This is a genomic window from Bradyrhizobium sp. BRP23 (assembly GCF_020194135.1).
GTDB classification, from domain to species: domain Bacteria; phylum Pseudomonadota; class Alphaproteobacteria; order Rhizobiales; family Xanthobacteraceae; genus Bradyrhizobium; species Bradyrhizobium yuanmingense.
On the sequence record NZ_JADYVW010000004.1, the window covers coordinates 619,302 to 675,361 of the forward strand.

Below are 56,060 nucleotides of genomic sequence, written 5' to 3' on the forward strand. Positions count from 1 at the left end.
GGTTTGGCACTCCAACCTCAATTGCCCCGCTTGACCAGCGGGCATTCACTGTCAGCCAGCGAAGCGTAGACTTCGCCGCTTGGAATTTTCTCGAGCACGTTATAGTACTCCCAGGGTGCCTTGACCTCGGACGGATCCTTCACCTGCACAAGATAGAAGTCGTGCACGAGCTTGCCGTCGTCGCGCAACCTCGCGCCGCGTGCGTAGAAATCGTCGACGGGCGTCGAGCGCATCTTCTCCAGCACTGGATCCGTCGCATCCGTGCCTGCGGCAGCGACTGCTTTCAGATAGTGGCTGACGCCGGAATAGACCGCGGCTTGCGGTGCCGTGGGCATGGCGCTGCGAAGCTTGAAGAAGCGCTGGCCGAACGCCCTGCTCTCGTCATCCAACGCCCAGTACCATGCCGTCAGCGTGGTCAGGCCCTTGGCGGTTTTCGGGCCCATCGCATGAACATCAGTGTCGAACATCAGTTCGGCCACCGGCTTCTGGCTTCCCGTGTTCATGCCGAACTCGTTCCATTGCTTCATCAGGTTGACGAGCTGGTCGCCGGCATTGGCGAAGGCGATCGCCTTGGCGCCGGACGCCTTCGCCTGCAGGATGAAAGAGCTGTAGTCCGCGTTGCCAATCGGGTGATACACCGCGCCGAGCGACTTGCCGCCCGCCGCCGCCAGCACGCGCTGCGATTCCGACACCATGTTCTTGCCGAACGCGTAATCGGCCGCGATGAAGAACCAGGTGTCGTAGCCCTGGCTGACCAGGGTGCGGATCGGTCCCGACACCAGATTGTAGGAATCGTGCAGCCACGCCAGGCCGTTTCGCGAACATTGTTTGCCCGTCAGTTCGGTGGTCGCCACCGCCGAGTAGACCGCAATCTTGTTCTTGTCACGCGCCAGCGACTGGATCGCCAGCCCCACGGCCGAATTGGAGACGTCGGCGACCATGTCGACGCCGTCGACGTCGAACCATTTGCGGACAATGCCGACGCCGATATCGGGCTTGTTCTGGTGATCGGCGGCCAAAATCTCGACATTGATCGACGGCACCAGTTTCTGAAAGTCTTCCGCCGCCATCCTGGCTGCCGCCACGGAGCCCGATCCCGACAGGTCGGACAATGGCCCGGTCTGGTCATTGATGATGCCGATCCGGACCACGCGACCGGAGAGTTCGGCGGCGTGGGTGGGCAGAAAAGATGCGATGAAAGTCCCAACGACGAGAAGCGTAGCGATGCGGCCGTGCCAGTTCATGCGAACACCTTTCCAATAAGGGCGCTTGTGCCTTTCCTCCCTGTCTCGAACAGCTTAAGCCGCCGTTGCTCTCGCCTTGAGTTTAGAAACCGCCTTCTGCACCGCGGCTGCGCGCTTTTGCAGCCAAGGTTCGGCCTCGCGGCGCATGCGGGAAATCAGCTCACGCGGCGCATTCTGCACGGTGATGTCGAACGGCGGCTGCGGCTGATATTCCAGCATCAGCTGGAGGTTTTTTGCAACGTCTTCGCCGCAGAGTTCGGCGGCAACCTGAAAACCGAAATCGATACCGGCGGTGACCCCACCGCCGGAAATGCGGTTGCGGTCGACCACGACGCGTTCGTCGACGGCGATGGCGCCAAACGCAGCAAGCTGGTCGCTCATCAGCCAATGGCAGGCTGACCTGTATCCATCGATGAGGCCCGCGGCGCCGAGGATCAGACAGCCGGCGCAAACTGAGGTGATGTAGCGCGCCGATCCACCCTTGTCGCGAACGAAGGCAATCACCTCGTCATCGTCCATGGTGGCGACTTGTCCCGGACCGCCGCCGATGCAGAACACGTCCAGATCCGGGCAGTCGGCAAAGGTCGTGGTTGGCAGCAGCGGCAGACCGACGTCGCTGACGACGGGCTCGATGCGCTTCCACAGCAGGTGCATGCGGACGTTCGGCAGACGGGCAAAAACTTCGAATGGTCCGGTGACGTCCAGTTGCGTCATCCCAGGATAGTACAGAATTCCGATTTCGATCCGCTTGCCGGACATGGAGCCCTCCTAACGTTGGATAACTCATGTTGACAGCGGAGGGCCTTTGCCGAAATGTCATAACACACGCAATTCCTGCCAAGCCTTCCCTGCTCAAGGGGCTGCCAATGGCCCGTTCCGCCCCCCGCCGCGTGGTCTTCGTCCTTTTCGACGACTGTCTGCTGCTCGACTTTGCCGGACCGCTACAGGCCTTCGAACTGGCCTGCGAAACGTCGAAAGCGGGGCGCGCGCCCTATGTCTGGCAGATCTGCTCGTTGAAAGGCGGGTCGGTCAAAACCTCGTCCGGTCTGGAGGTGATGACGACCGCCCTCGCTGACTGCGACCACAAGAACATCGACACCCTCATGGTGGGTGGCGGTCCCGGCGTCCATCGCGCCGCTGCAGAAGCCGCGCTGGTCGATTGGTTTCGCCTGGCAGCGCCGAAGGCAAGGCGCGTCTGCTCGGTCTGCACGGGCACATTCATCCTCGCCGCAGCCGGGCTGCTGCGCGGGCGGCGCGCGGTCACCCATTGGGGTTCCTGTGACCTGCTGCGCGCAAAACATCCCGACGTTTCGGTTCAGGTCGACCCGGTCTTCGTGCATGACGGCGGCATCTGGACATCGGCAGGCGTGACGGCCGGCATCGATCTGGCGCTCACGCTGCTGGAAGATGATCTCGGCCATCGCGAGGCCATGCGCATCGCGCGGCGCCTCGTCGTTTTCCTCAAGCGGCCCGGCGGGCAGGCGCAATTCAGCGTGCCGCTGTCAATGCAGGCCTCGGAAGATCGGGCTCTCGAAAAAATTTCGAGCTGGATGCAAGAAAATCTCGGCCGCGATTTGCGTGTCGAAAGTCTCGCCGAACGAGCGGGCATGAGCCCGCGCACCTTCGCGCGCGTGTTTCGCCAGAAGACCGGCCGCACGCCCGCCAAGGCGGTCGAAGAGCTTCGCGTCGAGGCTGCCCGGCACGCGCTGGAAGAGTCCGCCTCCCCTATCAAGGAAATCGCCGCGCGCGCAGGCTTTCAGAGCGAGGAGCATCTACGCCGCGCGTTCCGCCGCCGCCTGAACGTGCTGCCGCATGACTACCGGGTTCGATTCCATCAAGGGTAGAGACAACAAGCGACGGGCGGGGTGGCTCGACCTTTTGACGCCATGGGCGCCCAACGGGACAATAAGCTACCCCTCCAAAATCGCGACCGCTCGCGTCCATCCCGCCGAGGCTCGCTCGATCTTCACGGGGAAGCATGACACCTTGAAGCCGGTTGGCGGCAGCTGTTCGAGATTGTGCAGCTTCTCGAGATGGCAATAGCCGATATGGCGTCCGGCCTTGTGGCCTTCCCAGATCAGGCTGGCGTCTTTCGTCTCGGCATATTTCTTCGCGGTGTGAACGAACGGCGCGTCCCAGCTCCAGCCGTCGATGCCGGTCAGGCGCACACCGCGCTCGAGCAGGTACATGGTTGCCTCATAGCCCATGCCGCAGCCCGAGGTAACGTAGTCCTGCCGGCCATATTTGGCGCCGGCGCTGGTGTTGACCACGACGATCTCGAGCGGCCTCAGCTCGTGGCCGATGCGCTTGAGCTCGGCCTCGACGTCCTTGGCCGTCGCGACATAGCCGTCCGGCAAGTGCCGGAAGTCGAGCTTCACGCCGGGCTGGAAGCACCATTCCAACGGCACCTCGTCGATGGTCCAGGACCGCTCGCCGCGATTCATGGTCGGGTGAAAATGCCAGGGCGCATCGAGATGCGTGCCGTTGTGGGTGGAGAGGCTGACCTGCTCCACCGCCCAGCCCTGGCCATCAGGCAGATCCTCGGCCTTCAGTCCATCGAAGAACTGCAGCATGCGCGGCAGGCCCTGCTGATGATTGATGTACTGGATCGTCGGATGATTGCCAGGCGGGTCGGCCGGCACGTCGTTCTGGAGGGGGACGGAGATGTCGATCAGCTTGCTCGTCATGGCGCTTCCTCGTTGATTGTTCTCGTTGGCGGCAGTCAGGCGTCGCTTCAAGCGCGCCTTCAGACGCCCCCTTCAGGTTTCTTGCCGCTCGACGCGATTCTTCAAAATGCCGATCTTCTCGACCTCGAGCTCGATCGTATCGCCATGCTCGAGAAACCAGCCGAGCTCGAGGCCGCAGCCATTGCCGACCGTGCCGGAGCCGATGAATTCACCGGGCATCAGCGTCTCGTCCTGGGAGACGTGCGCGATGATCTCCTCGAAAGAAAACAGCATGCCCTCACTCACGCCTTTCGAGCGGGTCTCGCCGTTGACGCGCGCTTCCATCTTCAGCTTGTAGGGATCACCGATCTCGTCCGGTGTCACGATCCAGGGCCCCATCACGTTGCCGCCGTCAAAACTCTTGCCCTTGGCAGGGCCGAGCCGTCCCTCCATCTCGATGCGCTGGGCGTCGCGCGCGGAGAAATCATTGAAGATGGTGTAGCCGAAGATGTGATCCCCAGCCTTCGCAGGCGTGATGTTGGCGCCCTTGTTCTTGGTGATGATCCCGAATTCGAGCTCGTAGTCCATCACCTTGCTGTAGCGCGGCCATTTCACCGTGGTGTTGGTGCCACGGACGCTGAAGCGGTTGGTGATGTAGAAGATCGGCTGCTTGCGATAGACCTCGGGCAATTCGCCGAGCGGCTCGGCGTCGATGCGCGCCAGTTCCGCCATGTCGCCCCTGGCGCGCGCGGCGAGCTTCTGCTGCCCGCGCGGCGCCTGCAGGATATGCAGGGGAAACGACATGCCGTCGCGCATTTGCCTCGGCTCCGGCACCGGCGCGAGGATGTCGACGGCGCTGACTGCCGCCGACAGGGTCGCGTCCTGGGCGTGCTTGTCCAGCAGAGCCCGGGCCCGATCGAGCGCGCGGGGCCCGGCGTCGATCAGCGCCAGCATCGAGCCGAAGGCCGGATCGGCCCCGCCGTCCCGTGCGGCCGCCGCGGCGAGGTCGAACACTTGGCTGTCATGGCTGTGTACGGCGCCGATCTTCTCCTGACCGGCCGTTCTGAATGTTGCGAGCTTCACCTTGGGCACCCCTTGCTATCGTTTCGAATATATGATCAGATAAAATATCGATAAACAAGAAGGAAAAATATAAAATGGGGAGAACGCAGTGAGGCGAACGCGGATCAGAGCGATGTTGGCAGGTCTCGTGCTCGGGATGTCTGCCGGCTTGACGGCGCCCGCGCTGGCCCAGGCCAAGATCCAGATTGGCTGCACCGCGACCTCCGACTGCGCTTCGGCCATGGTGGCAGTGGACGAAGGCATCTTCAGAAAGCACGGGCTGAACGTCGAGATGACGCCGATCGCGATCAATTCCAACATCCCGGCGGCGATCCTGTCGAACTCGATTCAGGTCGGCGGCCCCACCTCCACGGTCTTCCTGCAGGCCGTCGACGGCGGCCTCGACCTCGTCGCGATCGCCGGCGCCTCGGTCATGAACCCGACCTCCAACACGGCGATTGCGGCCTTCGTCCGCAACGGCATCACCATCAAGGATCCCAAGGACTTCATCGGCAAGAAGGTCGGCGCGCCCGGCCTGAACGCCTTCCTGCACGTGCTCTTCGTGAAATGGCTGGTCGAGAAAGGTGTCGATCCCCGAAGCGTCAATTTCGTCGAAGTCACCTTCCCGACCATGGCCGACATCATCAAATCAGGTGGCGTCGATGCGGTGCTCACGGCCGAACCGTTCGTCACGCGCATGAGCAATGCGGGGCTCGGCTCGGTTGGCGCGCGGTACGGCGCCGAGCTCGGCCGCACCGATCCGATCATCTTCTATGCCGCATCGCGCGACTGGGCGGAGAAGAATGTGGCCACCGTGAAGAAGTTTCGCGAGGCCGTCGCGGAGGCCGCCGCGATCGTCAACAGCGACCGCGAGAAGGCCTCGGCCTCGATCGCCAAGTTCACCAAGCAGCCGCTCGATCTCGTCAAGGCGACGCCGCCGAACCAGTCCGAGCCGAACCTCAAGCCGCAAAACCTCAGCTGGTGGATCGAGGTGATGTCGTCGCAGAAGATGCTGCAATCGAAGCTCGACACCGCGAAACTGGTGCTGAACTAAGGGATATCGACGATGCCAGCTCCCGAGCGCACTCTCGAACGCCTGCCGACGGAAGCCGGCACCTTGAGCGAGCGTGCCGCAAACCTCATCGAGCAGGACATCCTGGCGGGAGATCTCGCACCGGGATCGCGGCTGGGCATCCTCGACCTCGTGCAACGTTACGATATCGGCGCCACGCCCCTGCGCGAAGGCCTGTCGCGGTTGATGTCGCGCGGCCTCATCGTCGGCATCGGCCAGCGCGGCTTCCGCGTCGCCGAGGTCAGCCGCGAGGATCTCGCCGACATCACCTGCATGCGGACGGCGGTCGAGATCGAGGCGGTCAAGCTCGCCATCCTCCACGGCGATGCTGCCTGGGAGGCCGGCATCATCAGCGCGCTGCATCAGATGCGCCGACACATCGAGCGCACCGGCGACGAATTCCGCGAGGGCGCGGCGGAGTTCGACCGGCTGCACAAGGGCTTCCACACAGCGCTGCTCGCCGCCTGCGGCTCGCGGCGCATGCTGGCCGCCCACTCCGACCTCTACGACCAGGCCTACCGCTACCGCCGCGTGATGATGGGCGCCATCGACAGCGGCGAGAGATTCATCCGCAGTCACCAGATGCTCGCCGACCTCGTGCTCGCCCGCGACGTGGCCGCCGCGCAAAAAATGCTGGCGGCGCATCTGCACTCGACCATCGATTTCGTCTATCCGCAGGTGAGCGGGGAACAATCATGAGCGTCGTTGCAAGGCTCATTGAGGCGCGCGCCGCGCGGCGGCAGAAACCGCTGATCGCGTTCAATGCCGCGACGCTGCGGCTCGGCGGCAAGACCATCATCGAGAATCTCGATCTTCAGGTGCGGCCGGGCGAATTCCTCTGCATCGTCGGCGCCTCCGGCTGCGGCAAGACCACGGCGCTGCGGCTCGCCGCAGGTCTCTATCGCCCCACGAGCGGCGCGGTGACGTTTGAGGGCGAAGAGATCACCGAGCCGCGGCGTGAGGTCGCGATCGTGTTCCAGGATTACGGCAAGGCGCTGTTGCCGTGGCGGACCGCGGCCGGAAACATCTCGCTGGCGCTGGAAGCATCGCGCGTGCCGGCGCGCGAACGCGGCGCACGCATCGAGGCGCTGCTGCGGAAGGTCGGACTGCCCGGTCATGCCGACAAATATCCGACCGAGATGTCCGGGGGCATGCAGCAGCGCCTGCAGATCGCGCGCTGCCTTGCGCAGGAGCCGACCACCCTGCTGATGGACGAGCCGTTCGGCGCGCTGGATGCGATGACGCGGCAGGGCTTGCAGGACGAGGTCCTGTCGCTGACGCAGGCGAGCGAGACCACCGTGATCTTCGTGACCCACGATCTCGACGAGGCGATCTATCTCGGCGACCGCGTCATCGGCCTCTTGCCGCATCCGGGCCGGATCGGGATCGAGCTCGACGTCGACCTGCCGCGTCCGCGCGACCAGCTCGCCACCCGCGAGCATCCGGAATTCCTGCGGCTGCGCCGGCAATTGTTCGACTTCATCAAGGCGACCGAGCATTGAGCCTCGATCGCACCAAGCCCTTGCTGCTGCCGCTGGCGCTGGTGCTGGCGTTTGAGCTCTGGGCGCGCCTCACCCATCTGCAAAGCGACAGCCTGGCGCCGCCGAGCGCAATCCTCGCGGCGCTGGCCACGGCGCTCGCCGATCTCTCGATCCCGATCGCGACCCGCGACACGCTGTTCGCTGCCTTCGCGGGTCTTTCCATCGGCAGCGCCATCGGGCTTGCGCTCGGCATCGCCTTCGGCATTTCGCGTCCGCTTGACCGGCTGATGGAGGTGACGGTCGAGGCGATCCGCCCGATTCCCTCGATCGCGCTGCTGCCGATTGCGTTGATCGCGCTCGGCTTCGGCTACCGGATGGAGATCGTGATCGTGGCGTTCGCCTGCGTCTGGCCGATGCTGATCATGACCCGCAGCGCGGTGCGTAGCATCGAGCCGCGATTGATGGAAGTGTCGCGGGCCTTGCGGCTGAGCGCGCCGCAACGGATCGCGAAGATCGTGATCCCGGCCGCACTGCCGCGGATCTTTGTCGCCTTCCGCCTGTCGGCCGGGATCGCCCTGATCGTCGCGGTCACCGTCGAGATCGCCATCAACCCGATCGGCTTGGGTGCCGGCATCATGCTGGCACAGCAGGCCCTGCGCGCCGACCTGATGCTCGCCTATCTCGTCTGGATCGGCGCGATCGGCTACGCGCTGAACATGCTGTTGATCGCCGCCCAGCGCCGTCTGTTCGGCCGCGCCGCGCTCGCCGGAGACAATCCATGAAGCGCACCGCGATCCTCTGGCGTGTCGCAAGCGCCCTCGTCGCAGCCGGCTTCATCGCGGCGTGGCAACTCGTCGCCAATCTGAAGCTAGTGTCGCCGGTGTTCCTGCCCGGTCCGGACCGCGCCTGGGCCGCTTTGGTGCGCGGCTTTTCCAGCGGCGATCTCGCGGGCAAGCTCATCGGCACGCTGGAGCACATGGCCTATGGCTGGTTCGCCGCCTCGATCGCCGGCATTGCGCTTGGCGCGCTGATCGGTTCGTCCCGGATGATGCGCGCCTATGTCGCGCCGTCGCTGGAATTCTTAAGGCCCCTGCCGGTCTCGGCGATCATCCCGGTCGCAATCGCGATGCTCGGGCTGACGCAAGGCATGGCGCTGTTCGTGATCGCCTTCGGCGCGATCTGGCCGATCATGCTCGCAACCGTTCACGGCTTTGCCGCAGTCGAGCCGCGGCTCTATGAGGTCGCCCGCTCGCTGCAGATGTCGCGCACCGCAATCATCGCCAAGATCGCCCTGCCCTCGGCATTGCCGGATATCCTCGCGGGCATGCGGCTCAGCCTGACGGTTGCGCTGATCCTCTCGGTGGTCTGCGAGATCCTGGCCGGCCTCGACGGCCTTGGTCATTGGGTGCTGCTCTCGGCGCGCGCGTTCCGATCCGCAGACCTCTTCGCCGGCGTCATCCTGCTCGGTGCGACCGGATATTTGACGTCGGTTGCGATGTCACTGGTCGAGCAGCGGCTACTCGCCTGGCAGACCGCGGCGAGGTAGCGGCGATCCCATCGCCAAAACAAAAACGGCCCGCTTCGCGCGGGCCGTTTCCGTCTCGGATCCGGTCAATCCGAATTTGGTTGCGGGGATAGGATTTGAACCTATGACCTTCAGGTTATGAGCCTGACGAGCTACCGGGCTGCTCCACCCCGCGTTAAACCTTTGCGTGCCTTCGGTTAAATCCTGGGGACGGTCGGTTGAGGCCGGCGCTGGTCGCGCTGGCTTTCCACTTCCGTCCCAAAGGCTTCCTTGGAAGGCGACCCGAGGGGCAATGCCCGTCGGGTGCGGGGGGTATGTATCAAGGCGGGCTGCCTTTGGAAAGGGCTGCGGGAACGTTTTTTTCGACTTTATGACAGGGGAATCGACGAGTTTCCGCGCCGTTCCGCGCGCTCTTGCCAGAAGTTCCACAAACGGCCAGCCTGCGGCAACAAGATTAAGGCCGAAAACGCCGGGGTGCCGTTCCGGGAGGCGAAGCGAACCTCGAGATTCCGGGTTCGCGCTTCGCGCGCCCCAGAATGACGGTAAACGGGGGGACAAACATTGACCGACACATTCGACTTCGTCGTCGTGGGCGCGGGCTCGGGCGGCTGCACAATTGCGGGGCGGCTGTCGGAGGATGCGGGCACATCCGTCGCGCTGCTCGATGCAGGGGGACGCAACGACACCTGGCGGATCACGACGCCATTCGGGCTCGCGTTGCCCTATGCCGCGGCCAACTGGGCCTTCGATACCGTGCCGCAGAAGGGATTGAACGGCCGCATCGGCTATCAGCCGCGCGGCAAGGGCCTCGGCGGGTCCTCGGCGATCAACGCCATGGTCTATATCCGCGGCCACAAATGCGATTACGACCACTGGGCCGCGCTCGGCAATGCCGGCTGGTCATATGCGGACGTGCTGCCCTACTTCAAGCGCTCGGAGGACAACGCCGATTTCGACGGCGAATATCACGGCAAGGGCGGACCGCTGCATGTCAACCGGCTGCGCTCGGACAATCCGATTCACGACATCTTCCATCAGGCCGCACGCGAGGCGCAGTTTCGCATCCGCGAGGACTTCAATGCCGAGGACCATGAAGGGCTCGGCAGCTACCAGGTGACCCAGCGGGGCGGCGAGCGCTGGAGCGCGGCGCGGGCTTATGTGGCTCCTCACCTGGGCAAGCGCGCCAATTTGCGGGTCGAGACGGGAGCGCAGGCAACGAAGATCCTGTTCGAAGCTGGGCGCGCGGTCGGCATCGAATATGTGCAGGGCAAGCAGACAAGGCAGCTGCGCGCCCGCCGCGAGGTGATCCTCGCCGCCGGCGCCTTCCAGTCGCCGCAGCTATTGATGCTGTCGGGACTAGGCGACGGCGATGCGCTTGCCGCCCACGGCATCGGCGTCGTGCATCACCTTCCGGGCGTCGGGCGCAATCTGCAGGACCATCCGGATTTCGTGTTCGTCTACGCCTCCGACTATCCGCACTTCGTTCACGCCTCGCTCGGTCGGCTGCCATCCCTGCTGCGCGGTATCCAGCGCTATCGCCGCGAACGGCGCGGCGTGATGACCACCAATTTCGCCGAGTGCGGCGGCTTCCTGAAAACCCGGCCCGATCTCGACGTGCCTGATATCCAGCTCCACTTCGTCATCGCGATGCTCGACGACCACGGCCGCAAGAAGCACAAGGAGGCGGGCTTCTCGTGCCATTTCTGTCTGCTCAGACCGAAGAGCCGCGGCAGTATTGGGCTGAAGAGCGCCGATCCGCTCGCAGCGCCGATGATCGACCCGAACTTCTTGGGCGAGGCGGAGGATCTCGAGGCGATGGTCGCCGGCTTCAAGACGACGCGGCGACTGATGGAGACGCCTGCGATGCGGGCGCTGCAGAAGAAGGACATGTTCACATCCGACGTGAAGACGGACGAGGACATCCGCGCCATTCTGCGCGCGCGTGTCGACACCGTCTATCACCCCGTCGGCACCTGTAAGATGGGCACCGACGCGATGGCCGTGGTCGATCCGGCGTTGAAGGTGCATGGCATCGGAGGATTGCGCGTCGTCGACGCCTCGATCATGCCGACGCTGGTCGGCGGCAACACCAATGCGCCGACCATCATGATCGGGGAGAAGGCGGCGGATATGATCCGTGGAGAGATGCGGGCGAGTTAGGCGACGGTGTCGCGTCATATGCCGCTGTCGTCCCGGACAAGCGTAAGCGCCGATCCGGGACCCATAACCACAGGGAGAAGTCGTGCCGCGAGATGGCAACTCCGAGTCTTCGGCAAACCACGTCCTGTGGTTATGGGTCCCGGATCGGCGCGCGCTTGGGGCGCGCTTGTCCGGGACGACAGTTGGGCTCAATTCAGCAGGAACCCGCCGTCCACGGTCACCACGCTCCCCGTCATGTAGCGCGACGCATTCGACGCCAGCAGCAGAATCGCGCCGTCGAGATCGGACTCGGCGCCGACGCGGCGTTGCGGGATGCGCTTGGCGAGGCGCTCGCCTGCCGGCGTCGACCAGAAGGCGTGGTTCATCTCGGTGTCGATATAGCCGGGCGCCAGCGCGTTGATGCGGATGTTCTGGCCCGCGAGCTCCAGTGCCATCGCTCTCGTCGCCTGGATGATGCCGGCCTTGGAGATCGCGTAAGGCGAGAGCGCCTTCAAGACGCCGGTGCCGAGCACGGAGGCGATGTTGACGATGTTGCCCGGCTGCTTGCGCGCGATCATGCGGCGCGCCACTTCGGTTGCGAGGAAATAGGCGCCTTTGAGATTGGCACCGATCACGGCGTCCCAATCCGCCTCGGTCTGCTCGGTCGCGAGCTTCTCGATGGCGATGCCGGCATTGTTGATCAGCACGGTGACGGGGCCGAGCGCGGCCTCGGCGGCATCGACCGCCCTGGCGATCGAGGCGGTGTCGGTGACGTCGAGCGCGACCGCAGCGGCGCGACCACCCTTGCCGCGGATCTCCTCTTCCAGGCCCTTCAATTTGTCGGTCTGCCGCGCAGCGAGCGCCACGGCCGCACCATGCGCCGCCAGCACCCGGGCAAATTGCCGGCCGAGCCCCTGGCTCGCACCCGTGACGAGGATGGTTTCTTTACTGACGTCGAATAGGTCTGACATGACGCGTTCCTTGGACGGTTCCTTTAAGCTTTGGAGCCACCAATACAGACGATTTTAGCGATCTGAAACCGGAATGATCGGCTCGGCGTTCATTCGTTCCGTCGAGGCAGGGCTTTCGCGCATGAACAGTTTCGATCTCGCCGTCTATGCCGCGCTGGCAGTCGCGGTCGGCTTGGGGTTCAGGACCGGGCTGCTACGCAGCGCCATGACCATCCTCGCCTATCTGCTCGCCGCCCCGATCGCGGTGGCGCTGATGCCGCTGATCGCACCGCAGATCGCCGGCAATCCGAACTCGCCGCTGCTGCAGAACTGGATCTGGTTCTTCGCCATCTTCGTGGTCGTCGGCATGCTGTTCGGCCACATCGGCCGCATCGCGCTGAACGACACGATCGGCGAGGCCGGCCTCGGCGACCGGCTCGGCGGCGCGGCGCTCGGCGCCGTCAGGGTCGGCCTCGTCGCCACCACCTTGGTGCTGGTGTTCGATCAGATCGTGCCGACGAACCGCCAGCCGCCCTTCCTCGCCGGCTCGCATCTGCGGCCGCTGTTCTCGACCGCGGGCCAGATGGGCTTCAAGTCCCTGCCGCCGGAGGCTGCCGCCGCGATCGACCGCCTCAAGCAGGAGCGGCGGATCTGATCTGGCGCATTTGCATCGCTAGCCGCGAGGCGCATGCATTTTGGTGCGGGCCGATCCCTTATCAGCGGCATCACAGTTGGCTAATGTAGCCGCCGTCCAACCTGCCTGACATTTACGGGAGTGAAACAGTGGATCTTGGGATCAAAGGTCGCCGCGCCATCGTCTGTGCATCCAGCAAGGGCCTCGGGCGCGCCTGCGCCTTCTCGCTGGCGGAGGCCGGCGTTGACGTCACGCTGACCGCGCGCGGCGCTGATGCGCTGAAGAAGACCGCCGACGAGATCCGCAAGGCCTATCCCGACGTGACGGTCACCGAGATCGTCGGCGACATCACGACGCCGGCGGGCCGCGAGGCGGTGCTGAAGGCCTGCCCCGAGCCCGACATCCTGATCAACAATGCCGGCGGCCCGCCGCCCGGCGATTTCCGCAACTGGACCCGCGACGACTGGATCAAGGCGATCGACGCCAACATGCTGACCCCGATCGAGCTGATCAAGGCGACGGTCGACGGCATGATGGCACGCAAGTTCGGCCGCATCGTCAACATCACTTCGGCCGCGGTGAAGGCGCCGATCGACATTCTCGGCCTCTCCAATGGCGCGCGCGCCGGCCTCACCGGCTTCATCGCCGGCCTGTCGCGCAAGACGGTGATCAACAACGTCACCATCAACGGCTTGCTGCCGGGCCCGTTCGAGACCGATCGCCTGACCAGCACCGCGAAGGGCGAAGCCGACAAGCGCGGTGTCACACCGCAGCAGATCCTGGCCGAGCGCGCCAAGCTCAACCCCGCGGGGCGCTTCGGTCAGCCCGACGAATTCGGCTATGCCTGCGCCTTCCTGTGCGGCGCCAAGGCCGGCTTCATCACCGGACAGAACATTCTGCTGGATGGTGGCGCGTTCCCGGGGACGCTGTAGTCGCGTTTGCAGATGTACTCCCTCGCCCCGTTCTTACGGGGGAGAGGGTTGGGGTGAGGGGCTCTCTCCGCAAGCACGGTGACAGTCGGACTCGCGGAGACTCCCCCTCACCCGGCGCTTCGCGCCCACCTCTCCCCGCAAGCGGGGCGAGGTAAAATCATCACCGCTGCTTGGTCGGCTCGTCCTCATCCTGCTGGCTCGGAGCGGAGGAATCGGCGGTGGTGCGCTCATCGGTCCAGTCGATGCCGAATTCGTCGAGCCCGTTCGCGAGCAGATCGCCCAGCATGGGCTCGCCGAGCAGATAGTGCACCGTTTCGCGGCGTGGGCTGCCATATTCACGGCGCGCCTCCGACGCGCGGGCGCGCAGATCGTCCCAGTCATCGATCGTGCCGTCGCCGCGGCCGAGCCAGGTCAGCGCGACGAGGTCGAGCTGCTCGTCCTCGTTCAGGGCGATCATGAAGCTTCCGAGCTCCTGGACGACAGGATCGGAGCCATCGTCGTCGAGGACGTCCATCATATCGTCGTCGGCCGCGTTCGAGCCGGAGTCCGGATCAGAAGCCCCCTCCTTGACGTCGAATTCGCGCGCCTTCTCGATGATAAAGGCGACCTTTTCCGCGGAAATCGCAAGCTCTGGCATGGCGTCCTCTTCGGCTAGCATCCAGTTCCCCGCGATAACGCCACATCACCTCAGATGATCCATTGCGCCCGATGGCAGAAAACGTGCATGTTCCAGCGCAAGAGCAAGAAAATGGGAGGCGGCGGATGCAGTGGAAGGTCGGCAAGGTCAGGATCACGAAATTCGTCGAAATGGAGACGGTCGGCTCGACCCGCTTCATCCTGCCGGCAGCCACCCATGACGAGATCCAGAAGCTGCCCTGGCTGATCCCGCATTTCGCCACCGACGAAGGCCGGCTGAAAATGTCGATCCACTCGCTGGTGGTGGAGACGCCGACGCGCCGGATCGTGGTGGACACCGGCCTCGGCAACGACAAGCAAGGCCGCGGCGTCCCCACCTGGAACAACCGCAGCACGCCGTTCTTGGAGACCATGACCGCGGCGGGGTTTCCGCCTGACAGCATCGACACCGTGCTGTGCACGCATCTTCACGTCGACCATGTCGGCTGGAATACGCGGCTGGTTGACGGCGGATGGGTGCCGACGTTCCCGAAGGCGCGCTATGTTTTCGGCAGGACCGAATATGATCATTGGCGTGATTACACGGCCGAGCCGGACAAGGTCGCGGTGTTCAACGACTCCGTGAAGCCAGTGGTCGATGCCGGCCAGGCCGATCTGGTTCCGAGTGACCATCGGCTTTGCGAGGAGATCGAAATGATCCCAACTCCCGGTCACAGCCCGGGGCACATGAGCGTCCTGATCGAGTCCGACGGCGAGCAGGCGCTTCTGACCGGCGACGTTGCCCATCATCCCTGCCAGATGGCCCATCTCGACTGGTGCTCGACTGTGGATACTGATCCCGCGCGTTCGGCGGCAAGCCGGCATGCGGTGTTCTCGCGCTTTGCCGACACACCCACACTGGTGATCGGCGGTCATTATTCCGCCGGACATATCAAGCGAGACGGCGACGCATTCAGGTTCGTGGCGCTGGGGTGATGCCCGTTTTGGGCGGTTGAATTTCCCGCCGCCCTGTTCCATGAAGCAGTTAACCGATCGGTCCATTCCCAGGGAGAAACGAGAATGAAGCTTGTTCGTTATGGCGAGAAGGGTGCGGAAAAGCCCGGCCTGATCGACAGATCCGGCCAGTTGCGCGACCTGTCGGCGCATCTGAAGGACCTCACCGGCGAGGCCTATTCGCCTGAATCCCTGAAGAAGCTGGCCGCGCTCGATCCCGCCTCGCTGCCCGCCGTCTCCGGCAAGCCCCGGTTCGGCGCCCCCGTCACCGGTATCTCGAAATTCGTCGCGATCGGCCTCAACTATTCCGACCATGCCAAGGAGACCGGCGCCGAGATTCCGAGCGAGCCGATCATCTTCATGAAGGCCAATACCTCGCTGTCGGGCCCGAATGATCCCGTCGAGAAGCCGCGCGGCTCGACCAAGCTCGACTGGGAGGTCGAGATCGCCGCCATCATCGGCACCCGCGCCAAATACGTCTCGGAAGCCGACGCGCTGAACCACGTCGCCGGCTATTGCGTCTGCAACGACGTCTCCGAGCGCGCTTTCCAGATCGAGCGCCTGGGCCAGTGGACCAAGGGCAAGTCGCACGACACGTTCGGCCCGCTCGGGCCGTGGCTCGCCACCAAGGACGAGATCAAGGACGTGCAGAACCTGTCGATGTGGCTCGACGTCAACGGCCAGCGCCGCCAGACCGGCTCGACCAAGACCATGATCTTCTCGATGGCCAAGTGCATCTCCTATGTCTCGCAGTTCATGACGCTCCTGCCCGGCGACGTCATCACAACGGGCACCCCGCCGGGCGTCGGCCTCGGCATGAAGCCACCGACCTTCCTCAATGTCGGCGACGTCGTCACGCTCGGCATCGAAGGCCTCGGCGAGCAGCGCCAGGAGATCGTGGCGGCGTGAGCCTCCGCCCTCTCGCCGTCATTGCGAGCGAAGCGAAGCAATCCAGAATCCCTCCGCGGCAACACTCTGGATTGCTTCGTCGCTTCGCTCCTCGCAATGACGAAACAAAACGTTCATTTGTGGGATACTCTCCATGAAGCTCACCTTCTCCCCCGCCTCGCCCTTTGCCCGCAAGGTGCGCATCGCTGCGATCGAGCTCGGGCTGATCGACAAGATCGAGCTCGTGCCCGCGAGCGTCACGCCGGGCACCGCCAACGAGGATTATTCGAAGATCACGCCGCTGAAGAAGCTGCCGGTGCTGATCACCAATGACGGCGACGTGATCCTGGATTCCTATGTCATCGTCGAATATCTCAACGAGATCGCCGGCGGCAGCCTGATCCCGGATTACGGCCCGCGGCGCTGGAAAGCCAAGACCAATCACTCGCTGATCAACGGCATGCTCGATTCCATGCTGCTGTGCCGCTACGAGAAGATGGTGCGGCCGCAGGGCCTGCAATGGCAGGCTTGGTCGGACGACCACTGGAACAGGGCCTGGACCGGCATGGCGCGCTTCGAGAACATGCCTGACGTGCTGAACGGCCCGTTCGACATCTCGCAGATCGGCCTCGTTTGCGTGCTCGGCTATGCCGACTTCCGCTTCGCCGATTGCGGCTGGCGTAAGGCCTTTCCGAAGCTCGACGCATTCCACCAGAGGATGCTGGAGCGGCCCTCCGTCAAGATCTCGGTGCCGCCAGCGGCATAAGTCTCGGGAGTTCTCATGAGCCTCAGATTCTCGGTCGGCGATCTCACCATCCATCGCATCATCGAGCAGGAGACCTCGTTCGTCCCGGCGCTGGAGATGCTGCCTGGACTGACGCCGGACGTGCTGGCCGAGAACCGGGCTTGGATGCGCGAGGCGAAGGCACTGGACGATGAGGACGTGCTGCTGCTGTGCTTCCAGTCCTACGTGGTGAAGACGCCGCACCACACCATCCTGGTCGACAGCTGCATCGGCAACGACAAGCCGCGGCCGCGGCCGAAATGGAACATGAAGACCGACGACACCTATTTGCGCGGCCTCGGCGCCGCGGGGTTTTCGGTCGACGACATCGACTTCGTGATGTGCACGCATCTGCATGTCGATCACGTCGGCTGGAATACGCGGCTTGAGAACGGCCGCTGGGTGCCGACCTTCCCCAAGGCGCGCTATTTGTTCGCCAAGCAGGAATTCGATCACTGGTCCGCGCAGAACGAGAAGACGGAGATCCCGCCATTCGTCGACAGCGTGTTGCCGGTGGTTGAGGCCAACAGGCACGAGCTCGTCGGCAACGACCACGAGATCGGCGACCACGTCCGCATCCTGCCGACGCCGGGTCACACGCCCGGCCATATCGCCATCACGATGGGCCGCGGCAAGGACGATGCGGTGTTCTCCGGCGATCTCATGCACTCGCCGCTGCAGACGCTCTATCCGGAGCTGTCGATCAAGTTCGACGTCGATCCGGCCGAAGCCGCGAAAACGCGCCGCAGCTTCCTGGAACGCTATTGCGACACCGACACGCTGTGCTGCACCGCGCATTTCCCCTCGCCGTCGGTCGGGAAGATCAGGAGCAAGGGCAACGCGTTCGAATGTGTGGCGGTTTAGTCTGGCTGTCGTAGGGTGGGTTAGCTCTGCGGCTGCGCGAAGCGCAGACGCCGAGCGTAACCCACCACTTCTGCCTCCGCGGAGGATAAAGAGGTGGGTTACGCCGCGCGGCTTGCGCTTCGCGCAATCCCCGGGGCTAACCCACCCTACGATACTGCCCGTGTGGAGAATACCATGACCGCGCTCCCCGACATCCCCCTGCCCGCCGGCATCCGCTCGCGTCACGTCGAGGGCATCAACGGCTTGCGGATGCATGTGCTGGAGGCCGGATTCGAGACCAAAGGACGGCCTTGCATCCTGCTGCTACACGGCTTTCCCGAGCTCGCCTTCTCCTGGCGCAAGGTGATGCCGGCGCTCAGCGCGGCCGGCTACCACGTGATCGCACCGGACCAGCGCGGCTACGGACGCACCACGGGATGGAGCGCGGAGTACGACGGCCCTCTCGCGCCGTTCTCGCTTCTCAATCTCGTGCGCGATGCGCTCGGCCTGGTGTCGGCGTTCGGCTACAGGCAGGTCGATGTGGTCGGACATGATTTTGGCAGCCCGGTCGCGGCATGGTGCGCCTTGATCCGGCCCGACGTGTTTCGTTCGGTGACGATGATGAGCGCGCCGTTCGGCGGACCGCCGCCGCTGCCGTTCGGCACGGTCGACAAACCGGCAAAGCCCGCGGTGGAGGCCCCCGTGCATCGCGAGCTCGCCGCGCTGCCGCGGCCACGCAAGCACTATCAATGGTACTATTCGACACGCGAAGCCAATGCCGACATGCAGCATGCACCGCAAGGCGTGCATGATTTCCTACGCGCCTATTATCATCACAAGAGCGCGGACTGGCCCGACAACAAGCCCTATCCGCTGCAAGCATGGTCGGCGCAGGAGCTGGCGAAGCTGCCGACCTATTACGTGATGGACTTGCATGAGACCATGGCCGAGACGGTCGCGAAGGAGATGCCCTCGCCGGCCGCGATCGCCGCGAACCAATGGCTGCCGGATAGCGACCTTGCCTATTACAGCGCCGAATACAGCCGCACCGGATTTCAGGGCGGGCTGCAATGGTACCGCTACGGCACGTCGGGCACACTCAACAACGAGATGCAGCTGTTTGCCGGCCGCAGCATCGATGTGCCCTCCTGCTTCATCTCGGGCAAGCAGGATTGGGGCACCTATCAACGGGCCGGCGCTTTCGAGACAATGCAGCGCAGCGCGTGCACGAAGATGCTCGGCTGCCATCTCGTCGACGGCGCAGGCCATTGGGTCCAGCAGGAGCAGCCGGCCGCGGTGAGCAGGTTGCTGCTCGACTTCCTCGCCAAGGCGGGCGTGGCCTGATCTGGACGGGGGAACCACGGCTGGGGGCGACGTAGCTCGTATCACATTCGCTGTTTACGGCTAGCAGCACATCAATCTCCATCAAACAGCCGTTGCGAGATTCCGCCAGACTGCGCATCATCCTCGAGCAACCAGAGCGGGAGAAACGCCGTGGCCGGATCGGAATGGAGTTTCAAGAGTGCGGTCGAACTGTCGGCCGCGTTGCGTGCGAAGAAGGTCTCGGCGGTCGAGCTCACGCAGGATGCGATTGCGCGGATCGAACGGCACGACGGCAGGATCAACGCGGTGTGCGTGCGCGACTTCGATCGCGCGCTCGTTGCGGCGCGCGAGGCGGATGCGGCGCTGGCACGCGGCGAGCGCAAGCCGCTGCTCGGCCTGCCCACGACGATCAAGGAATCCTTCAACATCGCAGGCCTGCCGACGACCTGGGGATTCGTGCCGCAGAAGGGCTTCAAGCCCGTGGAAGACGCGCTGGCGGTGACCCGCATCAAGCAGGCCGGCGGCGTGATCCTCGGCAAGACCAACGTGCCGGTCGGCCTCGGCGACTGGCAGAGCTACAACGACATCTACGGCACCACCAACAACCCCTACGATCTCGGCCGCACGCCGGGCGGTTCGTCCGGGGGATCGGCGGCAGCCCTCGCCGTAGGCTATTGCGCGCTCGCCACCGGCTCGGACATCGGCGGCTCCCTGCGTGTGCCGGCATTTCATTGCGGCGTGTTCGCGCACAAGCCGACCCTCAATCTCTGCGCGGCGCGCGGCGAGACCCCGCCGCCGTTTCCAGCCATTCCGCGCGAGGGCGACCTCGCCGTCATCGGGCCGATGGCGCGCAATGCTGCGGATCTGTCCTTGCTGCTCGACGTCATGGCGGGGCCCGATCCGCTCGATTCCGGTATCGCCTACAAGCTCGATTTGCCGGCCGCGCGGCATCAATCGCTGCGGGATTTTCGTGTGTTGGTGATCCACAGCCATCCCCTGCTGCCGAGCGACCGGGATGTCGGGGGCGCGATCGACAAGCTCGCAGCCGATCTTGCGAAGGCCGGCGTCACCGTCGCACGCGAGAGCGCGCTGCTCCCGGACTTCGCGGAGACGTCGCGGCTTTACATGCGCATGCTGCTGGGCTTCCTCGGCGCGTTCCTGCCTCCCGACGAGCTGGCGGATGCGCATGCGCGGGCAAGTCAGCTCTCGCCGGAGGACACGAGCCTCGGCGCGGAGCGGCTGCGCGGCATCACCGCGAGCCACCGCGCCTGGGTCCTCGACGCAGGGACCCGCGCCGTGCTCCGCGCGCAATGGCGGGCGTTGTTCAAGAGCTTCGACGCGGTGATCTGCCCGATCATGCCGACGCCGGCCTTTCCGCACGATCATTCGCCGGAACAACGCCTGCGAACGATCAGCATCGACGGCAAGGATTACCCCTATTCCGACCAGCTCGCCTGGCCGGGCATCGCAACGCTTCCCGGCCTGCCTGCGACGGCGGTTCCGCTCGGCCTGACGAATGACGGTCTGCCCGTCGGCGCTCAGATCGTCGGTCCGTGGCTGGAAGATCGCACGCCGCTCAAGCTCGCCGAGCTGATCGAGCGGGAGTTCGGCGGGTTCGTGCCGCCGAAGATGTTCGACGATTGATGCTTCGAAGTCCTGTAGCCCGGATGGAGCGAAGCGAAATCCGGGACAGCCGATCCGCGACAAAGATCCCGGATTGCGCTTCGCTCCGTCCGGGCTACGAACTGTCATGCCCGGCTTGACCGGGCGATGACACCGTAACGGCCGCTAGCTATCGAACACGATCACGCTGCGTAGCGTCTTGCCCGCTTTCATGTTGGCAAAGCCCTCGTTGATCTCGGACAGCTTCAGCTTGGCCGAGATCCAGTCTTCCAGATGCAGCCGGCCGCGCAAATAGAAGTCGACCAGGCGCGGCATGTCGACCCGAAAGTGGTTCGAGCCCATCGAGGAGCCCTGGATCTTGCGCTCGCGCAGGAAGTCGAAGCCGTGCAGCTCGATCTTCTGCCCGAACGGGATCATGCCGACAATGGTGGCGGTGCCGCCGGAGGCGAGCATGGCGAAGGCCTGCTCGGCCGTCTCCTTGCGGCCGAGCACCTCGAAGGAATGGTGCACGCCGCCATTGGTGAGGTCGCGGACCTGCTTCACGACATCGCCGTCGGCCGGGTTGATGATGTCGGTCGCGCCCAGCTTGGTCGCGAGCTGGAGCTTTGCGGGATTGGTGTCGATGGCGATGATGCGGCCGGCGCCGGCGATCTGCGCGCCGTTGATCGCGGCCATGCCGACGCCGCCGCAGCCGATCACCGCCACGGTCTCGCCGGCCGTCACCTTCGCCGTGTTCACCACCGCGCCATAGCCGGTGATGACGCCGCAGCCGATCAGCGCGGCGAGATCGAGCGGCATGTCCTTGCGGATCTTCACAATGGCATTCTCGTGCACCAGCATCTGCTCGGCGAAGGAGGAGAGATTGAGGAATTGGTGCAGCTTCTCCGGCTTCGACCACTGCATCCGGTTCGAGACGCCCGGCAGCATCTTCACCGTCGCGTCGGTGCAGAGCACAGTGCGGCCGGTCGTGCAATTGTCGCAGGTGCCGCAGAAGACGGAGAGACATGTGACGACATGGTCGCCCGGCTTCACATAGGTGACATCGGAGCCGACCTGCTCGACCACGCCGGCGGATTCGTGCCCGAGCACCGCCGGCAGCGGATGCGGATAGAGCCCTTCCATGAAATGCAGGTCGGAGTGGCAGAGGCCGGCGACGGCGGTCCGGATCAGCACCTCGCGCGGTCCCGGCTTCGGCAGGCTGATGTCCTCGATGACGAGCGGCTGGTTGACTTCATAGAGGACGGCGGCCTTCATCGAACACTCCCTATCGCGCTTTTTGTTTGATCGCAGCGCGCAGCCTACGCTGCCAGAACCAGTTCGCCAACCTCGCTCATGCCGGCTGCGCGATCGCCGAGCAGCAGTTCGGCCATCTTCGCCTGCGCGGCATTTTCCGTCAGCCGGAACGGATCGCTCGGCGTCACGCGGTGGTCGATCACGAGACGCGAGAGCAGCAGCCGGCGTGCATCGCCACGCATCTCGTGAATGCGGTGTGCTTCCCAGGCGAGCGCCACCGCGCTGGCGACGTGATAGAGCGCGCTGGTGGCGCGGCGTGCATCGGCTTCGTTCTCGGACTTGGCCGCGACTTCCCGTGCGAAGCCGACGGCGCGGTCGGTGAGGCCACGCAGATGATCGCGCCAGGCCTGCGGTACCGAGCCACTGTCGCCGAGCCGGGCGTGCAGATCGGCTGCGAGCGCGGATTCCGCGCCGTGGCGGCCGACTGCCCGCCGCAGCGCATCGATCGCGACGATGTTACCGGTGCCTTCCCAGACCGAGCCGAGATGCGCATCGCGCAGCAGGCGGGCGGTGGCGAACTCCTCGATATAGCCGATGCCGCCGCGCATCTCGAGCGCATCGCCGCAAACCTTGCGCGCATCGCGCGTGGCGCGGAACTTCAGCGTCGGCGTGAGAATGCGCAGCAGCGCCGCGGCATCCTGGCTGCCGGCCTCGGCACGGTCGAGGGCATCAGCAGTGAGGAAGCTCATCGACAGGCCCTGCTCCACCGGCAGCATGATCTTCAGCATTTGTCGCCGCCCCAGCGGCAGATCGATAATGCGCTGGCCGAACACCACGCGGTTGGTCGCCACCGTCATCGCGTCATGATAAGCGCGGCGCATCAGCGCGGTGGACTTGACGCCGTTGGAGAGCCGCGAGGAGTTCACCATCTCGGCCATCTGCACGAAACCGCGGTCGAGCTTGCCGACAGCGTAGGCGATCGCGCCTTCAAGCTTGATCTCGCCAGAGGCCATCGAGCGGGTGCCGAGCTTGTCCTTGAGGCGCACGATCCGGTAGTGGTTCTGCGAACCGTCGTCGAGGAAGCGCGGCATCAAAAACAGGCCGACGCCGCGCGTACCGGGGCCGGCGCCTTCAGGGCGCGCCAACAGCATCACGACCTTGGCGTCGGCATTCGAGCAGAACCATTTCTCGCCATAGAGGCGCCAATGGTCGCCTTCCTGCACGGCTCGCGTGGTCAGCGTGCCGACATCGGAGCCGCCTTCCTTCTCGGTCATGAACTGGCCGCCCTGGGTCAGCTTGCTCATGTCGGTCGAGGTCAGGCCATCCAGATATTTCGCCTTGAGCGCCTCGCTGCCGAAATTCGCCAAGAGCTTGGCGCAGCCATCGGTGACGTTGATCGGGCAGCCCATGCCGAATTCGGTCTGGTTGAACAGGAAGGTGAAGGCGTGCTTGGCCACAACAGGGTATTTGTCCGACCAGCCCATGATGCCTTTGCGGATTGAAAGCGCGTGGATGCCGAACTCGCCGAACGCGGCGTTCTCCAGCTCGCGATAGGCCGGATGATATTCGATCCATTGCACGTCGCGGCCGAACTTGTCGCGCTGGTGCAGGATGGGCGTGTGCCGGTCGGCGAGCCGCGCGCATTCGTCGAGATGGCCGCCGGCGAGCTCACCGAGCCGGTCGAGATGCGGCTCGATGTGTCGGAACAGATTCTCCGGCAGATGGATGCGGAGCAGGTCCGTGAGCGCGGGATCGGCGCGGTAGAAATTCATGCCCGACGTATCGGGCGCCAGCAGGCCGGAGGGTGCGGCCGCGATATCTTTTGGCTGCGCTTTAACCGGTCCGGGCATGATCGTCCTCTTCGTTTCCGTCCGACGGCAATTCTTTGCGCTTGCCGCTTTGGATGATGTCGATCATGCTCCAGTCGCGGACAGCGATAAAGCCGCAAAATGTCAGGGCGGCATGATCGCCGCGAGGGAGCAACTCGCCCTGCGGAATTGTGATCGCGCCGGCTGGTTGTCTGCGCGGACCATGCATAGATCAGCGGCTCCTACCTCCGAGAGATCACGCCATGGAACACCCGAAGTACAAGATCGCCCTCATCGTCGGTGCCGGCGAAGGCCTCAGCGCATCGCTGGCGCGCCTGCTAGCGGCGCAGGGCATCCGCATCGCGCTCGCCGCACGCAAGATCGAGAAGCTTGGCGCGCTCTGCACCGAGACCGGGGCCAAGGCCTATGCCTGCAACGCCACCGAGCCCGACGAGGTGGAGCGGCTGTTCGGTCTGGTCGAGCGCGAGATCGGCACGCCCGACCTCGTCGTCTACAACGCCTCCGGCCGCACGCGCGGGCCGTTCGTCGATCTCGTGCCGGCCGACGTCGCGCAGGCGATTGCGGTCAGCGCCTATGGCGGCTTCCTGGTGGCGCAGCAGGCCGCCAAGCGCATGCTGCCGAACCAGCACGGCGCAATCCTGTTCACCGGCGCCTCCGCCAGCGTCAAGGGCTATGCGCAGTCCGCTCCCTTCGCGATGGGCAAGTTCGCGCTGCGGGGCCTTGCCCAGAGCATGGCGCGCGAACTCTCGCCGCAGGGCATCCATGTCGCGCATTTCGTCATCGACGGCGGCATCAGGAGCGCCGCGCGGACGGATCCGGCGGACAAGCCGGACTCGATGCTCGATCCCGACGCAATCGCACAGAGCTATTGGAACGTGCTGCAGCAGCCGCGCAGCGCCTGGAGCTGGGAGCTGGAGCTGCGGCCCTGGGTGGAGAGGTTTTGAGGGCAAGCTAACAACAATACCCGTCATTGCGAAGAGCGAAGCGACGAAGCAATCCAGACTGTCTCCGCCGAAAGATTTCTGGATTGCTTCGCTTCGCTCGCAATGACGAAGGAAGGGAGAAACCATGACCACGGAAACCACCATCGATACCGGCACTAATGAGCTCCTCTGCACGATCCGCGACCGCGTCGCTGTGATCACACTCAACCGGCCGGAGGCGCGCAATTCGCTGTCGGACGCGCTGACGCCGGCGCTGCGCACGATGATCCGGAGCTGCGGCGAGAATCCCGATGTCGGCGCGCTGCTGCTGACCGGCGCGGGCGAAGCCTTCTGCGCCGGCGGCAACGTCAAGGGCATGGGTGCGCATCGCGACAAGGCGAAGCTCGACATGTCCTTTGACGACAAGGTCGCCGACCTGCAGGAGCGGCAGCGGCTGCTCACCGGCGCGCTGGTGTCTGTGCGCAAGCCGACGATCGCTGCGCTGCCCGGCCCCGCAGTCGGCGCCGGGCTCGCCATCGCCATGGCCTGCGACATCCGCATCGCCGCGCAATCCGCCTTCGTCGCCACCGGCTATGCCCGCATCGCGCTGTCCGGCGACTACGGCATTGCCTGGCTGCTCACCCGCCTCGTCGGCACCGCGCGGGCGCGCGAATTGATGTTCACCGGCGACCGCGTCGATGCCGCGCGCGCCGAGGCGATCGGCCTCGTCAACCGCGTCGTGCCCGACGACAAACTGCAGACCGAGGCCTTCGCACTGGCCAAATCGCTCGCCGAAGGCCCGCGCCTCGCGCTGCGCTACATGAAGGACAATCTCGACGAGGCCCTGCTGTTCGACTTCGAAACCGCGCGCGACCACGAGGCCGAAAGGCTGGTCCGCCTTACCACGACCGCCGACCACAAGGAGGCCGTGCAGGCCTTCATCGACAAGCGCAAGGCGGTGTTCACGGGGAAGTAGCTCCGACACAAGCGCCGTCATTCCGGGGCGATGCGCAGCATCGAACCCGGAATCCATTGGGCCGCAAAACGCGCGGTGAAATGGATTCCGGGTTCGCACTACGCGCGCCCCGGAATGACGAGGGGAGATAGAGCGCAAAAAAAGCCCGGCTCTGGCTTGGCCAGGCCGGGCTGCAGTCATGTCAGGCCGAGGCTGAGGGGCTGTCGGCCTGACGGCAAAGGGCGGCGAGGCGCCAGCTCGCGCAGGGAATGTCTTTCGGTTCGACGCTGATCTCCTTGTCGAAGCGCACCAGCTTCCAATCGTCCGGATGGTTGACGAACGTGAAGCCGGCTTTGCGCGCGAGCGAGACCATGGTCTCGTTGGCGCGCAGCGTGTCGCCGTAGATGTGCTCGGCGCCGAGCGCGGCGGCGCGGCATTCGAGATTCTTCATCAGCGCGGTGGCGATGCCGTGGCCCTGCCAGCGGTCATCGACCGAGAGGCCGAACTCGAGGGTCGCGGTCTCGGCATGGAAGGCATAGCGCGCTTCGGCGACGATGGTCTCGAAGCCGTCGACCATCATGGTCGCCACGATGGTGAAGCGATCGCGCTCGCCGACCTCGAGGAAATCGTGCAGCAGGCCCTTCGGCAATTCGCTGATCGCACCGAAGAAGCGGTTGTAGCGGGAGCGGGTCGAGAGCGAGCGGAAATAGTGCTGCAGCTCATCGGTGTCGCGCGGCTCGACGAAGCGGACATTGAGCCGCTCACCGTGCCTTGTGCGCAGCACGTCCGAATATTGCTTGAGGTCTTCGAGGCGAAGCGAGCTCATGACACATGCCCAGCGGAAAAGGGGACCGCCGGCGCCCCTGTGCTCAGGCGGCGCCGGCCTGGCGGCCTGTCAGGCCCGCCAGAAGGGTTTGTCGGCCTCGTAGGCAATGTCGGACCAGGACAGCCCGACGTCCTGGAGATCGCGGGCGGTCCAGTGGGTCAGCTCGCGCCGGGTCCGGTAGCGCTCGTGCCAGACGTGGAGGACCTCGCCGATCTGGTAGAGGACGCCCTGTGCATGATGATTTGTCATCGAATTGTCGGTCAATGTAGACATTTTCAGCTCCTGGAGCTAAGTTGACCGCTAATATCTGCCTTCTGCTGCGCCGCGACAAACGACAATTCGTACCTTTTCGCATGAAATAACGTCATGCATCCTGCTGCCAAATGACTGCCAGATTGCCCTCCCTGAACGGATTGCGGGCGTTCGAGGCCGCCGCGCGCCATCTCAGCTTCACGCTCGCAGCCAGCGAGCTGAACGTGACCCAGACCGCGATCAGCCATCAGATCCGCAGGCTGGAGGAGGAGCTCGGCATCCGCCTGTTCATCCGGCAGAACCGCGCGCTGGCGCTGACGCCGGAGGCGCGCGACTATTTGCCGGGCGTCCGCGCCGCCTTCAATGATTTGCGCCTCGCCACGGACCGTCTCCTGCGCAAGGACGACGACAAGGTGCTGACAGTGTCGACGCTGGCCTCGCTCGCCGCCAAATGGCTGCTGCCGCGGCTGACCGATTTCCAGGAGCAGCACCCCGGCATCGATGTGCGCATCACCACCTCGACCAGCCTCGTCGACTTCCAGCGCGACAATGTCGATGCCGCGATCCGCTATGGTCGCGGCCAATGGCCCGGCCTGCGCGCCGACTGGCTGATGGCGGACGAGCTGTTTCCGGTGTGCAGCCCGTCGCTGCTGCGCGGCGACAAGCCGCTGCGCCGCCCCGAGGATCTGCGCAACCATCCGCTGCTGCACACGTCGAGCACCAACAGCGACGACTGGCGGCTGTGGCTGACCGCGGCGGGCCTGCCGGCCGATATCGCAAGGCACCCCGGCATCACCTTCGACATGATCTTCATGACCATCCAGGCCGCCATCGACGGCATCGGCGTCGCGATGGGACGGACCTCCTATGTGCAGGACGACATCGCCAAGGGCCGGCTCGTGGTCCCCTTCAAGATCGCGCTGCCGGCGGACGCCGGCTTTTACCTGGTCTCGCCCGAGGGCCGTCGTGAGGCGCCAAAGCTCATCGCTTTTCGCGACTGGATGATCGCTGCAGCGCAAAATAAAGCCTGAAAATTCATCAGCTTCCCCGGCGAAATCGGTTGACTCGCCTCGCCCCGCGCGGGAAGGGGTATGGCAGATTGTCGCAGCATCAATCTGTCGCCTTGCCGAGAGAACGATTCTCGGCCGGCCACGCCTTTCCAAGGGGAGAACGCCATGGCTGGATCAGCCGCATCGACCAATCCACCCGCAATCAAATCGCGCATCGGCGCCATCCTGCGCGCGACCTCGGGCAATTTCCTCGAGCAGTTCGACTTCTTCCTGTTCGGCTTCTATGCCGCCGCGATCGGCAAGGCGTTCTTCCCCTCCACCAACGAGACGGCCTCGCTACTCAACACGTTCGGCGTGTTCTGGCTCGGCGCTCTCATGCGTCCCGTCGGCGCGATCGTGCTCGGCGCCTATATCGACCGCATCGGCCGCCGCCAAGGCCTGATCGTCACGCTCGGCATCATGGCCTTCGGCACCGTCGTCATCGCGTTCTGCCCGAGCTACGCGACCATCGGCATCGCCGCGCCGGTCATCGTGCTGATCGGCCGGTTGCTGCAGGGCTTCTCGGCAGGCGTCGAGCTCGGGGGCGTGTCGGTGTACCTCGCCGAAATTGCAACGCCCGGCAATCGCGGCTTCTACACCTCGTTCCAATCCGCGAGCCAGCAGGTCGCGATCTTCGTGGCCTCGATCCTCGGCTTCATTCTTTCCGAGGTGATGCCGGCCGACACGGTGGCCGCCTGGGGCTGGCGCATTCCCTTCTTCGTCGGTTGCCTGATTATTCCGCTGATCTTCGTCCTGCGGCGGACGCTGGAGGAGACACCAGCCTTCCTCGCGATGAGAAAGCATCCGACGACGCGCGAGGTGCTCGCCTCCGCCCTCGCCAACTGGCGCATCGTGGTGCTCGGCATGATGATCGCGATCCTGACCACGACGACGTTCTACTTCGTCACGGTGTACACGCCGACCTTCGGCAAGACCGTGCTGAAGCTGTCGACCCAGGATGCTCTGCTGGTCACGCTGCTGGTGGCGGTGAGCAACTTCGTCTGGAATCCGGTCGGCGGCGCGCTGTCCGATCGCATCGGCCGCAAGCCGGTACTGCTCGCCATCGCGGGCCTTTCGCTCATCACCGCCTATCCGGCGCTGCACTGGCTGGTGGCCGCGCCGACGTTCGGCAAGTTGCTCGCGGTCGAGATGATGTTCTCGTTCTATTTCGGCGTCTACAGCGGCACCATGCTCGGCGCACTCGTCGAGATCGTGCCGGCGCATGTGCGCACCACCTGCTTCTCGCTCGCCTTCGCGCTCGCCGCCGCCCTGTTCGGCACCTTCACGCCGTTCGCCTCGACCTGGCTGATCGAGCGCACCGGCGACAAGGCCGCGCCCGGCTTCTGGCTGATGTTCGCCGCCCTGCTCGGCATCATCGCGGCCTCGACGGTGTATCGCGGCGGCGGCACAGTGCCGGCCTATGATGCGGTGCCGGAGCCGGTGGCGGGCCGCTAGACGGTGTCATTTCGGGACGCGCACTCTCTTCACCTCTCCCCGTAAGAACGGGGCGAGGGGCGTACTGCCCGTGCCGCCTACAGCTCCACCACCACGTAATCGCTCTCGATCCTGACCGGAATCGTCTCGGCGACATACGGTCCCTTCACCACGCTCGCGCCCGGCTCGACATGGGCGGGATAGGCCTTCACGCGGAAACGGCGGGGGTCGCAATAGGATTGGCCGGTGCGGATGTCGAACTCCCAGCCGTGCCAGGGGCAGCGGATGATCTCACCTAACTTGGTGTATTCGATCTCGCCGGGGTTGCTCGACTGTGCGAGACCGATCAGCGGGCCCTCACACAGCGCCGCGCCCTGATGCGGGCAGCGGTTCATCAGGCCGAAATATTCGCCCTTGATGTTGAAGACTGCGATCGGCCGCCCGTCGATCTCCAGGAATTTTCGCGTGCCGGGCGGAAGCTCGTCGACCGCGGCAATCACATGCCGCGCCATGCTATGTTTTCCACATGATCTGACCGAAAAACCGCTTCACACTTTTTCGGATCATGCGGTTATCCCGTACAGCTTCTTTGCGTTGCCGAGATAGAACGCCTCGCGATTGTCCTCGCTGACTCCCGCCGGCAGCACGCGCGACGGCTCGTCATAGTCCCAATGCGGATAATCGGTGGCGAACAAGAGACGATCCCAGCCGATCCATTTGATGACATCGAACAGATCCTCGCGCCTTTCAGGATCTTCCATCGGCTGCGTCGTCCACCACACCTGCTCGCGGATATATTCCGACGGCGGCCGTTTTACATGCGGCACCTCGCTCCTGAGCCGCTGCCAGGCCTTGTCCAGCCGCCACGCCAGTGACGGCGCCCAGCCGAAGCCGGCCTCGATCATCACCATCTTCAATTTCGGGAAGCGCTCGAACACGCCCTCCAAAACCAGGCTCGCAAGCGTCGATTGCTGGCACTGCGAATGCCCTACCATCTCCTCGATGTAATAGGATGGCCAGCCTGAGGGTGTGATCGGATTGCCGCCGAAGCCGAAGGCGTGCACGCCGACGGGAAGGCCGGCTTCTTCCGCGGCCTGATAGATCGGCCAATAGCGACGCTGGCCGAGCGGCTCGACATTGCGGCTGAGCAGCAGCACCTGCACGAAATTCTTGTCCCCGGCGCGCTCGCGGATCTCGGCCGCAGCCGACAGCCCATCCTCATTGCCCACGACGATGGAGGCCTTCAGCCGCTTGTCCTTGCTGGTCCATTTGTCGATCTGCCAATCGTTGATCGCCGAGCACAGAGCGGCCGAGAGCTCGTGATTGCGGATGCCCTGCCCGGTGTTGAGTGGATTGAGCACGCCCAGCTGCACGTTGTTGGGATCGAGCAATTGCTTCTGCATGAAGGCGAGCGAGGAGCCCTGCGGGCCGCCTTCCGGCGGATAGGCATCGCGGCGCGAGGCGTTGGGCTGGGCCTTCGGATAGGGCGGGCCTTCCATCATGCCCTGATAGGCATGGACGCCGTAAACCTCGAGATGGTGCTGCCAGCGTTTGGCGAGGTAGGGGTAGAGCTCGGTGTGGGTCGTACGCGCCGGATGGATGTCGCAGTCCGCGATTGCGGTTTTGACGTTCAGTGGGGAAGCGGCTTCTTGGTTCTCGCGGAACTGGATATTCATCGCCTTGCCTCCTTTGGCAGCGGGCTCATTTCAGGCGGGGATAGGTTGCATGCGGATTGTCGATCATGATCTTGCGCACGAGATCGGGGGACAGACCTTCGGGCAGCGCGTCCTGGCCGTCGAACTGCCAGTGCGGATAGTCCGTGGAGAATAGGACCAATTCGTCGGACTGCATATGATCAAACAGGCGAATTAATGTCTGAGGTTCCGGCGGCGCATCAAATGGCTGTAACGAGAAACGGATGTTGCTGCGCACAATCTCCAGCGGCGCGCGATCGACCCACGGCGTCTCCATCCGTACCCCGCGCCAGAACTTGTGCAGGCGCCACAGATAGGGCGCGATCCAGGACACGCCGGACTCCAGCATCACCATTTTCAGCCGCGGATATTTGGCGAACACGCCCTCGACGATCAGGCTGGTGAGCTGGGTCTGGAACGCCTGGGCCTGCCCAACATAATCCTCGATGTGATAGGACCCCCAACCCACGGCGGTCGGCGGATTGTGATAGGCGGAACCGGCGTGGATGCCTACCGGGAGTTCCAGACGTTCCGCGGCCTCGTAGATCGGCCACAGCGCGCGCTTGCCGAGCGGCGTATCGCCCATGACAAGCATCAGCACCTGCACGAAGCGCTCGTCCGGTGCACAGCGCTCGATCTCGGCAACGGCTTTCTCGACGCTTTGCGTGGGGATCACGATCGAGCCGCGCAGCCGCGAGTCGCGATCGAGCCATTCCTTCGCCAGCCAATCATTCAGCGCGCGGCAGAAGGCGGCCTGCATGTCTTCCGAAAACACCATCTGCACGCCGTAGAGCGGATTGCAGATGGCGTATTCGAGCTTGAAAGCATCGAGCACGTGACGCTGCATGTCCGCCAGACTCTCACCGGGCTTGCCGGTCTCGGGGCGCCAGTCCGGCCGCGCGGTAATCGGCGAGTTCTGCGGATAGGATTGCGAGATAAGGTCGACCATGCCGCGCGTCGTGACCTGATCGCGCCAATAATCGTTCAGGTACGGCAGCAGGCTGGTCAGATGCGGCACGGCCGGATGCACGTCGCAGTCGATGCCGCCGGCGATCAGGGACGCCATCACGCTTCCTTCTCACGTTTCCTCGCATGTCTCTTCTTGTCCCCGCCATTCAAGCAGGCCTGCCCGCCGCCCGCAACTCGGCCAAGCGTCCTGTCATATGCTAGGAAGGCTGAGCTCGGTTGCGAAGGAATGAGGGGTTACGACATGAAAGAGCTCGTCGGCATTGCGGAACAGGTCGCCGCCAAACTGATCGCGCGCAAACAGACCATTGCGGTTGCCGAATCCTCCGCCGGCGGCCTGATCGCGGCCAGCCTGCTCGCGGTGCCCGGCGCATCCGCCTATTTCCTCGGCGGCGCGGTGGTCTATACGCGCGATGCCAGGCGCGTGCTGATGGATATTTCGGACGAAGGAATGAAGGGCTTTCGGTCGTCGTCGGAGCCCTACGCGCAATTGCTGGCCGAGCAGATGCGAACACGCTTCGACAGCGACTGGGGCCTGTCCGAGACCGGCGCCGCCGGCCCCACCGGCAACCGCTACGGCGATTCGGCGGGCCATAGCTGCATGGCGGTTGCAGGGCCCGCGTCAGAGGTGATGACGCTGGAGACGGGGAGCAATGACCGGTTCGGCAACATGCAGATGTTCGCAGCGGCGGCGCTGCGGTTGCTGCTGAGGAAGCTGGAGGGGTGAGAAAGAGGAGCGACAGCTACCGTCCTAAATGCCGCATGAAAATCCGCACCACATAGCCCTGAAACCGCGGTGCCTCGTCGTAGAGATCCGACGCGATCCGCTCGATGGTCTCGCGCAGCGACAGGAACTGCGCCTGACGTGCGCTGCTTTCGGTGCCCTGCATGCCCGCGAGCTCGTCCATCGCGGCGTCGCTGATCTGGCACTGCACGACCTCGCCGTCGTTCAACATGGTGAAGCGAAAGGCCAGCCGTTCCAGATCATGGCCAATGATCTTGTGGCGCATGAGCGGCATCAAGTCGTCCCGGTCGAGCCCCGCGTCGGACAATGCTGAAAATCGCTGCGCTTGTCAGCAGCAAAGTGCGGCTTCGGCCCTACTGGAACGCCACTTCGGCAAAGCTGCGGAGCTTGCGCGAATGCAGCCGTTCCGATTCCTGCTGCTTGAGCCGCTCCAGCGCCTTCAGGCCGATCTCGAGATGCTGGCCGACGCGGCGGCGGTAGAATTCGCTGGCCATGCCCGCGAGCTTGATCTCGCCATGCAGCGGCTTGTCGGAGACGCACAGCAGCGTGCCGTAGGGAACGCGGAAGCGGTAGCCGTTGGCGGCGATGGCGGCCGATTCCATGTCGAGCGCGACCGCGCGCGATTGCGACAGCCGGCGGATCACCTCAGGCCCGGAAATTTCCCAATTGCGGTTGTCGACGCTCGCGACCGTGCCGGTGCGCATCAGGCGCTTGAGCTCGAAGCCTTCAAGCCCGGTGACGTCCTCGACCGCCTCCTCGAGCGCGACCTGCATCTCGGCCAGCGCCGGGATCGGCACCCACAGCGGCAGCTCGCGATCGAGCACGTGATCCTCGCGCACATAGCCGTGCGCGAGCACGTAATCGCCGAGCCGCTGCGTGTTGCGCAGGCCGGCGCAATGGCCGAGCATCAGCCAGGCATGCGGCCGCAGCACCGCGACGTGGTCGGTGACGTTGCGTGCATTGGACGGACCGGTGCCGATGTTGATCAACGTGATGCCGCGATAGCCAGGTGCGACCAGATGGAAGGCCGGCATCTGCGGTGCGCGAGCCGGCGCGGTGCCGCTGATCGCGCCGCCGCTGTTCGTGATCACGTTGCCGGGCGCGACGAAAGCTTCGAGCCCGGCTTCGCCGGACTGCAGCCGCTGCTGGCACGCTTGCGCGAAGGCATCGACATAGAACTGGTAGTTGGTGAAGATCACGAAGTTCTGGAAATATTCGGGATCGGTGCCGGTGTAGTGATAAAGCCGGCGCAACGAGTAATCGACGCGGGCGGCGCGGAACAGGGACAGCGGCTCCGGCGTATCAGGCTGGAGCTCGAAAGTGCCGTCGGCGATCGAATCGTCCATGGTCGCGAGAACGGGCACGTCGAACGCATCGCGCAGCGAGCGTGTCACGGGCGAGTTCTCGCTGGTGGTGATCGCGGCTTCGATATTGATGTCGCGCCGATAGGCGAAGTGGATCGGGATCGGCTCGGCGGACTCGCCGATCTCGACGGGCACGCCGTGGTTCTGGATCAAGAGGCCGATCTGCTCGGTGAAATAGCTGCGGAACAGATCCGGCCGCGTCACGCTGGTTTCATGCACGCCGGGTCCGGCGACGAAGCCGTAAGCAAGGCGCGAATCCAGCCGCGCATGCGTCGCGGTGGTGAGACGGACGAAGGGATAGTAGGCGCGAACCCGCGTCGTGATTGCCTCGCCGCCGACATAGGCTTCGAACCGGTCGCGCAGGAATTTCGTGTTGCGCTCGTAGATTTCCTCGAGGCGGGCAACGGCCGCGGACGCATCGGAGAAGGATGCGGTGGGGATGAGGGGAGGAGATTGCATGGTTCGACTGCCGGGTGATTGGGCCTGAGTCGAACTATAGCAAAGAAGGCGGTGTTGTAGGGTGGGTTAGCGCAGCGTAACCCACCACTTCCGCATCCTCGGTTAGAGAAGCGGTGGGTTACGGCTTCGCCTAACCCACCCTACGAGACCACGACGCGCTGTCGCGCATCACTTCTCGCGGAACGCGCGCATCAGCTGGTCGTGAAGCGGCTTCATCAGATAGGACAGCATGGTGCGGTCGCCGGTCTGGACGAAGGCTTCCACCGGCATGCCGGGGATCATCTTGACGTCGCCGAGCCTGGCGATCTCTTCCGGCGGCATCGAGACGCGGATGGTGTAGTAGCCTTGGCCGGTGCGCTGGTCGGTGGTGACGTCGGGCGAGACGCGGCTGACGACGCCGTTGAGCTCGGGCGTGGTGCGCTGGTTGAACGCGGACAGGCGCAGCAGCGTCTTCTGGCCGATCTGGAGCTTGTCGATGTCGACCGGATTGACCTTGGCCTCGACCTGGAGATCGTCGGTCTGCGGCACGATCAGCATCAAGGTATCGCCGGCGGTGACGACGCCGCCGATCGTGTGCACCGTCGATTGCAGCACCATGCCATCCTGCGGCGCGCGGATGTCGACGCGGCGGAGCTGGTCTTCGGCCGCGACCTTGCGCTCGATCAGCTCGCCGATCTTGTCGTTGGTTTCGCGCAGGTCCTTGGAGACCTCGCTGACCACGTCCTTGTCGATCTGGATGATCTGGAGCTCGGTCTCGGTGATCTTGCCCTTGGCCTGGGCGCGCGCGGCGATGTACTGCGCGCGCTCGCCGTTGAGGCGGGCCGAGTCGCGCTCGAGCTGGGTCAGGCGCGAGATCTGCACAAGACGCTTCTCGTAGAGCTCACGCACGCCGGTGAGCTCGTTCAGCACCAGCGCGATCTCCTGGTCCTTGGCTTTTTCCTGGGCGCTGAGACCGGCGATCTCCTCGTTGAGCTGCGTGATGCGTTCGCGGAGCTGCGCCTTCTGCCCGGTGCGGCCATTGACGCGGACCTCGAACAGCTTGGTCTCGGCCGCAAGCAGCGCCTTGACGTCGGGATCGCCCGCCCGCTCGATGAGGCCTTGCGGGAACTCGATTCGGTCGAGGCCACGCTGCTCGGCCTGCAATCGCGCCGCACGCACCTGCGCCGCATCGAGGTTCTTGGTGACGATGGCAAGATTGGCCTTGGTGACGGTGTCGTCGAGTCGCACCACGATGTCGCCGGACTTGACCAGGTCGCCGTCGCGGGCGCGCACCTCGCCGACCACGCCGCCGGTCGGATGCTGCACCTTCTTGACGTTGGATTCGACCACGATCTGGCCCGGCGCAATCAGCGCGCCCGAGATCAGGACGGTCGAGGCCCAGCCACCGAGGCCGACGACCAGGACCACCACGATGGCGAGGCCGAGCATCAGGTGGAACCTGATGGAGTCGCGGACGGTCTTCGCGGCCGCCTTGGGGCCGCCGATGGCCATCGTGCTCATGGCTTCGTGCTCATGGTTTGGCCACTCCGCCTTCGCTGACGATCTTGATCGGCGCTGGCGGCGTCACGCGCGGCTGCAGCACCTGGGCGAGCACCTGCTCCTTGGGGCCGAAGGCCTGCATGCGGCCGTCGCGCAGCACCAGGATCTGGTCGACCGCCTCGACGCCGATCGGGCGGTGCGCCACCACGACGACGATGGCACCGCGCTCGCGCGCCGAGCGGACGGCGCGGGTCAGCGCCTCGTCGCCTTCGGTGTCGAGATTGGAATTGGGCTCGTCGAGCACGATCAGGAAGGGGCTGCCGTAGAGCGCGCGCGCCAGCGCCACGCGCTGGGCCTGACCTGCGGAAAGCGCGGCGCCCTGCTCGCCGACTTGGGTGTTGTAGCCCTCGCGCATCTTGATGATCATCTCGTGCACGCCGGCCTCCTTGGCCGCGGCGATGATCGCCTCGGAGGTGGCCTCGGGATCGAACCGGCTGATGTTCTGCGCGATGGTGCCGCCGAACAATTCGACGTCCTGCGGCAGATAGCCGATATGGCGGCCGAGCGCGTCGCTCGTCCATTGATCGAGCGCCGCGCCGTCGAGCCGCACCTTGCCGCGCACCGGCTGCCAGACCCCGACCAGCGCGCGGATCAGCGACGACTTGCCGGAACCACTCGGGCCGATCACGCCGAGGCCGTTGCCGGCGGCGAGCGCGAAGGTGACATCCTGCACCACGAGACGCTGATCGCCGGGCGGCACCATGGCGACGCCCTCGACCGAGAGCCGGCTGGTCGGCGCCTGCAGCTGGGTCGGCATCGCCTGCGCCGGCATCTGCTCCAACAGGCGCGTCAGACGCTGCCAGCTCTGGCGCGCCGCGACGAAGGATTTCCAATGCGCGATGGCGAGATCGACCGGCGCGAGCGCGCGGGCGGACAGGATCGAGCCGGCGATGATGATGCCGGCCGTCGCCTCCTGGTGGATGACGAGATAGGCGCCGACCGCGAGCACGGCCGATTGCAGCATCATCCGCAGCACCTTTGCGACCGCGCCGAGACCACCGGCGACGTCGCTCGCCCGCTGATTGCCGGCGAGGTATTTTTCGTTGGCCTCGCTCCAGCGCTGGTTCATCCGGCCGGCCATCCCCATCGACACCATCACTTCGGCGTTGCGGCGGCTGGCCTGGGCGAGATCGTTGCGCTGGGCGGCGAGGCCCATCGCCTCCTTCGCCGGCTGGCGGGACATGAACTCGGTCACCAGCGTCAGCCCGACCAGGATGATGGCGCCGACCAGCGCGGTGACGCCGATCAGGACATGGAAGGCGAAGCAGATGGCGAGATAGAGCGGCAGCCAAGGCAGGTCGAAGAACGCGCTCGGGCCCATGCTGCCGAGGAAGGAGCGGACATTGTCGAGATCGCGCAGCGGCTGCAGGCCCTCGTTGCGGCTGCCGACCAGCAGCGGCAGGCGCACGATGGTGTCGAACACGCGCTTATTGAGGGCCTCGTCGAGCGCGGTGCCGATCCGCCCCAGGATGCGGTTGCGGATCATGTCCAGCACGCCCTGCGCCATGTAGAGGAAGCTGGCGAGGATGATCAGGCCGACCAGGGTGGGGATGCTGCGGCTCGGCAGCACCCGGTCATAGACCTCCAGCATGAAGATCGACCCGGTCAGATAGAGCAGGTTGATCATGCAGCTCATCAGGCCGACGCCGATGAAGGCCGTGCGACAAGCGCGCAAGGCGTCACCGAGCTCCGAACGGCGGACGCCAGGGATGGCTGCCATCAGTCTGATCTCTTTCGGCTAACGGGCAAAGCCCTGATTTCAAAGGCGATTCAAGGAGTACTCGCCTTGGATTAACATCTGTTTTCCGGCCGTCCGACGCGGTCGAATTTAATCCGAGGCCTCATGGGCCACATCTACCCCCGATAGCCTTCCGCGCAAGTCCGGAATTCCACAGGCTTGCGGCTTTTTCTTGCAGGCTTTCAGCCGCTTCCGCGAAAAACGCGGCTCAAGTTCCGCTCAGCCGAATGCAGAGGCTAGAGCCGGCCCCCGCCGCGCACTAGGCGTACCACCAGCAGCAGGATGACCGCTCCGATGGCAGAATAGACAATCTGGGAGATCAAGCCGGTGCCGAGGCGAATGCCGAGCTTTGGAAACAGAAGGCTCGCCACCAGCGCACCGCAGATGCCGATCACGATGTCGCCGATCAGGCCGAACCCGGCGCCCCGCACGATCTTGCCGGCGAGCCAACCGGCGACGAGACCGACGAATAGGATGACGAGCAGGCCTTCGTTGGAAATGTACATCCGTGAGGTTCCTCTCCGTGAACGGCGCCATGGAACGGGAACCGGAATGAATGGGGTGTGAATGCTGGAGGCTCGCTCAGCCCGGCTCAATTCATCCAAACTATGACAGCACGGTGGCCGGCTCCGCCAGGACGCATCTGGCCGCCCGACCCGGCCCGACCGCGACATTCCCGGGCAATTGCTCCAGGCAGCGCGGCTCGGCGAGCTTGCAGCGGGGAGCGAAGGAGCAATTGTGCGGCTTCTCGGCCAGCGACGGCGGCGTGCCGGGGATGGTCTCCAGCCGCTGTCCGCGCTTGGCGCCGTGGATGGTGGAGGCGAGCAGGCCCTTGGCATAGGGATGCACCGGCGAGCGGACGATGTCGCGCAAGGTCCCCTGCTCCACGATCTGACCGGCATACATCACCGCGACGCGATCGCAGATCTCGATGGCGACGCCGATGTCGTGGGTGACGAAGATGACGGACATGCCGAACTCGCGCTGCAGCTCGCGCAGCAGCAGCAGGATCTGGATCTGCACGGTCGCATCGAGCGCCGTGGTCGGCTCGTCCGCGAGCAGGATTTTCGGCCGGCAGGCGAGCGCAAGCGCGATCATCGCGCGCTGGCGCATGCCGCCGGACATTTCGTGCGGATAGGCATCCAGCCGGCGCTTGGCCGAGGGAATGCGCACGACCTCGAGCATCTCCAGCGCCCGTGCGCGCCCTTCTGCAAAGCTCTTGCCTTCGTGGCGCACCACGCTTTCGGCGATCTGCGCGCCGATCGTGTAGACCGGATCGAGCGCAAGCGCCGGCTCCTGGAAGATCATCGAGACGGTCTGGCCGCGGAACGACGACAGCTGCTCGTCGTTCATGGCTAGCACGTCCTGTCCCATGACGTTGACCGTGCCCGAAATCTGCGTGCGCTTCTTTGGCAACAGCCGCATCAAGGCACGCAAGGTCACGCTCTTGCCCGAACCGGATTCGCCGAGCAGGCCGAGCACCTCGCTATTGCCGAGCGAGAGACTGAGATCGTTCACGGCATAGACCGTGCGCTCGCCGGTGAAGCGGATGTTGAGGCCTGAGATCTCGACGAGGTTTGTCATGACGGCAGCTTCGGCAATCGGTCGTGATAGTCGGTGATGCGCTGGAACGCGGCGCCAATGGTCAGCAGGGTGGCTTCGTCGAAGGAGCGGCCGATCAGCTGCATGCCGACCGGCAGGCCGGTCGTGGTGAAGCCCGAAGGAATGGTCAGTGACGGCAAGCCCAGGAAATTCACCGGGCGGGTGAACAGCGTCAGCCGCTGCAACAGCGCCGGCGCGTTCGGGCCGCCGCCGACGTCGCTCTCCTCGATCGTCGGCGCCGGCACCGGGGACGCCGGCGCGATCACCGCATCGACGCCTGCGGTCGCGGCATTGTGGGCCGCGAGCGCCGGCCCGCGCCAACGCATCGCCTCGAGATAGGTGATGGCGGGAACGGCGAGGCCGTTCTGAAGCCGCATCAGGACTTGCGGGCCATAGTCCTGCGGACGCTCGATCATCCAGCGCTTGTGGAAGGCGGCAGCTTCCGCGGCGAGCACGAGCTGGCTGGCCGAGGACAATTGCCGCTGGTCCGGCAGCTCGACCTTGACGATGTCGGCGCCCTCGCGCTTGAGCACCGCGATGGTCTCGTCCAGCACGCGCGCGACCTCGCTGTCGAGATCGTCGACATAGAACGAGGCGGGCACGCCGATCTTGAGACCCCTCAGCGAAGCCTTGGTGGCTGCGACGTAGTCCGCGAGCGGCTCGTGGCTGCAGGTCGAATCGGCGGGATCGGGCCCGGCCATCAGCGCCAGCAAGAGCGCGCAATCCTCGGCGGTGCGGGCCAGCGGGCCGACGGTGTCGAGCGATTGCGACAGCGGCATTGCGCCGGCGCGGCTGACGCGGCCGACCGTGGTCTTGAGCCCCGTGACGCCACAGAAATGCGCGGGCATGCGGATCGAGCCGCCGGTGTCCGAGCCGAGCGCCGCATAGGTCAGGCGCGCGGCAACCGCCGAGCCGGAGCCCGACGAGGAGCCGCCGGTGATATGGGCGACGTTCCAGGGATTGCGCACCGGACCGTAATGAGCGTTGTGCCCGGTCGGGCCATAGGCGAACTCGGCGAGATGCAGCGTGCCGAGCCGGACCTGGCCGGCGTCCTTGAGCCGCTGCAAGGCGGTGGACGTGACGTTCGGCACGAAGTCGCGGCGGATCAGCGAGCCGCAGGTCGCGACGTGGCCGGCATCGTAGTACATGTCCTTGTGCGCGAGCGGGACGCCATGCAGGGGACCGCGGACATTGCCCTTGGCGAGCTCGGCATCGGCGGCATCCGCCGCTTTCAATGCAGCCTCGGCCTCGATCGACATGAAGGCGTTGAGATGCGGCTGCCACTGCGCGATGCGCTGCAGCAGCGCACGCGTCGCCTCGTGCGAGGACACCTGCTTCATCGCGATCGCGCGCGCGACCTCGGTGAGCGTCATCAGAGCGGGCTCACGGCTCATTTGGACACCTTCTGCGTCTGCGCGAGCACGTAAGTTGCGGGCTCCAGATCGAACGGCAGCGTGCCGGCGATCGCGGCGAAGCCTTCGAAGGCGGGGCCGATGGCGTTGGAGATGCGGGTTGCGATCTCGTCGTCCACGGGGACGCCGGCGATATGCGCGATCGGCTTGATCTCTTTCGGTGTCGGTCTCGTCATGCGGTTTCTCCCCTGGGGGCGCGGCTGTGGCCTGAACCCGGTATCGCCATGTAGCACGCGGCCTCGTGACCCATATTATCCAGCGCGGTGAGCTTTGGTGTCGCATTTGCGCAGAGCGGCTCCGCAAACGGGCAGCGGGTGTGGAAGCGGCAGCCGGGGGGCGGATCGATCGGATTGGGCGGATCGCCCGTGATCGGCGGCGTCTCGGTGCGCTTGTCGGGATCCGAAGACGGCATCGCGGCGAGCAGCGCCCGGGTGTAGGGATGCGCCGGGCTGTCCCAGACCTGGTCGACCGGGCCGAGCTCGACGACTTCGCCAAGATACATCACCAGCACGCGGTCCGAGATGTAGCGCACCACGTTGAGGTCGTGGCTGATGAAGAGATAGGTGAGGCCGAATTCGCGCTTGAGATCGGCGAGCAGGTTGAGCACCTGCGCCTCGACGGATTTGTCGAGCGCCGAGACGGCTTCGTCCAGGATCACCAGCCGCGGCGACAGCGCCAGCGCACGGGCGATGTTGACGCGCTGGCGCTGGCCGCCGGAGATCTCGTGCGGATAGCGGTTGGCGAAGTTTTCCGGGCGCAGGCCGACCTTGCCGAGCAGCTCTCGCGCCAGGTTGCGCGCCGCGCCATCGGCCATGCCATGGACCTTTGGACCGAAGGCGACGGATTCCTCGATCGTCAGGCGCGGGTTGAGCGAGGCGTAGGAATCCTGGAACACCATCTGCATGCCGCGGCGCAGCTCGCGCAAGCTCAGCGACTGGCCGACGGTCATGCCGTCATAGATGATGTCGCCGTCATCGCGCGGCATCAGGTGCATCAGCAGCCGCGCGGTCGTGGACTTGCCGCAGCCGGACTCGCCGACGATGCCGACCGTCTCGCCCTTGGCGACGGAGAAGGAGACATTGTCGACGGCACGCACGGTGCGCTTGGCGGCGAACAGGCCGCCGCGCACCGGGAAATGCTTGGTCAGGCCGTTGACCTGCAGCAGCGGCTGCGCGAGCCCACCGCGGTCCTCGACCGGCTCCAGCATTTCGACGGAGGTGTTGGTTTCGCTCATGGCCTAGTTCCTGATGTCCATGGCGCTACGCAGGCCGTCCGAGAGCAGATTGAAGCAGATCGAGACCGCGAAGATCATCGCGCCCGGCAAGGCTGCGACCCAGGGATTGACGTAGATCGCGGTGCGCAGCGTGTTCAGCATCAGGCCCCATTCCGGCTCCGGCGGCTTGGTGCCGAGGCCGAGGAAGGACAGACCGGCCGCCAGGATCATCGAGACCGAGATCAGACTGGTGGCATAGACGAAGATCGCGCCGAGCACGTTGCCGAGGATATGGACGCGCATGATGGTGAAGGCGCCCGCGCCGGAGGCACGGGCGGCCTCGACGAAGTCCATGTTGCGCACGCCGGTGGTGACGCTCTCGGCGACGCGGGTGATCTGCGGCACGAACACGATGGTCAGCGCCACGATGGAGTTGAGGATGCCGGCGCCGAGCGCGCCGGAGATCGCGATCGCCAGCAGCACCGACGGGAAGGCGTAGAACACGTCCACCGTGCGCATGATCGCGGTGTTGAGCTTGCCACCGACATAGCCGGCAATGATGCCGAGCGAGGTGCCGATGCAGAAGGCCAGGATCACGGGCAGGATGCCGATGACCAGCGACAGGCGCCCGCCATAGATCAGCCGGGCCAGCATGTCGCGGCCGAGCTCGTCGGTGCCGAGCGGATAGCCTGTGGTGCCGATGTGGCGGAGGCGCCGGATCATCGAACCCTTGTAGGGGTCTTCGAGACCGAGCCACGGCGCGAGGATCGCGGAGAGGAAGATCAGCAGCAGCACCAGCGCGCAGGCCATGCTGACCTTGTCGCGCATGATGCGCCGACCGACGGTCGCCCAATAACCACGCGCCTTGGTCGCGGGCGCGGCCTGCAGCGCGGCATCGGCGGTGGCGGACAACGGGAGCTCGCTCATCGGCTAGCCCCGCTTGATGCGCGGGTCGATCGCGGCTTGGGCGATGTCGACCAGGAGATTGAGGAAGACGAAGAACAGCGCCAGGATCAGGATCGTGCCCTGCAGCAGCGGCAGGTCACGCTGGAAGATCGCCGAGTTGAGCAGGAAGCCCGAGCCAGGCCAGGAGAACACGGTCTCGATCAGGATCGAGCCGCCGAGCATGTAGCCGAGCTGAAGCCCCATCACCGCGAGCGCGGTGGGCGCGGCATTCTTGATGACGTGGCGGAACACGCCGGTTTCGCGCAGGCCCTTTGCACGCAAAGCCTCGACGAAGTCCTGCGAGAGAATGTCGCCAGTGAGCGCGCGGACCGTGCGGGTGACGATGCCCATCGGGATCACCGACGTCGTGATCGCGGGCAGCACGAGATATTTGAGGTGCGCCCAATCCCAGGCCCAGGAGTTGGAGCCGCTGGGGCCGGCGCCGACCGCCGGCAGCCAGTTCAGCTGGACCGAGAAAATGATGACGAGCAGCATGCCGAGCCAGTAATGCGGCACCGAGACGCCGGCGATGGCAAAGGAGGTCGCGACCTTGTCGATCCAGGTCTCGCGGAAATAGCCGGCGATCAGGCCAAGCAGGACGCCCATGGTGAAGCCGATGATGGCGGCGGCAATCGCGAGCGTGACGGTGTTGCCGACCGCGCGCATGACCTCGGCCAGCACCGGACGCCCCGTCGCGATGGAATTGCCGAGATCGCCATGAAGGGCACGCAGCAGCCACAGGCCGAACTGCACCGGCAGCGGCCGGTCGAAGCCATAGGCGGCGCGCAGCTGCGCGGCGAGCTCCTGCGACGCATCGGCCGGCAGCACGGCGACCAGCGGATCGCCCGGCGTGATGTGCACGAGCAGGAAACACACCAGCGCCACGCTGATGACGATCGGGACGACGTAGACAATGCGTCTGGCGGTATAGGCGAGCACTGGTCTTCTTTCTTCCTTCTCCCCTTGCGGGAGAAGGTGGCGCGCAAGCGCCGGATGAGGGGTTCTGTCCGCGGTTACAGCATTATCAAATGGAGGAAGGATCACTCGCGGAGAGAGACCCCTCACCCGGCTTCGCTATCCGCGAAGCCACCCTCTCCCGCAAGGGGAGAGGGTGCACTGTGCGTGTGGCGCGAATTACTGCGCGATCGACACCGGCGAGAAGTCGATGAACCAGCTCTTCGGTTGTACGACGCCTGTCACCTTCGGGCTCATGGCGCGCGGGCCGACGTCGTGGGCGACGTAGAGGAAGGCGGCGTCATCGACGGAGGCTGCGTGCAATTCAGCGAGTGCGGCGTCGCGCGCGGCGGGATCGAAGGTCTGGCGCGCCTTCTTCACCAGCTCGTCGAATTTGGGGTTGTTGATGAAGCCCCAATTGTTCGAGACCGGCGGCGCCATGCCCGACTGCAGGAAGCGCACCAGCGCGAAGAACGGGTCCATCGCCGCGTAGGTGACGTTGGTCGCGTGCGAGCCGTTGGCGCTGGGATCCTTGGCGCCGCGGCGCCAGTTGGTGAACAGCGTATTCCATTCGATGACGTCGAGCTGGACGTCGAAATAGCATTCGGCCAGCGCCTGCTGGAGATACTCGTTCATCGGCAAGGGCTGCATCTGGCCCGAGCCGGACGCGGACGTCTGCGTCTTCACGGTCAGTTTCTTGTTGGGACCGTAGCCGGCCTCCTGCATCAACTTTTGCGCAGCCGCCTTGTCGTACTTGATCTGGAAGGTGGGATTGCCGCGCCAGGGATGGCCGGGCTCGAAGGTGCCGGACGCCGGCACCATCAGCCCCGCGAGCAGACCGTCCCTGAGGCCTTCGCGGTCGACGCAGAGGTTCGCGGCCTTGCGCACCCGGATGTCGTTCCAGGGCGAGCCCTCGACGCGGGAGAACTGCCACGGCCAGACGTGCGGCTGCTCGTTGGAGTAGAGCTTGAAGCCGCGCTGCTTGAGCTCGGGCAGCGCGTCCGGTGCCGGCGCCTCGACCCAATCGACCTGGCCGGACAGCAGTGCCGCGGTGCGCGCGTTGGCTTCCGGCATCGGCAGCAGCACCATCTTGTCGACCTTGGGCACGCGCGCCTTGTTCCAATAGTCCGGGTTCTTGACCAGCTCGAGCCGCTCGCGCGGCGTAAAGCTCGCCATCTTCCACGGGCCGGTGCCCGAGGCGCTCCTGGCGAAGGCGGTCCATGCGGCTTGCGACTTCGCCTTGGCGTCGGCGCCTTCGGCTTTGTCGTAGAAGGACTGCCACTTCGCCGGGCTTGCCATGAACAGATTGGTGAGGTTGATCGGCAGGAAGCTGTCGGGCTCCTTGGTGGTGAGCTCGACGGTCATGTCGTCGATCTTCTTCGCGGAGGCCAGCGTCGGCATGCGCGAGGCCGTGACGCCGACCTGGCTGGCGTCGAATTGCGGCGCATCCTGCTTCAGCACCTTCTCGACGTTCCACACCACCGCGTCGGCGTTGAACGGCGAGCCGTCATGGAAGGTGACGCCGGGGCGCAGCTTGAAGACCCATTTGGTCTTGTCGGCATCGTCGACCTTCCATTCGGTGGCAAGGCCGGGGATCACCACGCTCGCCTTGTCGGCAGAGGACAGGTCCCAGCTGGTCAGCGCATCGTACATGGTGAGGCCGGTGAAGCGGTTGCCCTCGAAACCTTGATCGGGCTGGCCGAGCGTGCGCGGAATATCGGCAGCAGTCATGCCGATGCGCAGCACAGTTTCGGCAGCCGCCACCCGCGGCCATGCGGCTGCGCTGCCAAGCGCCAACAGCGCGATCAGCGCCGCCCGTGTGTTGTTGTTCTTGATAAACATCGCCTCAGTCCCTTTCCGGCTTCCGATGATTAATTTTGATGCAATCGTATGCAATGGCTATGCCAAGGGAAAACTTTTTCTGCGAATTGCCCCTGCGACGACAAGTCCTTGTGATGACGCACGGGCGAAATCGGCGCGCTGCCTATTCTGGCATCAAGATTGCAGGTTTGGTTCCAGATCCCCCCTGGAGCTTTGGGCCATGCGTATTCGTCTATCGACCTGTCTCGCCGTGCTTGCATTGGCGGTGTCCGTAATCACGGCGCACGCCGAAACGGTGGTGCGTTACGGCATCTCGATGGCGGATATTCCACTCACCACTGGCCAGCCAGATCGTGGCGCCGGCGCCTATCAGTTCACGGCCTATACGATCTACGATCCGCTGGTGGCCTGGGAAATGGACGTCGCCGACCGCCCCGGCAAGCTGGTGCCGGGCCTCGCCACCGAATGGAAGGTGGACGACGCCGACAAGACGAAGTGGCGCTTCGCCCTGCGCAAGGGCGTGAAGTTTCACGACGGCAGCGATTTCAACGCCGATGCGGTGATCTGGAATCTCGACAAGGTGCTCAACGACAAGGCGCCGCAATTCGACAAGCGGCAGAGCGCGCAGGTCAAGACCCGCCTTCCCTCCGTCGCCAGCTACGCCAAGATCGACGACTTCACCGTGGAGATCACCACCAAGACGGTGGATTCCTTCTTCCCCTATCAGATGCTGTGGTTCCTGGTCTCGAGCCCGGCGCAATATGAGAAGCTCGGGAAGGATTGGGACAAGTTCGCCAGCCAGCCCTCCGGAACCGGCCCGTTCAAGCTGACGAAGCTGGTGCCGCGCGAGCTCGCCGAGCTCAGCAAAAATTCGGACTACTGGAACAAGAAGCGCATTCCCAAGGCCGACAAGATCGTGCTGGTGCCGATGCCGGAAGCGCTGACGCGCACCAATGCGCTGCTCGCCGGCCAGGTCGACCTGATCGAGACGCCGGCCCCGGATGCCGTGCCGCAGCTGAAGGCGGCGGGCATGAAGCTGGTCGACAACGTCACGCCGCATGTGTGGAATTATCACCTCAGCGTGCTGCCGGGCTCGCCCTGGACCGACATCCGCCTGCGCAAGGCGCTGAATCTTGCGATCAACCGCGACGAAGTCGTCGGGCTGATGAACGGCCTCGCCAAGCCCGCCAAGGGCCAGGTCGACCCGTCGAGCCCGTGGTTCGGCAAGCCCAGCTTCGAGCTGAAATATGATCTCGCCGCCGCCAAGAAGCTGGTGGAGGAAGCGGGCTATTCCAAAGCAAAGCCGCTGAAGACCACCTTCATCATCGCGCAAGGCGGCACCGGCCAGATGCTGTCACTGCCGATGAACGAATTCCTGCAGCAGAGCTTCAAGGAGATCGGCATCGAGATCGACTTCAAGGTGGTCGAGCTGGAGACGCTCTATACGCATTGGCGCAAGGGCGCCGCCGACGAGATGAACGCCGGCATCACCTCCAACAACATCGCCTATGTCACCTCGGATCCGCTCTACGCCATCGTCCGCTTCTTCCATTCGGGCCAGATCGCGCCGGTTGGCGTCAATTGGGGCGGCTACAAGAACCCCAAGGTCGACGCGCTGATCGACGAGGCCAAGCAGACGTTCGACAGCACCAAGCAGGACCAATTGCTGGCGCAGGCGCACGCGCTGATTGTGGACGATGCCACGCTGGTGTGGGTCGTCCACGATACCAACCCGCACGCGCTGTCACCGAAGATCAAGCAGTTCGTGCAGGCGCAGCACTGGTTCCAGGATCTGACGACGATCGGGGTGGAGTGAGCAACACGCAAGGGTGGGCACGGCGCTTTGCGCCTTTGCCCACCCTTGGTGCATGCTCAGCGCGCGCGATCACCGCCCCTTGGTCGGGATCTTGTTGTACGGCACGTCCTTGTCGACGCGGATGTCGCCCGGCAGGCCGAGCACGCGCTCGGCGATGATGTTGCGCAGGATCTCATCGGTGCCGCCGGCGATGCGCATCGAGGGCGAGGACAGCAGCATCTGCTGGAATTGGCCCTGGGCCGTTTCCTCGTCATTTCCGGTGAGAACACCGGCCGCGCCCTGCAGGTCCATGGCGTAAGTCGCGATGTCCTGCAGCATCATGCCCGAGACCAGCTTGCCGATCGAATTCTCCGGGCCCGGCCGCTCGCCCTTCGACAGCGCCGAGATTGTGCGGTAGCTGGTGTATTTCAGGCCGTTCGACTTGGCCGCCCAGCTCGCAAGCTTCGAGCGCACGGCGGGATCGTCGATGGCGAGGCCATCCTCCAGCATCAGGTTCGAGCAGAGCTCGAACATCTCGGGCACGCCGGTCGCGAGCCGCGCACCGATCGACATGCGCTCGTTCATCAGCGTGGTCAGCGAGACGTTCCAGCCGTCGCCGACGGCGCCCAGCCGCTGGCTGTCGGGGATCACGACATCGGTGAAATAGACCTCGTTGAACTCCTGCATGCCGTTGGCCTGCTTGATCGGACGCACCTCGACGCCGGGGCTCTTCATGTCCAGGAAGAACATCGTGAGACCCTTGTGCTTGGGCACGTTGGGATCGGTGCGCGCGATCAGAAGGCCGTAGTCGGAATAATGGGCGCCCGAGGTCCAGATCTTCTGGCCGTTGACGACCCAAACGTCGCCCCTCTTCTCCGCGCGGGTGCGAAGCCCTGCGACGTCGGAGCCGGCAGACGGTTCGGAGAACAGCTGGCACCAGATCTCCTCGCCCGATGCGAGCTTCGGCAAGTAACGGCGCTTGGCCTCCTCGCTGCCGAACGCCATCACGGTCGGGCCGCACATGCCCTCGCCGATCTGGAACGGCTGCGTCAGCTTGCCGTAGACGCCCTCCTCCTGCTGCCAGATCACCTTTTCGATCGGCGTCGCGCCGCGGCCGCCATACTCCTTCGGCCAGTGCAGGCAGGCCCAATTGCCCTCGAACTTCTTCTTCTGCCAGGCCTTGCCGACATCGACGATGTCGCGATTGGCAAGGCGGATGCGGCCGAGCGAGGACTTTGACAGCTCGGCCTGCAATTCCTTCGGCGCATTGGCCTCGATCCATTTGCGCGCGGTCTCGCGGAACGCGGCTTCCTGCGGGGTGTCGTCGAAATTCATGGCGGACCTCTCAATCCTTGCGCGGTGCGTAGGGTGGGTTAGCCGAAGGCGTAACCCACCACTTCTGTCGAGTATCGTTGCGAACGTGGTGGGTTACGCTTCGCTAACCCACCCTACGAATTCGAAGTCATCTTCCCTTCGTCGGGATCTTGTTGAACGGCACGTCCTTGTCGACGCGGATGTCGCCGGGCAGGCCCAGCACCCGTTCGGCGATGATGTTGCGCATGATCTCGTCGGTGCCGCCCTCGACGCGTGTACCCGGCGCACGCAGCAGCATGGCCTGGAAACGGCCCGCCAGTTCGCCATCCTCGCCGCTGACGATTCCGGACGCGCCCTGCAGATCGAGCGCATAGGTCGCAACGTCCTGGATCATGGAGCCGGCCACCAGCTTGCCGATGGAGTTCTCCGGTCCTGGGCGTTCGCCCCTCGACAGCGCCGAGATCGCGCGCATGCTGGTGTATTTCAGCCCGCTTGCCTTCACCGCCCAGTTCGCCAGCTTGGATCGCACCGCGCGATCCTCGATCGCCGGGCCGTCGTCGAGCATCAGGCTGGAGCAGTACTCGAACAGTTCGGGGAAACCGGTCGAGACGGCCGCGCCGATCGCACTGCGCTCGTTCATCAGCGTGGTCAGCGAGACGTTCCAGCCGTCACCGACCTCGCCGAGGCGCTGATGGTCGGGGATGCGGACATTGGTGAAATAAACCTCGTTGAAGTCCGAGGCGCCGCTCGCCTGCTTGATCGGCCGCACCTCGACGCCCGGGCTCTTCATGTCCAGGAAGAACATGGTGAGGCCCTTGTGCTTGGGCACGGTCGGATCGGTGCGCGTGAGCAGGATGCCGTAGTCTGAATAATGTGCACCCGAGGTCCAGATCTTCTGGCCGTTGATGATCCAGTCGTCGCCGTCCTTCTCGGCGCGTGTGCGCAGGCCCGCGACATCCGAGCCGCCGGCGGGCTCGGAGAACAGCTGGCACCAGACCTTCTCGCCGGAGGCGAGCGGCGGCAGATAGGTCCGCTTGTGCTCCTCGCGCGCGAACGCCATCATGGTCGGCCCGCACATGCCGTGACCGATGATGAACATGCGGGACAGCTGGCCGAACGGCCCCTCCTCCTGCTGCCAGATCACGCGCTCGATCGGCGAGGCGCCACGGCCGCCATATTCCTTCGGCCAGTGCAGGCAGGCCCAGCCGGCGTCGGCCTTCTTCTTCTGCCACGCCTTCGCCACTTCGAGAATGTTGGCGTTCTTGAGCACGGTGCGGCCGAGTGAGGATTTGCGCAGCTCGTCCTCGTATTGCTTGGGCGCGTTGGCACTGATCCAGGCGCGGGCGGTGGCGCGGAACTCGGCTTCCTGCGGGGTGTCGTCGAAGTTCATCTTGCTTCTCTGTTGTCCGTAGGGTGGATTAGCCGGAGGCGTCATCCACCAATTCTGTCGAGCACTGCCGGTCGAGGGTGGGTTACGCCTTCGGCTAATCGACCCTACGCACCTGTCGTTACGCTGCGTTCTTCTTCCGCATCCGATCGATCAGCTGATCTTCCCAATAAGTGAGGCTGCCGAGCCCGAGCGCCATCGCGTTGGCGCGGCGATAGTACATGTGGCAGTCGAACTCCCAGGTGAAACCCATGCCGCCGTGGACCTGGATGTTGTTCTTGGCGCAGTGCTGGAACGCCTGCGTCGCGCTGATGCGCGCGGCGGCGGCGGCTTCCGGCAGTTCGGCCGCATTGGTCGAGAGCGCCCAGGCGCCGTAATAGCTGTTGGAGCGCGCCAGCGTCGCCGAGACGTACATGTCCGCGAGCATGTGCTTGACCGCCTGAAACGAGCCGATCTGGCGGCCGAAGGCGATGCGGTCCAACGCGTAGTCGCGGCCCATCTCCAGCGCTCGGTCGGCGCCGCCGACCTGCTCGAACGCGCACAGCACCGCGGCGCGGTCGAGCACCTGGGTGAGGATGCTCCAGCCGTCGCCCGCAGGTCCGAGCGGCTCGGCTTTGGCATCCTTGAAGGTGATCTCGGCCTGTCCGCGGGTCGGATCAAGATTGGTGAGGCTCTTCACATCGACGCCGCCGGCTTTGAGATCGACCAGGAACAGCGAGATGTCATTGTCGCGCCCACTCGATCCCGTGCGCGCGGCGACCACCGCAAAATCGGCAATCGCACCGTCGGCGACCGGCTTCTTGACGCCGTTGAGCACGCCGTTCGCAGCCGTCAGCTTGACGTTCTTCGGCGACGGGTTGCCCTTGCCCTCGAACAGCGCCAGCGTGCCAATGGCCTCGCCGGAAGCAATCGCCGGCAGCCATTTCTTCTTCTGCGCGTCACTGCCGGCGATCAGCAGCGCTTCGGCGGCGAGGTACACGGTCGAGGAAAACGGCACCGGCGCGTTGGCCCGGCCCATTTCTTCCGCGATTACGCACAGCTCAAGATGACCGGCGCCGGCGCCGCCGAACTCCTCGGGAATCGCGACGCCGAGGAAGCCCATCTCGGCGAGGCCTTTCCACAGCTCCTTGTCGTAAGGCGCCTTGCCGTCGAGCACGACACGCACCGCCTTGGGCGAGCATTTCTCGGCGAGGAACTTGCGCGCCTGGTCGCGGAGCTGCTTTTGATCGTCGGAGAAGTCGAAGTTCATGGCGGGCTTACCTCTTATTCGTTGTCATTTATTGCCGTCATTCCGGGGCGCCGCGCAGCGGCGAACCCGGAATCCATTTCGCCACGCATATGCGGCCCGATGGATTCCGGGCTCGCGCTGCGCGCGCCCGGGAATGACGAATGGAGCGAGTGTCGTCTTCATTTCAGCACGATCACATCCTGATCCGGCTTGTCCGCATAGAGCCGCTCCACCAGCGCCGCGCGGCGTTCCAGGCCGGCGCGCTGGTTGATGTAGCCCTTGTCGGTGAGCTCGTTGCCGTCGATCGAGGGCGGCTCGACCATCAGCATCGCGCGCGCGATGATACGGCTGCTGGCCCCTTCGCATTCACGGTTGTGGGCTTCCAGGCCGCGCCTGAAGCAAGCGATCACCTCGGGATGCTTCACAGCATCCGCAAAGCTGAGATCGGGATTGCCGACCAGCTGCCGGCAGGCGTGCAGGTTCGGCCAGGCCAGGAGGCCGATGAAGGGACGGTCCTGCCCCGCGACCAGCGCGTCGTGCACCACGGGCGTGGCGGCCGCGATCGCATCGGTCCGCAGCGAGCCGACATGTACGAATGTGCCCGTGGTGAGCTTGAAGTCCTCCACCACGCGGCCGGCGAAGATGATGCCTTGCACCGGATCGGAATCGTCGACGAAGACGCCGGCATCGCCGATGCAATAAAAACCTTCCTCGTCGAACATCTTCTTCGTCAGCTCAGGCTGGCCGAAATAGCCGGGCGTGACATTGACGCCGCGCAGGCGCAACTCGTATTTCGAGCCGCACGGCACCATCTTCAACTCGACGCCGGGGAACGGCAGGCCGATCAGGCCGACGCGCTCGGTGTCCCAATAGGTGCCGGTCGAGGTCGGCGCGGTCTCGGTCGAACCCCAGCCGGTGTAGAACACGATGCGCTCGCCGGTGGTCTTCACTGCGAGGGCCTGCATGCGCTCGTAGAGATCGTCGGGCAGACGCGCGCCGCCATAGGCCATGATCGAGAGATTCTTGAAGAAGGAACGGCAGAGCGCGTCGTCCTTCTCCATGGCCGCTGCCAGCGCGGCATAGCCGGCCGGCACGTTGGCATAATAGGTCGGCGAGATCTCGCGCAGATTGCGCAGGGTCTCCTCGAACTGGCCCGGCATCGGCCTTCCGTCGTCGATATAGAGCGTGCCGCCGTCGACCAGGATCGGGTGGAACGCGGCATTGCCGCCCATGGTGTGGTTCCAGGGCATCCAGTCCAGCATGGTCGAGATCGGTCCGTTCGGATCGCGCGGCCGCACTTGCATCATCATCGCTGCATTGGCGCACATCATCTCCTGCGTGTTGATGACGGCTTTGGGCATGCCGGTCGAGCCTGATGTGAACAGCAGCTTGCCGACGGTCTGCGGCGTGATCTTCGCGATCGAGGCCTCGACATCGGCCGTGACACGCGTTGCCGCGAGCTCGGCAAAGCTGACGCTCTTGATGCCCTCGCAGGGCCGCGCGACGTGAACCACAGTGACGCCGCTGAGGTCGAGCGCCTTCAGCGCCTTCTCGAAGATCGGTCCGTCCTGCACCATCAGTACGGCCGGCTTGATCAGGTCGAACAGGTACTTGAGCTTGACGTGGTCGTGGCTCATCAACGAGTAGGCCGGCGATACCGGCGCTGCCGGAACGCGCGCCTGCATCGCGGCCTGCGTCATCAGCGCATGCTCGATCGAATTGCCGGAGAGGATCGTGACGGGCCGGCCCTTGAGCTCGAGATTGAGCAGGCCTTGCGTCAGCGCGTCCACGATGCGCTTGGCTTCGCCATAGGACACCTTGCGCCATTCGCGGTTCGGGCCGCCGCGCTGCGCCAGCCAGATGCGCTCGGGTGCTTCCTTGGCCCATTTCGCCAGCGAGGCCGGGATGTGCTTCTCATGAGGCTGCAGCGGAATGCGCGACTTCAGCACCACCGTGCCGTCGCCGCGACGCTCGACGTCGATGTCGCGCGCGAGCCACTGCACCTTGCGAAAGGCGGGCTTCGTCATCACTGCCGCCGCGCTTCCACTCATTTTGCGTCTCCCGGAATTACTGTCCTTTGCGGATCTTCATCGTTCAGCGCCTGATATAGACAGGCTTTCGCTTCTCAAGGAAGGCCCTGATGCCTTCCGAAAACTCTTCCGAGCGGCTGCACAGGACCTGGTTGCGATCCTCCATCGCGATCACAGCTTCCAGCGAGCTGGCATCGACGCTCATGTTGAGGCATTCCTTGGATAGCCGCAGGCCCACGGGCGAGGCCGTCATCATCGCCTCGACATAAGGCGCGGCCGCGTCATCGAGCTTGTCCTCGTCCACGATCTCCGAGACGAGGCCGACCGCGAGCGCGCGCTCCGCTCCGATGAAGCGCCCGGTGAGGATCAGCTCGGATGCGACGGAGACGCCGACGAGGCGCGGCAGAAAATAGCTGGTGCCGATATCGCAGCCGCCGAGCCCGAGCTTGATGAAAGCGCAATTCATCCGCGCCGATCTCGTCGCGATGCGGATGTCGGAGGCCAGCGCCAGCGCGAAGCCGCCGCCGGCCGCCGCGCCCTGCACCAGCGCCAGGATCGGCTGCGGACAGCGCCGCATCAGCATCACGATGTCGGCGATGCGCCGCTGCGAATCCAGCGACTCCGTGACGCCCGGCGGCTCCTGCTGTCCGGCCCGGCGCGCCATCGCAGCTTTGAGATCGAGGCCGGCGCAGAAATTCTTGCCGGCGCCCTTGAGCACGACGACGCGGGTGTCGCGATTGCGTTGCAGGCCCTGGAAATAATCGTTGAGCGCATCGATCAGCGCGGGATCGAGCGCGTTGAGGTGCTCGGGCCGATTGAGCGTCACCCGGTCGACGCCATCGTCATGCTCGATCAGCAGCGGTTGGGACATGGGAGCCTCGCACTTGCCGCGAGTCGCGGCGCCGATTGCTGCGCCCTCTCCCCTTGCGGGAGAGGGCATGTAAATCGCTAGCCGCACAATCGCTTGTGTGAGGGGTCTGCCTCCACAAATGAGATTGTGGAGACAACCCCTCATCCGGCGCCGTAGCCGAAGCTTCGCTTCGGCGTTCTTAAGAACGGCGGCCTAAGGCCGCCTATGCCACCTTCTCCCACAAGGGGAGAAGGAAGAACGAACCGCCTATCGCGGCGCCATGCGGATCGCACCGTCGAGGCGGATGGTCTCGCCGTTCAGCATCGGGTTCTCGACGATGTGCACCGCGAGCATGCCGTACTCGTTGGCATCGCCGAGACGCGAGGGATGCGGCACCTGGGCGCCCAGGCTCTTGCGGGCCTCTTCGTTCAGGCCCATCAGCAGCGGCGTGAAAAACAGGCCGGGCGCAATGGTGTTGACGCGGATCTTCTGGCTGGCGAGATCGCGCGCGGCCGGCAGCGTCAGGCCGACGACGCCACCCTTCGAGGCCGAATAAGCGATCTGGCCGATCTGGCCTTCGTAGGCGGCAACCGAGGCCGTGTTGATGATGACGCCGCGCTCTTCGCCGATCGGCTCCGCGGTGACGAGACGCTCGGCGAACAGACGCAGGCAGTTGAACGTGCCGATCAGGTTGACGTTGATGATGCGCGCGAACTTTTCGAGCGGATAGACACCGTCGCGGCCGACGATGCGCTGCGAGCCGCCGATGCCGGCGCAGTTCATCAGCACGCGGGCGACGCCGTGTGCGGCTTCCGCCTTCGCAATCGCGGCCTTGATCTGCTCTTCGCTGGTGACGTCGGCATGCAGCGCGACGCCCTTCACTTCGGCGGCGACCTTCTCGGCGTTTTCCTTGCTCTGATCGATCACGCCGATCTTGGCGCCCTTGGCCGCCATGGCGCGGGCGGTCGCGGCACCAAGGCCCGAGCCACCGCCGGTGATGAGAACGGCCACGTCTTTCAATTGCATCGCTTGTACCTTTCCTTGAGCGTTTCTTCTCTAGACTCGTCACGTGTCGGCCGGACTATCCGGCCGCAGCGGCTTCCTCGGCTTGCGTGAGGATGCCGCCGCAGATCAGCGTTTCCATGTGCTTGATGTATTGCCGGCAGACATCGTCGGTGACCGGGCCGACGCCGGTCGCGCGGGACATCGCATGCCGGCCGAAGAACAAATGATCGCAGGCGCCGATCAGGCTGGTGTAGAACAGTACCGGATCAGTCGGGCGGAATTCGCCGCGGCTGACGCCTTCAGCCAGCAGGCGGCGGTGGAAGTCCAGGAGCGGCGCAACGAAGAACTTGGAGACTTCGTCGGCAGAGCTCGCGCTGGTTTCGTGCAAGAGATAGTGGATCAGCCGGTTCATATAGGGGAACCGGTGATAGGCGCGGATGATGCCGGCGATATGCAGCTTCAGCTTCGCCGTCGACGTGATCGGCTGCGCCAGCAGATATTCGAGATTGGACATCTCGGTCGCAGCATCCCGCGCGAGCAGCGCCAGCAACAGGCCGTCCTTGTTGCCGAAGTGGTATTTGACCAGCGCGGCGTTGGCGCCCGACTTCTGCGCAATGTCGGAGAGTGAGATCTCGATCGAGGAGCGTTCGATCATCAGCTCGCTCGCGGCCACCAGCAATTTCTCTGCCGTGGAATTTTTCCC

Annotated in this window: 54 protein-coding genes and 1 tRNA gene; 21 read left to right on the forward strand and 34 right to left on the reverse strand. The window is 64.9% G+C overall.

Features of this window, described 5'->3' with window-relative positions; genetic code table 11:
• Positions 1-17: 17 nt before the first annotated feature.
• Together I6F24_RS14505 and I6F24_RS14510 are read right to left on the reverse strand one after the other, a co-directional pair.
• Positions 18-1,244, reverse strand: coding sequence for an ABC transporter substrate-binding protein (locus I6F24_RS14505; protein WP_225111535.1), 1,227 nt, complete (start codon positions 1,242-1,244; stop codon positions 18-20).
• Positions 1,245-1,298: 54 nt separating this feature from the next.
• Complete coding sequence (locus tag I6F24_RS14510) at positions 1,299-2,003, reverse strand: DJ-1/PfpI family protein (RefSeq protein ID WP_225111534.1); 705 nt, start codon at positions 2,001-2,003, stop codon at positions 1,299-1,301.
• 107 nt (positions 2,004-2,110) lie between these two features.
• On the opposite strand from I6F24_RS14510, the gene I6F24_RS14515 reads away from it, so the two are divergent.
• Positions 2,111-3,088, forward strand: a complete 978-nt coding sequence (locus I6F24_RS14515; protein ID WP_225149357.1) for a GlxA family transcriptional regulator — start codon at positions 2,111-2,113, stop codon at positions 3,086-3,088.
• A gap of 66 nt (positions 3,089-3,154) precedes the next feature.
• Here I6F24_RS14515 and I6F24_RS14520 read toward each other — a convergent pair whose 3' ends face one another.
• Both I6F24_RS14520 and I6F24_RS14525 read right to left on the reverse strand, forming a co-directional pair.
• Positions 3,155-3,931, reverse strand: a complete 777-nt coding sequence (locus I6F24_RS14520; protein WP_225149358.1) for a cyclase family protein — start codon at positions 3,929-3,931, stop codon at positions 3,155-3,157.
• A gap of 72 nt (positions 3,932-4,003) precedes the next feature.
• Positions 4,004-4,993, reverse strand: coding sequence for a fumarylacetoacetate hydrolase family protein (locus I6F24_RS14525; protein WP_225149359.1), 990 nt, complete (start codon positions 4,991-4,993; stop codon positions 4,004-4,006).
• 112 nt (positions 4,994-5,105) lie between these two features.
• On the opposite strand from I6F24_RS14525, the gene I6F24_RS14530 reads away from it, so the two are divergent.
• Genes I6F24_RS14530 through I6F24_RS14550 form a run of 5 tightly spaced genes read left to right on the forward strand, consistent with a single transcriptional unit; the run spans position 5,106 to position 9,071 of the window.
• A complete protein-coding gene (locus I6F24_RS14530; protein ID WP_225149360.1) occupies positions 5,106-6,026 on the forward strand; it encodes an ABC transporter substrate-binding protein in 921 nt (306 codons plus the stop codon).
• 12 nt (positions 6,027-6,038) lie between these two features.
• A complete protein-coding gene (locus I6F24_RS14535; RefSeq protein WP_225126625.1) occupies positions 6,039-6,743 on the forward strand; it encodes an FCD domain-containing protein in 705 nt (234 codons plus the stop codon).
• Positions 6,740-7,546, forward strand: coding sequence for an ABC transporter ATP-binding protein (locus I6F24_RS14540; RefSeq protein ID WP_036020982.1), 807 nt, complete (start codon positions 6,740-6,742; stop codon positions 7,544-7,546). Before I6F24_RS14535 ends, I6F24_RS14540 begins: the two co-directional genes overlap by 4 nt.
• Complete coding sequence (locus tag I6F24_RS14545) at positions 7,543-8,307, forward strand: ABC transporter permease subunit (RefSeq protein WP_109142297.1); 765 nt, start codon at positions 7,543-7,545, stop codon at positions 8,305-8,307. Before I6F24_RS14540 ends, I6F24_RS14545 begins: the two co-directional genes overlap by 4 nt.
• The gene (locus tag I6F24_RS14550; protein WP_225149361.1) at positions 8,304-9,071 is read left to right on the forward strand and encodes an ABC transporter permease; all 768 of its coding nucleotides are present in this window, start codon (positions 8,304-8,306) and stop codon (positions 9,069-9,071) included. The genes I6F24_RS14545 and I6F24_RS14550 overlap by 4 nt, the downstream gene beginning before the upstream one ends.
• A gap of 77 nt (positions 9,072-9,148) precedes the next feature.
• Here the strand turns inward: I6F24_RS14550 and I6F24_RS14555 are convergent.
• Positions 9,149-9,225, reverse strand: a tRNA-Met gene (locus I6F24_RS14555).
• Positions 9,226-9,611: 386 nt separating this feature from the next.
• Between I6F24_RS14555 and I6F24_RS14560 the strand changes: the two genes are divergently transcribed.
• A complete protein-coding gene (locus I6F24_RS14560; protein WP_225149362.1) occupies positions 9,612-11,210 on the forward strand; it encodes a choline dehydrogenase in 1,599 nt (532 codons plus the stop codon).
• Positions 11,211-11,398: 188 nt separating this feature from the next.
• Here I6F24_RS14560 and I6F24_RS14565 read toward each other — a convergent pair whose 3' ends face one another.
• The gene (locus tag I6F24_RS14565) at positions 11,399-12,160 is read right to left on the reverse strand and encodes an SDR family oxidoreductase (RefSeq protein ID WP_225149363.1); all 762 of its coding nucleotides are present in this window, start codon (positions 12,158-12,160) and stop codon (positions 11,399-11,401) included.
• Between the two features lie 121 nt (positions 12,161-12,281).
• On the opposite strand from I6F24_RS14565, the gene I6F24_RS14570 reads away from it, so the two are divergent.
• Positions 12,282-12,794, forward strand: a complete 513-nt coding sequence (locus I6F24_RS14570; protein ID WP_036021099.1) for a CvpA family protein — start codon at positions 12,282-12,284, stop codon at positions 12,792-12,794.
• 128 nt (positions 12,795-12,922) lie between these two features.
• Positions 12,923-13,705 (forward strand): SDR family oxidoreductase, encoded by a 783-nt coding sequence (locus tag I6F24_RS14575; protein WP_035997153.1) that lies wholly within the window; start codon positions 12,923-12,925, stop codon positions 13,703-13,705.
• Between the two features lie 160 nt (positions 13,706-13,865).
• On the opposite strand, the gene I6F24_RS14580 is transcribed toward I6F24_RS14575, so the two are convergent.
• Positions 13,866-14,342, reverse strand: a complete 477-nt coding sequence (locus I6F24_RS14580) for a DUF3775 domain-containing protein (protein ID WP_035997316.1) — start codon at positions 14,340-14,342, stop codon at positions 13,866-13,868.
• Between the two features lie 125 nt (positions 14,343-14,467).
• Between I6F24_RS14580 and I6F24_RS14585 the strand changes: the two genes are divergently transcribed.
• The 6 genes from I6F24_RS14585 to I6F24_RS14610 all read left to right on the forward strand — a co-directional run bounded on the left by I6F24_RS14585 (position 14,468) and on the right by I6F24_RS14610 (position 20,816).
• Positions 14,468-15,316, forward strand: coding sequence for an MBL fold metallo-hydrolase (locus I6F24_RS14585; protein ID WP_225139426.1), 849 nt, complete (start codon positions 14,468-14,470; stop codon positions 15,314-15,316).
• Positions 15,317-15,400: 84 nt separating this feature from the next.
• Complete coding sequence (locus I6F24_RS14590; protein ID WP_035997147.1) at positions 15,401-16,243, forward strand: fumarylacetoacetate hydrolase family protein; 843 nt, start codon at positions 15,401-15,403, stop codon at positions 16,241-16,243.
• A gap of 133 nt (positions 16,244-16,376) precedes the next feature.
• Positions 16,377-16,988 (forward strand): glutathione S-transferase family protein, encoded by a 612-nt coding sequence (locus I6F24_RS14595; protein WP_225139427.1) that lies wholly within the window; start codon positions 16,377-16,379, stop codon positions 16,986-16,988.
• Positions 16,989-17,003: 15 nt separating this feature from the next.
• Complete coding sequence (locus tag I6F24_RS14600) at positions 17,004-17,870, forward strand: MBL fold metallo-hydrolase (RefSeq protein ID WP_225149364.1); 867 nt, start codon at positions 17,004-17,006, stop codon at positions 17,868-17,870.
• Positions 17,871-18,044: 174 nt separating this feature from the next.
• Positions 18,045-19,193, forward strand: a complete 1,149-nt coding sequence (locus I6F24_RS14605) for an alpha/beta hydrolase (RefSeq protein ID WP_276573665.1) — start codon at positions 18,045-18,047, stop codon at positions 19,191-19,193.
• 150 nt (positions 19,194-19,343) lie between these two features.
• Positions 19,344-20,816: an amidase gene (locus I6F24_RS14610; protein WP_225149365.1), complete on the forward strand. Its 1,473-nt coding sequence runs from the start codon at positions 19,344-19,346 to the stop codon at positions 20,814-20,816.
• Positions 20,817-20,960: 144 nt separating this feature from the next.
• On the opposite strand, the gene I6F24_RS14615 is transcribed toward I6F24_RS14610, so the two are convergent.
• From I6F24_RS14615 to I6F24_RS14625, 3 genes are read right to left on the reverse strand one after another with little or no spacing between them, the layout of a single operon-like run.
• Positions 20,961-22,049: a Zn-dependent alcohol dehydrogenase gene (locus I6F24_RS14615; protein WP_035997137.1), complete on the reverse strand. Its 1,089-nt coding sequence runs from the start codon at positions 22,047-22,049 to the stop codon at positions 20,961-20,963.
• Between the two features lie 44 nt (positions 22,050-22,093).
• Complete coding sequence (locus tag I6F24_RS14620; RefSeq protein WP_225149366.1) at positions 22,094-23,878, reverse strand: acyl-CoA dehydrogenase family protein; 1,785 nt, start codon at positions 23,876-23,878, stop codon at positions 22,094-22,096.
• Positions 23,862-24,065, reverse strand: coding sequence for a hypothetical protein (locus I6F24_RS14625; RefSeq protein WP_035997131.1), 204 nt, complete (start codon positions 24,063-24,065; stop codon positions 23,862-23,864). The genes I6F24_RS14620 and I6F24_RS14625 overlap by 17 nt, the downstream gene beginning before the upstream one ends.
• A gap of 34 nt (positions 24,066-24,099) precedes the next feature.
• Here I6F24_RS14625 and I6F24_RS14630 point away from each other — a divergent pair, with 34 nt between their 5' ends.
• Both I6F24_RS14630 and I6F24_RS14635 read left to right on the forward strand, forming a co-directional pair.
• On the forward strand, positions 24,100-24,801 hold the full coding sequence (locus I6F24_RS14630; RefSeq protein WP_225140827.1) for an SDR family oxidoreductase: 702 nt from the start codon (positions 24,100-24,102) through the stop codon (positions 24,799-24,801).
• Positions 24,802-24,925: 124 nt separating this feature from the next.
• Positions 24,926-25,756, forward strand: coding sequence for an enoyl-CoA hydratase (locus tag I6F24_RS14635; RefSeq protein ID WP_036040518.1), 831 nt, complete (start codon positions 24,926-24,928; stop codon positions 25,754-25,756).
• A gap of 181 nt (positions 25,757-25,937) precedes the next feature.
• Here the strand turns inward: I6F24_RS14635 and I6F24_RS14640 are convergent, their stop codons facing one another.
• Both I6F24_RS14640 and I6F24_RS14645 read right to left on the reverse strand, forming a co-directional pair.
• The gene (locus tag I6F24_RS14640; protein ID WP_225149367.1) at positions 25,938-26,561 is read right to left on the reverse strand and encodes a GNAT family N-acetyltransferase; all 624 of its coding nucleotides are present in this window, start codon (positions 26,559-26,561) and stop codon (positions 25,938-25,940) included.
• 69 nt (positions 26,562-26,630) lie between these two features.
• Positions 26,631-26,834 carry a DUF1127 domain-containing protein gene (locus I6F24_RS14645; protein ID WP_035997119.1) on the reverse strand — a complete coding sequence of 68 codons (204 nt, stop codon included), beginning with the start codon at positions 26,832-26,834 and terminating at the stop codon, positions 26,631-26,633.
• A gap of 110 nt (positions 26,835-26,944) precedes the next feature.
• Here I6F24_RS14645 and I6F24_RS14650 point away from each other — a divergent pair, with 110 nt between their 5' ends.
• Both I6F24_RS14650 and I6F24_RS14655 read left to right on the forward strand, forming a co-directional pair.
• On the forward strand, positions 26,945-27,844 hold the full coding sequence (locus tag I6F24_RS14650) for a transcriptional regulator GcvA (protein WP_225149368.1): 900 nt from the start codon (positions 26,945-26,947) through the stop codon (positions 27,842-27,844).
• 144 nt (positions 27,845-27,988) lie between these two features.
• A complete protein-coding gene (locus I6F24_RS14655) occupies positions 27,989-29,317 on the forward strand; it encodes an MFS transporter (protein ID WP_109142281.1) in 1,329 nt (442 codons plus the stop codon).
• 77 nt (positions 29,318-29,394) lie between these two features.
• Here I6F24_RS14655 and I6F24_RS14660 read toward each other — a convergent pair whose 3' ends face one another.
• From I6F24_RS14660 to I6F24_RS14670, 3 genes are read right to left on the reverse strand one after another with little or no spacing between them, the layout of a single operon-like run.
• The gene (locus I6F24_RS14660; protein WP_109142280.1) at positions 29,395-29,808 is read right to left on the reverse strand and encodes a Rieske (2Fe-2S) protein; all 414 of its coding nucleotides are present in this window, start codon (positions 29,806-29,808) and stop codon (positions 29,395-29,397) included.
• 51 nt (positions 29,809-29,859) lie between these two features.
• On the reverse strand, positions 29,860-30,972 hold the full coding sequence (locus I6F24_RS14665; RefSeq protein WP_225149369.1) for an amidohydrolase family protein: 1,113 nt from the start codon (positions 30,970-30,972) through the stop codon (positions 29,860-29,862).
• A 25-nt stretch (positions 30,973-30,997) separates the two neighbouring features.
• Positions 30,998-32,056 carry an amidohydrolase family protein gene (locus I6F24_RS14670; RefSeq protein ID WP_036020930.1) on the reverse strand — a complete coding sequence of 353 codons (1,059 nt, stop codon included), beginning with the start codon at positions 32,054-32,056 and terminating at the stop codon, positions 30,998-31,000.
• A 144-nt stretch (positions 32,057-32,200) separates the two neighbouring features.
• Between I6F24_RS14670 and I6F24_RS14675 the strand changes: the two genes are divergently transcribed.
• Positions 32,201-32,683 carry a CinA family protein gene (locus I6F24_RS14675; protein ID WP_225149370.1) on the forward strand — a complete coding sequence of 161 codons (483 nt, stop codon included), beginning with the start codon at positions 32,201-32,203 and terminating at the stop codon, positions 32,681-32,683.
• Positions 32,684-32,699: 16 nt separating this feature from the next.
• Here the strand turns inward: I6F24_RS14675 and I6F24_RS14680 are convergent, their stop codons facing one another.
• From I6F24_RS14680 to I6F24_RS14735, 12 genes are all read right to left on the reverse strand, one after another.
• Entirely contained in the window at positions 32,700-33,008 is a 309-nt protein-coding gene (locus I6F24_RS14680) for a DUF1488 family protein (protein WP_225149371.1), read from the reverse strand.
• A gap of 46 nt (positions 33,009-33,054) precedes the next feature.
• Positions 33,055-34,524, reverse strand: coding sequence for an AMP nucleosidase (locus tag I6F24_RS14685; RefSeq protein ID WP_225149372.1), 1,470 nt, complete (start codon positions 34,522-34,524; stop codon positions 33,055-33,057).
• 168 nt (positions 34,525-34,692) lie between these two features.
• The gene (locus tag I6F24_RS14690; RefSeq protein ID WP_225149373.1) at positions 34,693-36,024 is read right to left on the reverse strand and encodes an HlyD family type I secretion periplasmic adaptor subunit; all 1,332 of its coding nucleotides are present in this window, start codon (positions 36,022-36,024) and stop codon (positions 34,693-34,695) included.
• Between the two features lie 10 nt (positions 36,025-36,034).
• The gene (locus I6F24_RS14695; protein ID WP_225149374.1) at positions 36,035-37,783 is read right to left on the reverse strand and encodes a type I secretion system permease/ATPase; all 1,749 of its coding nucleotides are present in this window, start codon (positions 37,781-37,783) and stop codon (positions 36,035-36,037) included.
• 254 nt (positions 37,784-38,037) lie between these two features.
• Entirely contained in the window at positions 38,038-38,307 is a 270-nt protein-coding gene (locus I6F24_RS14700) for a GlsB/YeaQ/YmgE family stress response membrane protein (RefSeq protein WP_035997080.1), read from the reverse strand.
• A 100-nt stretch (positions 38,308-38,407) separates the two neighbouring features.
• Entirely contained in the window at positions 38,408-39,385 is a 978-nt protein-coding gene (locus I6F24_RS14705) for an ABC transporter ATP-binding protein (RefSeq protein WP_036020911.1), read from the reverse strand.
• A complete protein-coding gene (locus I6F24_RS14710) occupies positions 39,382-40,797 on the reverse strand; it encodes an amidase (RefSeq protein WP_225149375.1) in 1,416 nt (471 codons plus the stop codon). Before I6F24_RS14710 ends, I6F24_RS14705 begins: the two co-directional genes overlap by 4 nt.
• Entirely contained in the window at positions 40,794-40,991 is a 198-nt protein-coding gene (locus tag I6F24_RS14715) for a hypothetical protein (RefSeq protein ID WP_109142275.1), read from the reverse strand. Before I6F24_RS14715 ends, I6F24_RS14710 begins: the two co-directional genes overlap by 4 nt.
• Positions 40,988-42,049 carry an ABC transporter ATP-binding protein gene (locus I6F24_RS14720; protein WP_192893058.1) on the reverse strand — a complete coding sequence of 354 codons (1,062 nt, stop codon included), beginning with the start codon at positions 42,047-42,049 and terminating at the stop codon, positions 40,988-40,990. Before I6F24_RS14720 ends, I6F24_RS14715 begins: the two co-directional genes overlap by 4 nt.
• Before the next feature lie 3 nt (positions 42,050-42,052).
• The gene (locus I6F24_RS14725; protein WP_057028343.1) at positions 42,053-42,955 is read right to left on the reverse strand and encodes an ABC transporter permease; all 903 of its coding nucleotides are present in this window, start codon (positions 42,953-42,955) and stop codon (positions 42,053-42,055) included.
• A gap of 3 nt (positions 42,956-42,958) precedes the next feature.
• On the reverse strand, positions 42,959-43,912 hold the full coding sequence (locus tag I6F24_RS14730; protein WP_057028344.1) for an ABC transporter permease: 954 nt from the start codon (positions 43,910-43,912) through the stop codon (positions 42,959-42,961).
• A 195-nt stretch (positions 43,913-44,107) separates the two neighbouring features.
• Positions 44,108-45,769 carry an ABC transporter substrate-binding protein gene (locus I6F24_RS14735; RefSeq protein ID WP_225140813.1) on the reverse strand — a complete coding sequence of 554 codons (1,662 nt, stop codon included), beginning with the start codon at positions 45,767-45,769 and terminating at the stop codon, positions 44,108-44,110.
• A 199-nt stretch (positions 45,770-45,968) separates the two neighbouring features.
• Here I6F24_RS14735 and I6F24_RS14740 point away from each other — a divergent pair, with 199 nt between their 5' ends.
• A complete protein-coding gene (locus tag I6F24_RS14740) occupies positions 45,969-47,564 on the forward strand; it encodes an ABC transporter substrate-binding protein (RefSeq protein ID WP_225149376.1) in 1,596 nt (531 codons plus the stop codon).
• A 69-nt stretch (positions 47,565-47,633) separates the two neighbouring features.
• Here the strand turns inward: I6F24_RS14740 and I6F24_RS14745 are convergent, their stop codons facing one another.
• The 7 genes from I6F24_RS14745 to I6F24_RS14775 form a co-directional block, all read right to left on the reverse strand.
• Complete coding sequence (locus I6F24_RS14745; protein WP_035997043.1) at positions 47,634-48,878, reverse strand: acyl-CoA dehydrogenase; 1,245 nt, start codon at positions 48,876-48,878, stop codon at positions 47,634-47,636.
• Between the two features lie 127 nt (positions 48,879-49,005).
• Positions 49,006-50,247 (reverse strand): acyl-CoA dehydrogenase, encoded by a 1,242-nt coding sequence (locus I6F24_RS14750; RefSeq protein WP_035997041.1) that lies wholly within the window; start codon positions 50,245-50,247, stop codon positions 49,006-49,008.
• Positions 50,248-50,365: 118 nt separating this feature from the next.
• Positions 50,366-51,493, reverse strand: coding sequence for an acyl-CoA dehydrogenase family protein (locus I6F24_RS14755; RefSeq protein ID WP_225149377.1), 1,128 nt, complete (start codon positions 51,491-51,493; stop codon positions 50,366-50,368).
• 158 nt (positions 51,494-51,651) lie between these two features.
• Positions 51,652-53,523, reverse strand: coding sequence for an AMP-binding protein (locus tag I6F24_RS14760; RefSeq protein ID WP_109142271.1), 1,872 nt, complete (start codon positions 53,521-53,523; stop codon positions 51,652-51,654).
• 43 nt (positions 53,524-53,566) lie between these two features.
• Complete coding sequence (locus tag I6F24_RS14765) at positions 53,567-54,373, reverse strand: enoyl-CoA hydratase-related protein (RefSeq protein ID WP_225149378.1); 807 nt, start codon at positions 54,371-54,373, stop codon at positions 53,567-53,569.
• A 246-nt stretch (positions 54,374-54,619) separates the two neighbouring features.
• Entirely contained in the window at positions 54,620-55,378 is a 759-nt protein-coding gene (locus I6F24_RS14770) for an SDR family NAD(P)-dependent oxidoreductase (RefSeq protein WP_024337318.1), read from the reverse strand.
• A 55-nt stretch (positions 55,379-55,433) separates the two neighbouring features.
• On the reverse strand, positions 55,434-56,012 hold the full coding sequence (locus I6F24_RS14775; RefSeq protein ID WP_249787271.1) for a TetR family transcriptional regulator: 579 nt from the start codon (positions 56,010-56,012) through the stop codon (positions 55,434-55,436).
• Between the last annotated feature and the right edge of the window lie 48 nt (positions 56,013-56,060).

Bases quoted from the DNA above. Each gene is read 5' to 3' on its own strand.
- I6F24_RS14505 (WP_225111535.1), bottom strand. From the start codon at position 1,244: ATGAACTGGCACGGCCGCATCGCTACGCTTCTCGTCGTTGGGACTTTC.
- I6F24_RS14510 (WP_225111534.1), bottom strand. From the start codon at position 2,003: ATGTCCGGCAAGCGGATCGAAATCGGAATTCTGTACTATCCTGGGATG.
- I6F24_RS14515 (WP_225149357.1), top strand. From the start codon at position 2,111: ATGGCCCGTTCCGCCCCCCGCCGCGTGGTCTTCGTCCTTTTCGACGAC.
- I6F24_RS14520 (WP_225149358.1), bottom strand. From the start codon at position 3,931: ATGACGAGCAAGCTGATCGACATCTCCGTCCCCCTCCAGAACGACGTG.
- I6F24_RS14530 (WP_225149360.1), top strand. From the start codon at position 5,106: ATGTTGGCAGGTCTCGTGCTCGGGATGTCTGCCGGCTTGACGGCGCCC.
- I6F24_RS14535 (WP_225126625.1), top strand. From the start codon at position 6,039: ATGCCAGCTCCCGAGCGCACTCTCGAACGCCTGCCGACGGAAGCCGGC.
- I6F24_RS14540 (WP_036020982.1), top strand. From the start codon at position 6,740: ATGAGCGTCGTTGCAAGGCTCATTGAGGCGCGCGCCGCGCGGCGGCAG.
- I6F24_RS14550 (WP_225149361.1), top strand. From the start codon at position 8,304: ATGAAGCGCACCGCGATCCTCTGGCGTGTCGCAAGCGCCCTCGTCGCA.
- I6F24_RS14565 (WP_225149363.1), bottom strand. From the start codon at position 12,160: ATGTCAGACCTATTCGACGTCAGTAAAGAAACCATCCTCGTCACGGGT.
- I6F24_RS14570 (WP_036021099.1), top strand. From the start codon at position 12,282: ATGAACAGTTTCGATCTCGCCGTCTATGCCGCGCTGGCAGTCGCGGTC.
- I6F24_RS14580 (WP_035997316.1), bottom strand. From the start codon at position 14,342: ATGCCAGAGCTTGCGATTTCCGCGGAAAAGGTCGCCTTTATCATCGAG.
- I6F24_RS14585 (WP_225139426.1), top strand. From the start codon at position 14,468: ATGCAGTGGAAGGTCGGCAAGGTCAGGATCACGAAATTCGTCGAAATG.
- I6F24_RS14590 (WP_035997147.1), top strand. From the start codon at position 15,401: ATGAAGCTTGTTCGTTATGGCGAGAAGGGTGCGGAAAAGCCCGGCCTG.
- I6F24_RS14595 (WP_225139427.1), top strand. From the start codon at position 16,377: ATGAAGCTCACCTTCTCCCCCGCCTCGCCCTTTGCCCGCAAGGTGCGC.
- I6F24_RS14600 (WP_225149364.1), top strand. From the start codon at position 17,004: ATGAGCCTCAGATTCTCGGTCGGCGATCTCACCATCCATCGCATCATC.
- I6F24_RS14605 (WP_276573665.1), top strand. From the start codon at position 18,045: ATGACCGCGCTCCCCGACATCCCCCTGCCCGCCGGCATCCGCTCGCGT.
- I6F24_RS14615 (WP_035997137.1), bottom strand. From the start codon at position 22,049: ATGAAGGCCGCCGTCCTCTATGAAGTCAACCAGCCGCTCGTCATCGAG.
- I6F24_RS14620 (WP_225149366.1), bottom strand. From the start codon at position 23,878: ATGCCCGGACCGGTTAAAGCGCAGCCAAAAGATATCGCGGCCGCACCC.
- I6F24_RS14625 (WP_035997131.1), bottom strand. From the start codon at position 24,065: ATGCATGGTCCGCGCAGACAACCAGCCGGCGCGATCACAATTCCGCAG.
- I6F24_RS14630 (WP_225140827.1), top strand. From the start codon at position 24,100: ATGGAACACCCGAAGTACAAGATCGCCCTCATCGTCGGTGCCGGCGAA.
- I6F24_RS14635 (WP_036040518.1), top strand. From the start codon at position 24,926: ATGACCACGGAAACCACCATCGATACCGGCACTAATGAGCTCCTCTGC.
- I6F24_RS14640 (WP_225149367.1), bottom strand. From the start codon at position 26,561: ATGAGCTCGCTTCGCCTCGAAGACCTCAAGCAATATTCGGACGTGCTG.
- I6F24_RS14645 (WP_035997119.1), bottom strand. From the start codon at position 26,834: ATGTCTACATTGACCGACAATTCGATGACAAATCATCATGCACAGGGC.
- I6F24_RS14650 (WP_225149368.1), top strand. From the start codon at position 26,945: ATGACTGCCAGATTGCCCTCCCTGAACGGATTGCGGGCGTTCGAGGCC.
- I6F24_RS14655 (WP_109142281.1), top strand. From the start codon at position 27,989: ATGGCTGGATCAGCCGCATCGACCAATCCACCCGCAATCAAATCGCGC.
- I6F24_RS14660 (WP_109142280.1), bottom strand. From the start codon at position 29,808: ATGGCGCGGCATGTGATTGCCGCGGTCGACGAGCTTCCGCCCGGCACG.
- I6F24_RS14665 (WP_225149369.1), bottom strand. From the start codon at position 30,972: ATGAATATCCAGTTCCGCGAGAACCAAGAAGCCGCTTCCCCACTGAAC.
- I6F24_RS14670 (WP_036020930.1), bottom strand. From the start codon at position 32,056: ATGGCGTCCCTGATCGCCGGCGGCATCGACTGCGACGTGCATCCGGCC.
- I6F24_RS14675 (WP_225149370.1), top strand. From the start codon at position 32,201: ATGAAAGAGCTCGTCGGCATTGCGGAACAGGTCGCCGCCAAACTGATC.
- I6F24_RS14685 (WP_225149372.1), bottom strand. From the start codon at position 34,524: ATGCAATCTCCTCCCCTCATCCCCACCGCATCCTTCTCCGATGCGTCC.
- I6F24_RS14690 (WP_225149373.1), bottom strand. From the start codon at position 36,024: ATGAGCACGATGGCCATCGGCGGCCCCAAGGCGGCCGCGAAGACCGTC.
- I6F24_RS14695 (WP_225149374.1), bottom strand. From the start codon at position 37,783: ATGGCAGCCATCCCTGGCGTCCGCCGTTCGGAGCTCGGTGACGCCTTG.
- I6F24_RS14700 (WP_035997080.1), bottom strand. From the start codon at position 38,307: ATGTACATTTCCAACGAAGGCCTGCTCGTCATCCTATTCGTCGGTCTC.
- I6F24_RS14705 (WP_036020911.1), bottom strand. From the start codon at position 39,385: ATGACAAACCTCGTCGAGATCTCAGGCCTCAACATCCGCTTCACCGGC.
- I6F24_RS14710 (WP_225149375.1), bottom strand. From the start codon at position 40,797: ATGAGCCGTGAGCCCGCTCTGATGACGCTCACCGAGGTCGCGCGCGCG.
- I6F24_RS14715 (WP_109142275.1), bottom strand. From the start codon at position 40,991: ATGACGAGACCGACACCGAAAGAGATCAAGCCGATCGCGCATATCGCC.
- I6F24_RS14720 (WP_192893058.1), bottom strand. From the start codon at position 42,049: ATGAGCGAAACCAACACCTCCGTCGAAATGCTGGAGCCGGTCGAGGAC.
- I6F24_RS14725 (WP_057028343.1), bottom strand. From the start codon at position 42,955: ATGAGCGAGCTCCCGTTGTCCGCCACCGCCGATGCCGCGCTGCAGGCC.
- I6F24_RS14735 (WP_225140813.1), bottom strand. From the start codon at position 45,769: ATGTTTATCAAGAACAACAACACACGGGCGGCGCTGATCGCGCTGTTG.
- I6F24_RS14740 (WP_225149376.1), top strand. From the start codon at position 45,969: ATGCGTATTCGTCTATCGACCTGTCTCGCCGTGCTTGCATTGGCGGTG.
- I6F24_RS14745 (WP_035997043.1), bottom strand. From the start codon at position 48,878: ATGAATTTCGACGACACCCCGCAGGAAGCCGCGTTCCGCGAGACCGCG.
- I6F24_RS14750 (WP_035997041.1), bottom strand. From the start codon at position 50,247: ATGAACTTCGACGACACCCCGCAGGAAGCCGAGTTCCGCGCCACCGCC.
- I6F24_RS14755 (WP_225149377.1), bottom strand. From the start codon at position 51,493: ATGAACTTCGACTTCTCCGACGATCAAAAGCAGCTCCGCGACCAGGCG.
- I6F24_RS14760 (WP_109142271.1), bottom strand. From the start codon at position 53,523: ATGAGTGGAAGCGCGGCGGCAGTGATGACGAAGCCCGCCTTTCGCAAG.
- I6F24_RS14765 (WP_225149378.1), bottom strand. From the start codon at position 54,373: ATGTCCCAACCGCTGCTGATCGAGCATGACGATGGCGTCGACCGGGTG.
- I6F24_RS14770 (WP_024337318.1), bottom strand. From the start codon at position 55,378: ATGCAATTGAAAGACGTGGCCGTTCTCATCACCGGCGGTGGCTCGGGC.
- I6F24_RS14775 (WP_249787271.1), bottom strand. From the start codon at position 56,012: ATGATCGAACGCTCCTCGATCGAGATCTCACTCTCCGACATTGCGCAG.